At 59.6% G+C, this 57,671-nt stretch carries 40 protein-coding genes and 1 pseudogene (1 of these 41 running past the window's edge); 25 read left to right on the forward strand and 16 right to left on the reverse strand.

From position 1 onward, the window contains the following. On the forward strand, nt 1–633 hold a 633-nt coding region (locus tag IPM54_09385; GenBank protein MBK9260034.1), incomplete at its 5' end, for a hypothetical protein. 34 nt (nt 634–667) lie between these two features. Here the strand turns inward: IPM54_09385 and IPM54_09390 are convergent. After that, nucleotides 668–2,665 (reverse strand): VWA domain-containing protein, encoded by a 1,998-nt coding sequence (locus IPM54_09390; GenBank protein MBK9260035.1) that lies wholly within the window; start codon nt 2,663–2,665, stop codon nt 668–670. Between the two features lie 184 nt (nt 2,666–2,849). Here IPM54_09390 and IPM54_09395 point away from each other — a divergent pair, with 184 nt between their 5' ends. Beyond that, complete coding sequence (locus IPM54_09395; protein ID MBK9260036.1) at nt 2,850–6,011, forward strand: protein kinase; 3,162 nt, start codon at nt 2,850–2,852, stop codon at nt 6,009–6,011. A 30-nt stretch (nt 6,012–6,041) separates the two neighbouring features. On the opposite strand, the gene IPM54_09400 is transcribed toward IPM54_09395, so the two are convergent. Continuing rightward, nucleotides 6,042–6,965 carry a hypothetical protein gene (locus tag IPM54_09400; GenBank protein ID MBK9260037.1) on the reverse strand — a complete coding sequence of 308 codons (924 nt, stop codon included), beginning with the start codon at nt 6,963–6,965 and terminating at the stop codon, nt 6,042–6,044. Nucleotides 6,966–7,115: 150 nt separating this feature from the next. Between IPM54_09400 and IPM54_09405 the strand changes: the two genes are divergently transcribed. From IPM54_09405 to IPM54_09440, 8 genes are all read left to right on the forward strand, one after another. Continuing rightward, on the forward strand, nt 7,116–7,262 hold the full coding sequence (locus IPM54_09405) for a hypothetical protein (protein MBK9260038.1): 147 nt from the start codon (nt 7,116–7,118) through the stop codon (nt 7,260–7,262). A gap of 138 nt (nt 7,263–7,400) precedes the next feature. After that, nucleotides 7,401–9,830 (forward strand): MMPL family transporter, encoded by a 2,430-nt coding sequence (locus IPM54_09410; protein MBK9260039.1) that lies wholly within the window; start codon nt 7,401–7,403, stop codon nt 9,828–9,830. A 133-nt stretch (nt 9,831–9,963) separates the two neighbouring features. Then, nucleotides 9,964–12,423, forward strand: a complete 2,460-nt coding sequence (gene tssI, locus IPM54_09415; GenBank protein ID MBK9260040.1) for a type VI secretion system tip protein VgrG — start codon at nt 9,964–9,966, stop codon at nt 12,421–12,423. Between the two features lie 20 nt (nt 12,424–12,443). Beyond that, nucleotides 12,444–15,074 carry a DUF2169 domain-containing protein gene (locus IPM54_09420; GenBank protein ID MBK9260041.1) on the forward strand — a complete coding sequence of 877 codons (2,631 nt, stop codon included), beginning with the start codon at nt 12,444–12,446 and terminating at the stop codon, nt 15,072–15,074. Between the two features lies 1 nt (nt 15,075). Continuing rightward, the gene (locus IPM54_09425; protein ID MBK9260042.1) at nt 15,076–16,143 is read left to right on the forward strand and encodes a pentapeptide repeat-containing protein; all 1,068 of its coding nucleotides are present in this window, start codon (nt 15,076–15,078) and stop codon (nt 16,141–16,143) included. A 66-nt stretch (nt 16,144–16,209) separates the two neighbouring features. After that, nucleotides 16,210–16,857, forward strand: a complete 648-nt coding sequence (locus tag IPM54_09430; protein ID MBK9260043.1) for a DUF3540 domain-containing protein — start codon at nt 16,210–16,212, stop codon at nt 16,855–16,857. Nucleotides 16,858–16,869: 12 nt separating this feature from the next. Beyond that, the gene (locus tag IPM54_09435; protein MBK9260044.1) at nt 16,870–17,271 is read left to right on the forward strand and encodes a DUF4150 domain-containing protein; all 402 of its coding nucleotides are present in this window, start codon (nt 16,870–16,872) and stop codon (nt 17,269–17,271) included. Then, nucleotides 17,268–17,717, forward strand: a complete 450-nt coding sequence (locus IPM54_09440; protein ID MBK9260045.1) for a hypothetical protein — start codon at nt 17,268–17,270, stop codon at nt 17,715–17,717. The genes IPM54_09435 and IPM54_09440 overlap by 4 nt, the downstream gene beginning before the upstream one ends. A 25-nt stretch (nt 17,718–17,742) precedes the next feature. On the opposite strand, the gene IPM54_09445 is transcribed toward IPM54_09440, so the two are convergent. Both IPM54_09445 and IPM54_09450 read right to left on the reverse strand, forming a co-directional pair. Next, nucleotides 17,743–18,066 (reverse strand): hypothetical protein, encoded by a 324-nt coding sequence (locus tag IPM54_09445; protein MBK9260046.1) that lies wholly within the window; start codon nt 18,064–18,066, stop codon nt 17,743–17,745. Next, nucleotides 18,063–19,751 carry a metallophosphoesterase gene (locus tag IPM54_09450; protein ID MBK9260047.1) on the reverse strand — a complete coding sequence of 563 codons (1,689 nt, stop codon included), beginning with the start codon at nt 19,749–19,751 and terminating at the stop codon, nt 18,063–18,065. Before IPM54_09450 ends, IPM54_09445 begins: the two co-directional genes overlap by 4 nt. Before the next feature lie 114 nt (nt 19,752–19,865). On the opposite strand from IPM54_09450, the gene IPM54_09455 reads away from it, so the two are divergent. After that, nucleotides 19,866–20,633: a hypothetical protein gene (locus IPM54_09455; protein ID MBK9260048.1), complete on the forward strand. Its 768-nt coding sequence runs from the start codon at nt 19,866–19,868 to the stop codon at nt 20,631–20,633. A 190-nt stretch (nt 20,634–20,823) separates the two neighbouring features. Here IPM54_09455 and IPM54_09460 read toward each other — a convergent pair whose 3' ends face one another. The 3 genes from IPM54_09460 to IPM54_09470 all read right to left on the reverse strand — a co-directional run bounded on the left by IPM54_09460 (nt 20,824) and on the right by IPM54_09470 (nt 24,081). Continuing rightward, nucleotides 20,824–21,234, reverse strand: coding sequence for a hypothetical protein (locus IPM54_09460; protein ID MBK9260049.1), 411 nt, complete (start codon nt 21,232–21,234; stop codon nt 20,824–20,826). Next, nucleotides 21,194–22,372: an ATP-binding protein gene (locus tag IPM54_09465; protein ID MBK9260050.1), complete on the reverse strand. Its 1,179-nt coding sequence runs from the start codon at nt 22,370–22,372 to the stop codon at nt 21,194–21,196. The genes IPM54_09460 and IPM54_09465 overlap by 41 nt, the downstream gene beginning before the upstream one ends. A gap of 158 nt (nt 22,373–22,530) precedes the next feature. Then, nucleotides 22,531–24,081 (reverse strand): ATP-binding protein, encoded by a 1,551-nt coding sequence (locus tag IPM54_09470; protein MBK9260051.1) that lies wholly within the window; start codon nt 24,079–24,081, stop codon nt 22,531–22,533. A 573-nt stretch (nt 24,082–24,654) separates the two neighbouring features. On the opposite strand from IPM54_09470, the gene IPM54_09475 reads away from it, so the two are divergent. The 4 genes from IPM54_09475 (at nt 24,655) to IPM54_09490 (ending at nt 28,521) form a co-directional block, all read left to right on the forward strand. Continuing rightward, the gene (locus IPM54_09475; protein ID MBK9260052.1) at nt 24,655–24,876 is read left to right on the forward strand and encodes a hypothetical protein; all 222 of its coding nucleotides are present in this window, start codon (nt 24,655–24,657) and stop codon (nt 24,874–24,876) included. Nucleotides 24,877–25,031: 155 nt separating this feature from the next. Beyond that, nucleotides 25,032–26,507: a hypothetical protein gene (locus IPM54_09480; protein ID MBK9260053.1), complete on the forward strand. Its 1,476-nt coding sequence runs from the start codon at nt 25,032–25,034 to the stop codon at nt 26,505–26,507. Further along, nucleotides 26,504–27,871 (forward strand): hypothetical protein, encoded by a 1,368-nt coding sequence (locus IPM54_09485; protein ID MBK9260054.1) that lies wholly within the window; start codon nt 26,504–26,506, stop codon nt 27,869–27,871. The genes IPM54_09480 and IPM54_09485 overlap by 4 nt, the downstream gene beginning before the upstream one ends. A gap of 11 nt (nt 27,872–27,882) precedes the next feature. Next, nucleotides 27,883–28,521 (forward strand): DNA-3-methyladenine glycosylase 2 family protein, encoded by a 639-nt coding sequence (locus IPM54_09490; GenBank protein MBK9260055.1) that lies wholly within the window; start codon nt 27,883–27,885, stop codon nt 28,519–28,521. Nucleotides 28,522–28,528: 7 nt separating this feature from the next. On the opposite strand, the gene IPM54_09495 is transcribed toward IPM54_09490, so the two are convergent. From IPM54_09495 to IPM54_09510, 4 genes are all read right to left on the reverse strand, one after another. Then, nucleotides 28,529–30,142 carry an EAL domain-containing protein gene (locus IPM54_09495; GenBank protein MBK9260056.1) on the reverse strand — a complete coding sequence of 538 codons (1,614 nt, stop codon included), beginning with the start codon at nt 30,140–30,142 and terminating at the stop codon, nt 28,529–28,531. A gap of 291 nt (nt 30,143–30,433) precedes the next feature. After that, nucleotides 30,434–32,377 carry a protein kinase gene (locus IPM54_09500; GenBank protein MBK9260057.1) on the reverse strand — a complete coding sequence of 648 codons (1,944 nt, stop codon included), beginning with the start codon at nt 32,375–32,377 and terminating at the stop codon, nt 30,434–30,436. 64 nt (nt 32,378–32,441) lie between these two features. Next, entirely contained in the window at nt 32,442–34,556 is a 2,115-nt protein-coding gene (locus IPM54_09505) for an alpha/beta hydrolase (protein MBK9260058.1), read from the reverse strand. Nucleotides 34,557–34,767: 211 nt separating this feature from the next. Then, a complete protein-coding gene (locus tag IPM54_09510; GenBank protein ID MBK9260059.1) occupies nt 34,768–35,937 on the reverse strand; it encodes a hypothetical protein in 1,170 nt (389 codons plus the stop codon). A 180-nt stretch (nt 35,938–36,117) separates the two neighbouring features. On the opposite strand from IPM54_09510, the gene glmS (IPM54_09515) reads away from it, so the two are divergent. Together glmS (IPM54_09515) and IPM54_09520 are read left to right on the forward strand one after the other, a co-directional pair. Further along, complete coding sequence (gene glmS / locus IPM54_09515) at nt 36,118–37,950, forward strand: glutamine--fructose-6-phosphate transaminase (isomerizing) (GenBank protein ID MBK9260060.1); 1,833 nt, start codon at nt 36,118–36,120, stop codon at nt 37,948–37,950. A gap of 297 nt (nt 37,951–38,247) precedes the next feature. Beyond that, complete coding sequence (locus tag IPM54_09520; protein ID MBK9260061.1) at nt 38,248–38,988, forward strand: hypothetical protein; 741 nt, start codon at nt 38,248–38,250, stop codon at nt 38,986–38,988. Nucleotides 38,989–39,181: 193 nt separating this feature from the next. Here IPM54_09520 and IPM54_09525 read toward each other — a convergent pair whose 3' ends face one another. Then, complete coding sequence (locus IPM54_09525) at nt 39,182–39,556, reverse strand: DUF2019 domain-containing protein (GenBank protein ID MBK9260062.1); 375 nt, start codon at nt 39,554–39,556, stop codon at nt 39,182–39,184. Continuing rightward, complete coding sequence (locus tag IPM54_09530) at nt 39,553–45,630, reverse strand: VCBS repeat-containing protein (GenBank protein ID MBK9260063.1); 6,078 nt, start codon at nt 45,628–45,630, stop codon at nt 39,553–39,555. The genes IPM54_09525 and IPM54_09530 overlap by 4 nt, the downstream gene beginning before the upstream one ends. Before the next feature lie 433 nt (nt 45,631–46,063). On the opposite strand from IPM54_09530, the pseudogene glmS (IPM54_09535) reads away from it, so the two are divergent. Further along, a pseudogene (gene glmS / locus IPM54_09535) lies at nt 46,064–47,147 on the forward strand (glutamine--fructose-6-phosphate transaminase (isomerizing)). Between the two features lie 299 nt (nt 47,148–47,446). Here the strand turns inward: glmS (IPM54_09535) and IPM54_09540 are convergent. Beyond that, entirely contained in the window at nt 47,447–47,848 is a 402-nt protein-coding gene (locus IPM54_09540) for a DUF2795 domain-containing protein (protein ID MBK9260064.1), read from the reverse strand. A 205-nt stretch (nt 47,849–48,053) separates the two neighbouring features. On the opposite strand from IPM54_09540, the gene IPM54_09545 reads away from it, so the two are divergent. From IPM54_09545 to IPM54_09570, 6 genes are all read left to right on the forward strand, one after another. After that, nucleotides 48,054–48,335, forward strand: coding sequence for a hypothetical protein (locus IPM54_09545; protein ID MBK9260065.1), 282 nt, complete (start codon nt 48,054–48,056; stop codon nt 48,333–48,335). 210 nt (nt 48,336–48,545) lie between these two features. Continuing rightward, the gene (locus IPM54_09550) at nt 48,546–49,853 is read left to right on the forward strand and encodes a beta-lactamase family protein (protein ID MBK9260066.1); all 1,308 of its coding nucleotides are present in this window, start codon (nt 48,546–48,548) and stop codon (nt 49,851–49,853) included. Nucleotides 49,854–49,936: 83 nt separating this feature from the next. Then, nucleotides 49,937–51,121: an acyl-CoA dehydrogenase family protein gene (locus IPM54_09555; GenBank protein MBK9260067.1), complete on the forward strand. Its 1,185-nt coding sequence runs from the start codon at nt 49,937–49,939 to the stop codon at nt 51,119–51,121. An 11-nt stretch (nt 51,122–51,132) separates the two neighbouring features. Further along, entirely contained in the window at nt 51,133–52,299 is a 1,167-nt protein-coding gene (locus IPM54_09560; protein ID MBK9260068.1) for an acyl-CoA dehydrogenase family protein, read from the forward strand. Nucleotides 52,300–52,644: 345 nt separating this feature from the next. Further along, complete coding sequence (locus tag IPM54_09565) at nt 52,645–53,655, forward strand: DUF1513 domain-containing protein (GenBank protein MBK9260069.1); 1,011 nt, start codon at nt 52,645–52,647, stop codon at nt 53,653–53,655. Further along, complete coding sequence (locus IPM54_09570) at nt 53,655–54,335, forward strand: FkbM family methyltransferase (GenBank protein ID MBK9260070.1); 681 nt, start codon at nt 53,655–53,657, stop codon at nt 54,333–54,335. Before IPM54_09565 ends, IPM54_09570 begins: the two co-directional genes overlap by 1 nt. A 4-nt stretch (nt 54,336–54,339) precedes the next feature. Here the strand turns inward: IPM54_09570 and IPM54_09575 are convergent, their stop codons facing one another. Continuing rightward, nucleotides 54,340–56,541, reverse strand: coding sequence for a beta-propeller domain-containing protein (locus tag IPM54_09575; GenBank protein ID MBK9260071.1), 2,202 nt, complete (start codon nt 56,539–56,541; stop codon nt 54,340–54,342). Nucleotides 56,542–56,739: 198 nt separating this feature from the next. On the opposite strand from IPM54_09575, the gene gloB reads away from it, so the two are divergent. After that, nucleotides 56,740–57,504: a hydroxyacylglutathione hydrolase gene (gloB, locus tag IPM54_09580; GenBank protein MBK9260072.1), complete on the forward strand. Its 765-nt coding sequence runs from the start codon at nt 56,740–56,742 to the stop codon at nt 57,502–57,504. On the opposite strand, the gene IPM54_09585 is transcribed toward gloB, so the two are convergent. Next, nucleotides 57,501–57,671: the 3' portion of a hypothetical protein gene (locus tag IPM54_09585; GenBank protein MBK9260073.1), read on the reverse strand. 81 nt of this gene lie beyond the right edge of the window; only the last 171 of its 252 coding nucleotides appear in the window; its start codon lies beyond the right edge, outside the window; its stop codon occupies nt 57,501–57,503. The two genes, gloB and IPM54_09585, sit on opposite strands and share 4 nt — an antisense overlap.

Raw genomic sequence — 57,671 nt, forward strand, 5'->3', positions numbered from 1 at the left:
GATGGGCCGGTGCGTTGCGATAAAGAAGCCAATGACAATCGTCCGCCTTCGTCCATGGCGGCGGGAGAAAAGTTTCTCTTGTCCGTGTACGAGGCGCTCACGGCAAATCCCGAACGTTTCCAGCGCACCTTGTTCATCGTCACGTATGCTTCGCATGGCGGGTTTTACGATCACGTGCCGCCCGCTCGCATTCGGCAAGAATCGCCCCGGGATGCGAGCTATTCGGCATTCGAAACGTCGGGTGTTCGCGTTCCTGCCATTGTCGTCTCGCCACATGTCGAAAGGGGAACGGTTTTTCATGGCACGCTCGACCATACGTCGATTCTTCAGCTCGTCGCCGAACGATTCGATGCGGGTCGTCCTTACTCGCCAGCCGTTGCGGCGCGCGCGGCACAAGGAATCGGCAGCGTGTCGTCGGTCCTCAATCTTGCTGCACCGCGGGACAAAATCCCCGTTCCGCCAACCGTTCCAGCTCGTTCGCGGCATCGCCTTCGGCATACCAAGTCTCCTCCCTCCAGGGAACGGGATGCATTTTATCAGGCGGCGCGAGCTCTTTGCGATCATTGCCCGTCACGCGTGGCTCGCACCTATCCCGCATTCTGGCGAGAATTCGCCGGAGCCGACTTGATGTAAAGTGAACACGTAAACGCACGAGCTCGGGTCGAATTCACAGCGTCACGGTGAAAACCTCGTGAGCCGCGTGGAAAACGCCCGGTAGATAAATATCCCAAGCCGATTCTTCGAAACAGCCCACGAGCGCGCTGCCCGCTTTTTCGCCATCGATCGAAGCTTTTACGGCGACGATTTCGGCGATCGTCGTTTCGATGGTCGCACTTGCTTTGCGACCTTTGCCTCCACACTTCGCCAAACCATTTTCGAGTTTCTCGCGGAGGAATTTTTCCTTGTCGACGGGATTCATGATGCCCGCTCCCATGAACCTTCCTCCCGCAAGACCTCCTGATCCCGACCCAAATCCAAAGCCCGACCCTTCGCCTTCGTCGAGCCCTTCCGTCGACGGACGCACGCCAGGTTCAATGGCGAGGTAGCTCGTGACGGGCGAAACCACTTTGCCCAGCATGGCGAGCGGCATCATTTCCGCTTCGGTGATGTCATTGTAAAGGTTCGTCCCGAAAAACAAACCGGCCCAGCGTTGCCCTTCGGCATCGTCACGCGTGAATACCTTGCGTATGGGCGTGGCCCAGAGTTCCCCCGTGACTTCCACCGAATCCACCGCTATCTTGGGCAGGCGCAAATCTTCGAGGCCTTGGCCTTCTTCGAGCACCGTGGGAAAAGAAAGCTCTTCCGGAGCAATCCCTCGAGGGCGCACGGAGAGGTGGTCGATTCGCTTGGGCCTTGCCCATTCTTCGAATACCGTCTCGTTGCGTTTGGTATCGTCCGTGTCGATCGACGCGCTCCAAACGAGGCCCCCCGACGGCCGCGTAACGGCATTCCATTCGTGGTCGTCTTCGCGGGCTACCCACGACTGATTGGAGCTCGACAGCGTGCTCACGTGCAAGAGCGCCCCGCTCTTTTGAAGTTTGCTTTTCAGCATTTCGGGCGTGACTTCCGCGCGCGTGCGCGTGTCCGTGAGCAAAAGGATACGCTTCGGGGCGCTCGAAGGTGCCGCCGCGAGCATGACGTCGGCGCGGGCGAGGGCTTCGTCGACATGACTGCCATTTTGCTGTTCGATCGTCATTGTTTTCAATGTCGTGCGGGCTTGCCCCACGGAAACGAAACCGGCTTTCGGGACGTGTACTTTTCGATCGAAGGGAACGATGGCAATACGTCCTCCAGGAAAGTGCGAAGCATAGGCTCGAGCCATTGCGAGCGCGGCGGTCGTTTCGTGCTCTTTCAGCGATCGAGACGCATCGACGAGCACGACCACGTGCGCCCCTGCCGGCACGGTTCCCAATCGCGGAGCTGCTTCGATGTGATAATGGACCAGGTTTTTCTCTGGATTGATGGGCACCGATGCCAAGGCTCCGTCGAGTGAGCTCGTCGTGATGGGCGCGACGGAAAGATCGACCTGATCCTTCAAGCGGACCCATCCCGGCGCGGCCACGGGTTTGTCCGCTACATAGACGGTTTCACCTGAATGCATGGGCCAAACGCTCGCTTCGGCATGAAGCAACTGCGTGCCCATCGCGGGAAGGTCGAGGTGGTGCCGGCCGTCGCGATATTGGGTCGGAATGCGGAGGGTGTATTCGATGGTTTTGTCTTCGCCCGGGGCGCAGGGGAACACTTGGAGCGCCAATCGATCTTGCGAACGCCACGACAAAAGCGCTGGGTCTTTCGGGTAATACCCGCCGATGCCCGTGAGCTCGCGATATTTTGCCGCGGCGGCTTCTGCTTCGAGCAGTTCTCCGGCAAACCAATGCGGTTTGCCTTCGAGCATGCCCAGCGTCCGCAAGCCCACGGCGACGGCACCACTCGGCATGTCAATATAAAATGTGGCCTGATCGTGCCTCGGTCCGCCATTGTGCACCGTGCGCCGCACGCGCAAATCTGCGTAGCCATGACCTAGTTGAATATCGATTTTATGCGACTTTTCGACGAGTTTGTCCGAACGTGTAGCTCGAAATGAGTCTGCAGATGCCAGATGTGGATCGAGCGTCAACGTGGCGAGTGTCGCGAGAGCGATGGCGGGACCAAAAAAAGTTCTCATGCGAAGGCCCATCGACAACCACGGGACCTTTTCGTTCCTGATTTTTTGAATTCCTAGTGGAGTGGATCGTTCCGGCCAGAGCGTACGGATGGCCCCTTTCATCGCGTTGTTCGAGAAGCGCACTTTCGGGTGTAGTGCACCGTTTCATGCTGGTATGCTCGTTGCCTAGACGAACGCCATCCTCATGCCCACGCCTCCGCTTGTTGACGACATCGCGTTTGCGCCGACTGTGCCGGCCACGCTTCCCGGGCTCGTTTCCGAGCGTCGGAGCATTCCTTCATCGCTTGGTGATCGTTACGACGACATCGAGTTTCTTGGCGAAGGCGGTATGGGCACCGTGTATCGAGGACGCGATCGGCGACTCGGGCGAATGGTTGCCATCAAGTTGCTCAAGGGCGTCGATGCCAATCTGGGGCAACGTTTTTTGCAAGAAGCCCGTGCGCAAGCGAAGATTCAGCACGACCACGTGTGCCGCGTCTACGAAGCTGGCGAGGTCAATGGGGAGCCCTTCATTGCCATGCAGTACATCGAGGGCGAGTCGTTCTCGAGAATGGCTCAGCGCCTCACCGTCGAACAGCGCGTGAAGATCATGCGCGAGATTTCCGCGGCGGTGCACGAAGCGCATCGGCTCGGGCTCATTCATCGCGACATCAAGCCTGGCAATATCTTGGTAGAAAAGCAGGCCGATGGTTTGAAGCCGTATATCATGGACTTTGGTCTCGCGAAAGAAGTCGCTGATCAAGGGCAAACCGTCACGGGTGCGGTGCTGGGAACACCCGCATACATGGCGCCGGAACAAGCTCGAGGTGAGCTGCGCCAAATGGATCGGCGATCCGACGTGTATTCGCTGGGCGCGACGCTTTACGAGGTGCTTGCGGGTCAGCCGCCATTCGTTGCGCAACATACGTGGAAGCTATTGATGATGGTGGCGTTCGAGGATCCGCAGCCGTTATCGGCCCTGAAAAAGGGTTTGCCCGCGGATCTCGAAACGATCGTGATGAAGTGTCTCGAGCGGGATCCGGGCCGTCGGTACGATTCGGCGCGGGCGCTTGCGGAGGACTTGCAGCGATTTTTGGATGGCGAGCCCATTATGGCGCGGCGGGCGTCGCTTGGGTATGTCGTATTGAAAAAAGCGCGCAAGCACAAATTCGTCACGGCGCTTGGCAGTATGACCGTGGTTGGCGCATTGGCTTTGGGAGGTTTGTCGGTCAAGGCGCGACAGGATGCGGCGGCCGAAGCGCGCATTGCGCAGGAATTCGGCGAGCGTGTGAAAGAAATGGAGCTTTTTCTGCGCGCGGCGTATGCACTCCCCATTCACGACGTGGAGCTCGAGCGAGATTTGGTGCGGCGAAAGCTTTCGGCCATCGAGCAGCGCATGAACGAGGCGGGCAAACTTGCCGATGGGCCGGGCCATTATGCGCTGGGGCGAGGCTACTTGACGCTCGGCGATGCGAACAAAGCGCGCGAGCACCTCGAAAAGGCAGTTACGGCGGGGTATCGATCGCCGGAGCTCGAAGTGGCTTTGGGACGAACGTTGGGGGAACTCTATCGTCGGGCGCTCGAAGATACGAAACGCATTTCGAATGCAGCGGAGCGCAAGAAGCGGGAAGGGGAGCTTGCCACGACATTGCGTGATCCAGCGCTATTGCATTTGCGGGCAGCGACGGGGGCGGACATCGAATCGCCGGCGTACGTCGAGGGGCTCATTGCGCTCTATGAAGGAAAGAACGACGAAGCGCGAGCGAAAGCGAAGCGAGCCTTCGAGGAGGCGCCTTGGCTGTACGAGGCGAAGAAGCTCGAGGCGGACGCGTTATTTGCGGAGGGCAGCAAGTATCGGCACGATGCGGCGTTCGATTGGGACAAGATGATGCAATCGTTCGGTCCAGCGGCCGAGGCGTACAAGGTTGCGTCGAGAATGGGGGAGAGCGATCCGGCGGTGCATTTGGCGGAGTGCGTGCTGTGGGAAAAGATGGCGCGTGGGAGGGATGCGAATGGAAAGCCTCCGGACAAGGAAATCGATGTGGCGGAGGCGGCGTGCTCGCATGCGGTTGAGGCGAGCTCGCGGGAGGGCGAAGTGCGGGTGCAACGTGCGAACGTACTCCAATATAGATTTTGGAATGCCAACAATCGGGGACTCGACACGAAGGCATTCGAAAAAGCGGCGCTCGATGCAGTGGAGGAAGCGGTTCGTTTTCGGCCGGACGATGTGCTGGCGCATTACGTCCATGCGACGACGCTGTATGTGCAATCCATGCGTCGAAGCGGCCGCGGCGAACGTGTCGATGTTGCGGGGACCGTACGTGCGTATGAACGTGTATTGGAAATCGAGCCGCGGTACGTATGGGCGCTCAACGAGCTTGCGCAAACGTATTTGGTGCAAGCCGAGTACGATCGACTGCATGGGGATGACCCTCGGCCAATGATCGAAAAAGCATCGAAACGGCTCGACGAGGCCATGCAGGCGGACCCTGATTTTACATTGCCGCTTTATGCGAAAATTCGTGCGGCAAATTATCGATTGGCGTACGAGACCGAGCATGGGATCGACGCGACGGAGACGTTACGTTTGCTCGATGATTCATTGTCGCTCGTCGAAAAGCGCAAGCTCGGCGGGTTCTTGCCAGCGTATTATGGTGCGAAGGCTCTTCGATTGCGTGCAGCGTACGAGTTTGCTATGGGGACTGATCCGCGGCCATCGATCAAAGCCGCGTTGAAAGAATTGCATTCGTTTGCGAACCCCGGTTCCGAGACCGGATTCATGTTGATGGAGCTCGCGGAGCTTCGCCTCGTGGAATCTGATTATCTGCTTGCAGCGGAATCGGTGCCCGACGTTGAACATCGGCGGCTGCGGGACACGTTGAAGAAGGCGGCCGATGAAGAGCCGGCGGACATCGATCTGCACGACCTCTTGGTCAGAATCGATCTTTGGGGAGTGCGTGTGAAGATGAGGGAAGGCCGTGCCGACGAGGCCGATTTCGATTTCGCAGCGAAGGAGCTCGCACCTATCATCACCAAGAGCCCCAACGACCCTCGCCCTTATTTGACCTTGGCCGAGGTTTGCGCGCAGAAAGCAATGTGGCTCGATGCGAGCGGAAAATCAGCAGGCGCGGCGGTGGGTGAGGGGCTCGTCCTCATCGAGAAAGTGCTCGGCATTCATCCGCACAGCGCCAGGGCATTCGTGTTGAAGGGCGAGCTGCTGCTATTGCGGGCGAAGGCATCGACGGGAAAAGAGCGGCAGAAGGCGGCGCGGGGAGCTAGCGACGCGTTTGGCGCGGCATTTCGGGAAAACCCGCGCCTAGAAAAAGCTCACGCGGAGCAGATGAAGATGGCGAGGGGGATGCAGTGAAGGAGTGGGCACGCAATTCCAGCGGACGAGTCACGGCATGTACAAGTCGTAAAAATTTCCCCAATCTTCATCCTTCAACCGTGCGCGGACGCTGTACCAGCACGGAGTGCCGAATGCGCAAGACAACTCCGAACAATTGCCCTCGTAAGTAAATCCGCAACTTTCGAAATTGTCGCATTGTCGCCGTAGACCGCTCCAAGGGGCCTGTGCCGACGAGTACTCGCGGCAGATATGCCCCACGAATGGGATGGTGTCCTCCGGTACCTCCGAATTCGTCGTGCTCAATTCGATTGTCGAGTCGAACATGTTACCCCAAGCAACCGACTCGGCGACGGGGTACAGCTCCAAGTCCTCGGTTGAGCGGTTGAGCGGCTGATAGCTGCCGTTTGCAGTCTGGAGCAGAATGTTGATCACTTCCCCGTATGCATTCACACGTTGCATTACGCACGCGGTGACATACCGTTTTTCCGTCGTCGTGAGCGCGCGCCATGTCCATGCGGGTGCGATACCAATTTCACCCGTATATGACTTCTTGACCGGGATTCCCAAGAAGTATCCAATCGTGTGTGCCGGATCGGTCACCGTCTGGCTCGAGCTCAGCGCGCACCCAATCAAAACTTCGAGAAAATCGACTCGCGCGCCCTCGAGGTCGCCCGTCGCATTGTGTGCCGGCATGTAAGGCATCGACGGCAACTGATTGCTCGAATTGACGAGTGCCGCATCGCCCAGCGCGCGGACGGTTTCTTGCACGCCGTGGTTCATCAATACAAGGTCTTCCAAATGGTTCTGCGTCCCCGGATCCCCGCCTGCTCCGAGCTCGACCTGGCTGATGTATTCTTCTTCGGAACCAGGACCCATGTCGCCAGGTTCGACCATGCAACCCATTCCATAAAGGCTCACGGCAAAAAACATGACCGACGAGGTGGAACGAAGAATCGAAGTGCTGATGTTCATGGTCGTCTCCCGGTGAAGGTGGGTTTCTGCATTCAAGCCATTGCAGCCGCCGTGCCAGCTCATCCCGAACGCGAAAAGCGGGGAATGAACGGCACAGACTAAGCGAGACTCCGCGGCTTTTCAACGGGACCATGCGGCGCTTCACAAACGATGACGACGAGACGCCAGTACACCGCGTCCTGCCAAGACGCGACCCGCGTTGCGCAGGAACGCGACGCGCGTATCGCGAATACGCAGCTCGTCCTGCTCGCGGCCGCTCCCCAAAAGTGGTCGGTACGCCAAGAAAAAGTTGGTTAAACCACGTATACAAAGGAGGTCGGCACCTGTTAAGGTGTGCAAGCTTATGTTTTCCAAGTGGCTGGCACCTTTTCTGGTACGTCCGCTCTGGCCGAAGCGCTTGCACTACGCGCCTGAGCAGCGTATCGAGTGGTCCCCATGGAGCCGGCCGTAGCGCCCGATGTGGCCCCTCGAGGCGGATGGAAGGCGCGACGTGTCGTCTCCCTCGCGCTCGTGCTGCTCACGGTGCTCACGTTCGTGGCGGTCACGCTGCGGCTGCGCATCGATCCCAATGTGTCGTCGCTTTTGCCAGATCGAGGCGAAGCGGCGGCTCTGCGGCGCTACGTGCGAGGTTTCGGTGGCGGGGACCTCGCCGTGGTGCTCGTGCAAGGTCCCGATCGCGAGACGAATGCGGCGGTCGCCGGCGAAATTGCGGACGAATTGGGCCAGCGTTCGAGCATTGCGCGGGCGTCGGCTCGCGTGGATTCGTCCCGCGCGCTCGATCCGATGCTCGCCTTTCGGCATGCGGACCCGCGCGCAATGGAGCGGCTGCGCCAGGCGCTCACGCCCGAGGGCATGCGTGCGCGGCTTGCCGAGAGTCGCGCAATGTTGCTCGCGCCGGGAAGTGGCGCGGCGGCCGAGGTGATTGGGCGCGATCCATTGCGACTTGCGCAGCTCGTCTACGAAGGCGCCGATATCGGCGCGGGCGTGCGTACGCAACCCGACGGGGCATTCGCGACCGACGATGGCGCCGCGTATATGGTGTTGGCCGAGCCCAAGGGGCAAGCATTACGCGGTGAAGATGCGCGGCAATTCGTTCGCGATGCCGAAGCGGTGCTCGCACCCAAGCGTGCTGCGCATCCGGAAATGAAATTCGGCCTCACGGGCGGGCACGCCATTGCTGAGGCAACGGAGGCGATGCTCAGGCGGGATTTGACCATTTCGAGCACCGTGGCCATGGTGATGGCGTCGCTCGTGTTTGCCTTGATTTTCCGACGCGTACGGGCGCTTCTGGCCGTGATGCCGCCGCTCGCGCTGGGTACGATATGGACCGCGGGCGTCGCGACGCTCTTTTCGGGCGGTTTGTCTGGGATTGCCATTGCGTTCATGTCGGTCGTCGTGGGCGTCGGCGTGGATACGGGCGTGCACGTTTATGCCGCGCTGCTCGAAGCGCGTCGCGCGGGGCTCGGTCCACGTGAAGCGGCCATCGAAGCGCGTAGAAAGACGGCCAAAAGCGTGCTTTTGGCAGCGGCGACGGCGGCCGCGGCGTTCGGCGCATTGAGCCTTTCGAGCATTACGGCCATGCGGCAGCTCGGCGTGCTTTGTGCGGCCGGTGAATTGCTCACCGCGCTCGCCATCGTGCTCGTGACGCCCGAAATTGGCGCGTGGCTCGAAAGAAAACCCCCGCCCCCGGAAGCTCCCGCAAGGTGGACGCTCGGCATTGCGTGGCTCACGGGAACGCGGCAAAGGGCGGCGCTGATGTCCATGCTGGCCCTCGTGCCCATCGTGGCCATTCTGTTTGGCGCGGCGCCGAGTTTGTCCGAATCGATCGTCGCCGTGCGCCCCAAAGAGCTCGAGCCATTGAAGGTGCAGCAGGCCGTCTTCGATGCATTCGGCGGCAAACGAGGTCAATGGGTGGTGCTCGTGGCCGACGAGGACCTCGACCATGCGCGCGCTCGAGCCGACCATATTGCAGAAACGTTGTCGTCGATGAAGGACGATGTGGACGCGGTCGACGCGCTCACGGCGCTTGCACCGGCCAAGGCGACGCAAGAAGCACGGTTTGCAGCGCGCGAAGCGCTCGATATGGCGGCGAAGGCCGACGAGCTCGAAAAGGCGCTCACGGAAACGGGCTTTGCGCCAGCGCGATTCACGAGCGTGCTCGATGGCATGCGTTCGCCTGCGCGCGACATCGTTGCAATAGACGACGTGCGTCGCGGCGCGGCGGCGATCTTGATGTCGCGGTACTTGGGTAAGGACCAGGGCGAACAGCTCGTGGCGGTCTACGTGCGGCCGCGTGACGTGCCGGGCGCGACGCAGCGAGTGGAGCAGGCGATCAAAAAAGCCGATGCGGCGGCGCTGCTCACGGGCTATTCGCGTCTCGAAGGGGCACTACGCAAAAGCTTGGGGCAGGACCTGCCGAAGATTGGAATCGTGGCGGGCATATTGGTCATCGTGGCCCTGTCGATGTCGCTCCGCCGCGTGCGTGACGTGGCGATTGCGGCATTCGTCGTCGGCGCGGAAATCGCGACGGTGCTCGTCTTGGTGCGGCTTTTTGGCATTCCGCTGCATGCGTACGATGCGCTCGTATTGCCGGTGCTTTTGGGCATTACGGTGGACGAGGGCATGTTTTTGCTGCACCGGGCACGTGAAACGACGGGCGACGTATTGCGCGAAACCTTGCGACTCGAAGGCCCGCCCGTGGCGGCGACGGCCCTCACGACGGCGGCGGGGTTTGCGGCGCTTGGGCTTTGCCGATTCGATGGATTGCGTGACTTGGGCTTGGTGGGCGCGATTGGCAGTGTGGCGGGGCTTGCGGTCGCGCTGATCGTCGTGCCGGCGGGCCTCCGGCTGTGGGGGACGCGGTAGAAAACTCCGCCGAAGTAAAAATCCTCGAAATGCGTGCAAGATTGTGTCTTGTCAACGGCTCGAATGTGATAAGATGGCATCACGTACGGGTTTTTGCTTGGTGTTTTGGCTGCAGCCACGGAGCAGGTTGACCATGAACGATCTCATCACCATCTCGTCGAGCGCGTTGCCGGACGTAGGAACGCGAGTCATTGGTTTTCGCGGGGTCGAGGCCATCTCGAAGCCCTATGAGATCGAAATATTCGTCTCGCTCGAAGGATCGGAGGGCGATGAGGTCGACTTTGCGGATGCGATAGGCGCCAAGGCCAAACTCATCATCGATCGAACGGACGATAAACTGCCTCCGTTCATCTTTGCGGGGGTTCTTGCCGGCATAGACCTTCTTCACGCCGTCGAAGGACGATCGCTGGTCCGCGTGGTCCTCGTGCCCCGTCTTCGTCTGCTTGGGTTGTCGAAGCACAGCCGCATTTTCACGAAGATGTCGGTTCCCGACGTCATCGAGGCCATCCTGAGTGACAACGGCTTCAGCGGAGACGACTACGAATTGCGTCTCGGAAGTTACGAGACGGAGGAGCATATTTGCCAATATCGCGAAAGCGACCTCGACTTCATCTCCCGGTGGATGGAGCGCGAAGGAATTTATTATTATTTTTTGCACAGCGAAGATGGCGAGAAACTCATCCTCGCCGACGACAAGACCTACGAGGAAGACGCGCTTGGAATGCCCATTCGATATTTCCCGCAGCTTGGGCAAGATCAAAGTGCGGGCGCGTCATTCCGGTCGTTCATCGCCCGACATCGGACGCTGCCGTCGGCCATCAAACTCAAGGACTACGACTACGCTCGGCCAAACCTCGCACTGAGCGGCTCGGCGTCCGTCTCTTCGACCGGTGCAGGCGAAGTCAGCCTTTATGGCGAAAGGTTTTTCACTCCATCCGCAGGCGAACGCCTGGCGAAATTGCGTGCAGAGGAACTGCTTGCGCGCGAAGTCGTGTATCATGCGGAAGGCAGTCGGTCACATATTCGTCCCGGTTCCAAGTTCGACCTCGAAGATCACCCGCGCCCCGCGCTCAACACAACCTATCTCGCGATCGCGGTGCACCATTTCGGCAATCAAGCCGCGGGTTTTTCCGCCTTCAAAAAATTCTTGGACTTCGAGCACGACGATGTCTACTTCTGCGAATTGGATGCGATTCCCGCAAAGGTGCAATTCCGTGCCGAAAGCAGCACGCATTGGCCACGCATCTTCGGTTTCGAAAATGGTATCGTCGACGGGTCTGCCGACAGCGAATACGCTCAGATCGACGATCAAGGCCGATATTCGGTCAAGTTCAAGTTCGATGAGACCAACCTCAAAGACGGCCGAGCGAGCACGTTCGTCCGGATGATGCAACCTCACGGCGGCGGCATCGAAGGGTTTCACTTTCCACTACGCAAAGGTACCGAGGTGCTCTTCAGCTTCCTCGGCGGCGACCCCGATCGCCCCGTGATTTCGGGTGTCACTCCGAACGCGCTCACGCCCAGCCCCGTGACGAGCGGCAATCATACGTTGAACGTCATCCAAACCGGCGGACGAAATCGCTTCGAGCTCGACGATCGCAATGGCCAGCAGCGCGTGACGCTCTCGACACCGCACGAAAATAGTTACATACGCATGGGATACCCCAATGCACGCCACCAACTGATCGCTTATACGAATCGCAATACGATCGTCAATGCGGGCGAGGACTTCGATTTGCGGGTTGGTCAAGTCCAGGGTAGCGGCATTTGGGATGCCCTCATCAAGAACCATTGGAAAACGCATGTGGAAGCGGGCGGCGTTGCGCTGGGTGTCGTCACGGCTCCCGGAGATCCCGAGGCGGGTACTTATGCGCTCGTCGCAGAGCAAAATATTTCGCTCACGGCAGACAAAGGCAATTATTCGCTCAATGTCACCAAAGGTGCCTGGGTGACAAACGTCGAACAGGACACGACGTGGACCATCAAGACGGGCAATACGAAAATCGACACGCAAGCGGGAACGACGCAGCTCCTGAGCAAAAAGAAGGTAACGGTCGATTCGACGGACAACGCGATGGATATCCACGCGAAAAACAAAATCTTCATCAATTCGACCACGGGTCAGATCGAAATCAAGACCGATACGGCTGACGTCAAAATCGACGGCAAGTCCAACGTACACATCGAAAGCCACGGGCCCATGACGATCAAGTCCGTCGGTGAGCTCACGCAGGAAAGCAAGCAGAAGTGGTACGCCCGCTCGTGGGGTGACTTCGTCAAACTCAACTTCTCCATGGGCGTTGGATTCACGATCGGGATGACGAGCGACACGAAAATCGGCATCTTCAACGAAAACCTCATCGGCGGAAAAATGGAGCTCACGCTCGCCATGAAGGCGGCCATCTCCATGGCCATCAACATCGAATGCGCGATGGGTCTGACCGTGAAGAACAAGATTGGTCCGGCTGAAATCATCTACCGCAACGCGAGCATCAAGAACTGCAATCTCTGGTTCAAAAACTCCGTCGGTCCCAAGGTCGAAAGCTCCATCATGCGTCTGCAACGCGCTGGCGTGCACATCGCCCTCGCCTGAAGCGACGAACCCGTCCGATTATGAAAGTCCTGAAACCCATGGCGCTCGCGCTCCTCACCGGACCGTACGAGCGCAAAGGTCAAACGCACCTCGCCATCGTCGTGGGAGCCATGACGTCGCTGCAAGGCGACGTGCTCGAACACGAACAAACCCTCTGGAAGTCGCTCGCGACCATACCGGGTTTTACCGGGGCGCTCGACGAGCTGAAGCCCAAGGTCAAACCCGAAGTGCTGGCCGTAGGCTGGGCCTTCGCTCCCGAAGGTCGCAAAGTGCCCGCACGAAGGGTCAAAATCGAAGTCGGCGCGCTGTCGAAAGAACTCTGGGTCGTCGGTGATCGCGTGTGGAATAATGGCGTCGCCAGCGATCCCGTACCTTTCGATCAAATGCCCATTTCGTGGGAACGAGCCTTCGGTGGTGAAGGGTATGCGGCAAACCCGGTCGGCCGAGGGCTCTCCCCAACGAAAACCGAAGACGGCGATACGGTGCACCTGCTCCCAAACATCGAGCTACCCAAAAAGCTGATTGGTTCACCCAGGGATCGCCCACCTCCAGCAGGGTTTGCCCCGATCGATCCATCGTGGCCAAAACGCCTCGCAAAATTGGGAACCTACGACAAACGCTGGCTCGAAACTCGATATCCCGATTATCCCGACGATTTCGATCCGACGTACTTCAACCTCGCTCCCGAAGACCAATGGCTCGATGCGCCGCTCGAAGGCCAGGAGCGTGTCGTCATCGAACACATGCATCCGACGAAGGAGCGAATCGAAGGAAAGATCCCCCGATTTTTGGCGCGCGCCTTCGTGAGTCGCGAAAGCGCCCTTTTGCGCGAAGTGTCGTTGCGGCTCGATACCGTGCTGCTCGTGCCTCACATGGAGCGAATCGTCCTTTTGTACCGAGCGTTTGTCGAAGTGCAAGACGACGAAGCCTCCGACGTGCTCGATCTAATGGTCGCGCTCGAACGGCATGGTGAGCCGAAAGGGCTGAGTCATTACCGCACCGTCCGGGAAAAACGCCTCGATCGCGACAAAGGCTCGCTGTACGCGCTTCGCGACAAAGATTTGATTCCCGACGGGGTACGAAGCGGAACCGCCGTCAACGACGAGGAGCTCGGGAAACTGCTGGCGCGCGAAGGTCTCGTCGAACGGGCTACGAGAAACCGCGCCCGCGCACAGCTCGAAGAAACGCGCGAACAACTGCGCCAAGCCGGCATCGACCCGGACGAACACGTCCCCAAAGACGTGCCCGACGAGGATCAACAAATTCCGGACATGAACGGTATCGCCGAGTTTGTCGAGACGACCGAAAAGCAAGCGCAAGAGGCCATTCAGGAGGCAGAGGCCAAGCAAAAAAAGGCGCTCGAGGACGCTAGAAAGCTCTGCGAAGAAAATGGGCTCGATTTCGACAAGCTCCTCGCCGACGCCAAAAAGGACCAAGGCGGACCGCCGAAGTTCTCGGCGAAAGCAGAGATGGAGCGCCTGCGGGATCTTGCCGAGCTTTCGGCCAATTCAGGCGTCGTCATTCCCGAAATAGCCAAGCTCGCCGACCCTGCCCTCGAAGAAAAACTCATTCAAGCCGAAGCCGTCCTCAAGGACACCTATCGCAAGCACGTGCACTACATGCCTCGTGCGCACGAGGGTGCCGAGGAGCATGTCGCACGCGTACGTTTGGAGGTCGAGGCGCTGCTCATTGGGGGTGAATCGCTCGCCGACCATGATTTCACGGGGGCCGATTTGTCCGGTTTGGACTTCAGCGATCGTGATCTGTCGCGATCCTTCTTCGAGGCAGCTCGGCTGGAGGGGTGCAAGTTCGTCAATGCAAACCTCGAAGGCGCCGTGCTGGCTCGAGCGAACCTGAAAGGTGCCGTATTTACTCGGGCCAAGCTCAAAGGTGCCAACCTGGGCGAAGCGATCTGCACCGAGGTGCTCTTCGATGGTGGCATTGACGCGTCGGAGGCGGTGTTTGTCAGAACGGATCTCCGTGGGGCAAACCTTCGCGGGATGATCTTGCACAAGGCGGACATCAACGAAGCATTGCTCGACGGTGCGGATCTTTCGGGCATCGTGGCGAGCGAGTTGACGGTGTTGCGCAGCGATTTCCGCGGGGTGAAACTTGCGGGCGCGACGATCGAGCGGTCGAACATGCTGGAAATCGACGTGTCGGGCGTGGATTTTCGCAAGTGCAAGCTTCCGGGCACGGTCTTTCTCGACGTCATCGCGGACGGGGCCAATTTCGACGACGCGCAAGTGGAGAGCCTACGTATCGTGGGTGTGGATCGCGGTTGTTCGCTCGTGAAGGCCACGTTTCGCCGTGCCAATTTGCGGAGCGCGTTTTTCCGGGGCGCACGTTTGCAAGAATCCGACTTCAGCGACGCCCTGCTCGATGCAGCAGACTTCTCCAAGTGCGACTTGACCGGGGCCACCTTCGAAGGCGCGCGAATGCGTGAAGCGCGGCTCATGAAAGCCAATCTCACGCAGGCCAATTTGGACTGCACGGACCTCTTTCAAGCATTGCTCGGAGGCGCCATCGTTCGCGGGGCGCGTTTCGAGCGGGCGAGTTTGTTTCGTGCGGATGCCATGGGTGCGGTGGGTGACGACAAAACCAGCTTCCGCGGCGCGAACGTGAACTTCGTACGCAGGGCACCGAGGTGACATGGATAGGGCGACGATCGAGACGCGGCTTGCGCGAAGTGAAGTGTTCGAAGACGAAAACTGGGATGGTTTGGATCTTTCGGGCATCGATTTCGGCGGCAACATTCTATCCAAAATCTCGCTTCGAGGCTGTCGTTTCGATGGGGCGCGTTTGTCCGAGGTGACCCTGTCGCAATGCGATCTCACGGATGCCGTTCTCGCGGGCGCGGCCATGCGGCATGTGAACGTCATTCAATGCAAATTGGATCGTGCCAAGCTCGCAAGGACGAACCTGAACGCGGCGAACCTCATTGAATCGACGTTCAACGACGCAGATCTCGAAGAGACAAACCTCACGATCGCGAACATCAGCGACTGTCGTTTCGACGGCGCATCACTTGCGCGAGCCAATCTCGACCGCGCTGCGTTCGTTGGAGCGAGCTTCGATGGGACGGATCTTGCCGGCGCAAACCTCGTGAAGGCAACGTTTTTCCGGGCCGATCTGCGCAAAGCAAAGCTCGATGGGGCCACGTTTCACACGACGATTTTCACCGAATCGAATTTGGCCGGTCAGAGCTTCGAGAAGCGGGAGCTTCCGCTCGTCCAGCTCATCGACGCAAACCTCGAAGGGTGCAACTTCAACGGCGCCCGTATCGAGCAAACGAACTTCAAAGGGGCAAAGCTCACGAAAGCAACGTTCGTCAAAGCGCGCGCAAAGCTCGCGATCTTTCACAAAGCGACCCTCACGCTCGCCGTGATGACGGGCGCCGACCTCTTTCAAGCCATTTTTCAAGAAGCAAGCGCGGAAGGTGCGGACCTATCCGACTCGAACCTCGAGCAATCCATTTGGATCGACGCCAAGTGTCGCGCGGCGAAGTTCATGCGCTGCGATCTGACCCACGCCGACTTTACCCACGCAGACCTCTCGCTTGCAAACCTCGGTGGTGCGAAGATGTATCGAACGCGCCTGCATCGAGCGCTCCGCGATGGGACGAACATGCCGGCAGGTTCTGCAGCGGCGCTCGGAGACGAACCTTTGCTCGCAGAAGCAGAGGATTGGTGGGAAACGCATAGACCGAACCGATCATGAAAGGGGCTCGATGCGAAGGCAAACCGAAGTCCCGAAGATTCAACCAGGGCAAGAGCGGAGGAAAGCATGGAAGCTGTAGCAAGGAAGCACGAGCCCAAACTGGTGTACGAAGAGTTTGCCGAGGTCGTTTCGGCGGGCGAAGTGCTCACGTTGAAAACGAACACGGGAAAGGTTGTCGCGCGTCGAGCGGCGAGTTGTTTGCTCGTGCCCGAGGTGGGTGATCGGGTTCTGTGCGTGATCGAGACGCGAGGGGATGCGTTTGTCCTAGCGGTACTCGAGCGAGCAGATGGTGCGCAACGTGCGACGGTCGAGCTGCCGGAGAAGACGCTTCTTCGTGCGGCGGAGCGGTTGACGATTGCGGCAAACCAAGGTGTGGATGTGGTCGGAGGCGGTGAAGTGCGCATCAGCTCCGCGCGGGTGGAAGTGACCGCGATGCATACGCGTCTTGCGGGTCGCGTGCTGGATGTCGTCGGCGAGGTCGTGGGCGCAGACTTGGGCCGCGTAAAACTCGTTGCAAAGACTGTGGATGGGATGCTTGAAAGGCTGAGTCAACGGGTGAAACGCAGTTTCAAGGTCGTCGAGGAAACGGACCAGGTCAAAGCGCGGCATCTGGATTATGCAGCCGAAACGGTGGCGCATTTCCGAGGAGAACACACGGTGGTCACGGCGAAGGACCTCGTGAAGGTCAACGGCGAGCAGATTCACGTGGGCTGAGAGGAGGCGATCATGTTTGCGAATACCCAAATGGGCGGAATGAATTTTGGGTTTCCCGATGTGTGTTTGACGCCGGCGCCTCCAGCTCCGGCGCCCGTGCCCATTCCCTACCCGAACGTCGCGCTCGGGCCGATGGGTGTAGGCGCTGCGTACAACGTGTTATGGAGCGCGACGCCAGCGCATACGATGGCCACGACGATTCCGTTGTCGAATGGTGACAACGCCGGAATCGCCACGGGCGTCGCGTCGGGAACCGTGATGGGGCCGTGTCGGCATGTGACCGCGGCATTCACGGTGTTGCTCAATGGCGTGCCGGCAACTCGGCTCACGAGCGTATCGATTCAGAACAACACGAATTGTCCTGGAATGCGTGTTGCCCCGAGTCAAGTGCAGGTGCTTCTCCTCGCGCCGTGAAAGAGCACAATCGAATGAAACTCGCGCTCATCGATGCGCGGTTTGGCAAGAAATCCGCCCTTTCACCGAGCGCTGATTTCGAGGCGGCGTTCGTTCGTTTGCGCGAGCGTATCCTCCGGCCCATCATGCAGGACGTTGCGTCCGAATTGCGGCGGCTCGGGCATGATCCAACCATCGACGAAGACGCCAAGCTGCACGAGAGCGAACGCATTTCGCCTTGCATTACGCTGCACCTCGGGCTTGCCCAGCGAGGTTCCAAATCGGGTTACATTTCGTTTGGCATTGTCGTGGGCAAGGAACCCGGCGAAGTGCTGGCGTGGCTCGTGGCTCCACCGACGCCATTCGATCTGGGCCATTATGCGCAGCCGGATACCATCAGCGAAGCTCATGTCGAGCAACTGCTCGTCGACGCGGTGGAACATCTTTTTGCGCACAGCAGTACGTGATGTTCCTTTGGCGGCGCTTCAATGGCTAGCGAGCTTTCTTCCAGTGCTTGCGTATCTCGGCCGGATCCACGTCGTCGCCTTTCAAATTCGCGAACATTTCCATGTAGCCGCAGCCGAGGCAAACGTACGTATCGAAATACGCGTCTTGTAGTGCACGACCGTTCTTGAACGACAATCGTGCTCCACTCGGGTTGCGATAAACTTCGCTCGATCGGCACTTCGGGCAAGAACCACTGCGCATGATGTCCTCCGCGGGCCACCATAGCAGGTACGAGCCCGTGGAGGGAACCCATTTGTCTTGTGAGCCGCAAGCGATGGAGGGCGTGATGGCTTCGAGGCGCCAGCTCAAACCGAAATCGTCGGCGCGAGCCTATTCTTGAAAAACGAGTTGTACTGTGGATCGTTGTACCGCTCGTATTCGATCACGAATGGCGTCACTTGCAAAACGCCGTCTTCGTACGTGATCGTCAGCGCCATCGGCGTCACTTCGCGGTAATTGCTCTTCGCCGGCAAATCGTTGTTGTTCTTGCCGCCCGCCGAAAACAAGCTCAATAGCTTTGCGTCCGGCTCGTCGTAAATCGTCTTGAAACCTTCCACCACCCGCTCGTGACCCCGAATCATCGTCGTGCAACCAATCCGCTGCATGAACGATCGGAATTGATGCCGCCCGAACGGAAACCTTGCATTCGCCTTCTGCAATGCATCCGGCACGAAGTCCGTATCGCTCGGATCGCTCCACAACATCTGAAATCGTATGTCCGAATCGTTCAGCGACGTCAAATCCTTGTACTTGTCGTCGAGCGTCGCGTCGCGCGGAATGCCCGCGTGCACGAAGAGCATCTGATCGAAGATCAGCATGTTCGGCAGCGATTCGAATAGCCGCATGTACGCCTGAAACATTTCCGTCGGTGCAATGCTTTCGAGCGATTGCATCGCCTCCGCCGGACGCACGGGCGCGAGCACTTTGCCCTTGTGCTCGATGTAATATTCGTGATTGCCACGCAAAACGAAGACATGCCCCGGCACCGTCACGAAGAGCTGCATCACCGTTCGCAAAATGCCATTGTAGCTATATTTGCCCCGATCAATGTAATCGCCGAGGAAAACCGCTATCATGCGAGGATTGTTTTGCGGATCGTCTCGAAACGCCTGGACCTTCGTAAAAAAGTCCGCTTGCAAAAGCGCAGCCTTCAAACACGTGTAGCAACCGTGCAAGTCGCCGAGCACCAAGAGCTCGACCTTTTCTTCCGGCATCGGCTTGTAAACGTATACGTGCCCATCGAGGAAAATGCTGCCCGCAGGAAAGTGACTGAAGTCCGACGCCGCGGAAAGTTTGCCCTTGCCGATTTTGCGTTGCTCCCCGAGCGTCGCCATGAATCGTTCCACGAGCGCCAAGTCGGCTGCCGATTGCTGCGCAAATGTCGCCGCGTCGCTCGCATAATCGTGCTCGAACATCTTGAAAAACGGATGATCCGCCATGCGCGGCGAGACCTGCTTCGCCTTGTCGATCACCACGTCCCCGCGTTCGATAGGCTCCACCTCCAGGTCGTCGAGCTCGATGGGCGCGTCGAGCAGCGCCACGATGTCGTCCCGAAACTGCTGCTCCTCGGGATGCACCACCCCGTCGGCCTGAATCAGCTCCTCGGCCGTCGCGAGCAGCGCCGATCGGTTTTCATCGTCGAAACGCTTGAACAGCTCGAACGTGCGGAGCTTCAGTTTCGCCAAGACAAACTGCTTCGTGTCCTCGGACTCCGCAACGCTCTCCGTGAAGTAGTCCTGGATTTCACCGTCGATCTCGTCCATCACCTCGTGAAAGTGCTCGGTCCATCGAGCGATGATGTCTTCGTGCCCCGTCAAGTCTTCACCGATCGTGCTCACCGCCCGCCCGTGCACGAGCTTGGCGATGTAATCACGGATGAAGCCTCGTTCGGCGCTGTCGAAGTCGCCGTCGATGTAGCCGAAGGCCGTGAGATAGTAGATGATCGCGTGCATCTGCTGTTCTGCGACAGCAGGGTCGGAGCTGAAGGTCATCATCGGCGCGCATTCTTTCGATTCGCCTTCTCGAATGCAAGGGTCCTGCATGGGCCCGAGTCTTCCACTCTTCTCGGCGGCTGACGAGAGGCGTATTCATGTTCTACGAGGAGCATCATGTCGCAGCCGTCCAAAGCCGTTTCGGATCGCATCGCCATCAGTCGCACGGTTGTTCAATCGCTGAACCAACACGCTCCGGAGATCGCCCAGGGTCTCGAGCGAGCACTTTTTCCGCAGGGCGTTCCGCAAAACCTCAAACTCGCGGATGTCGTCGTCGCGCTGGGTGTACTGCTCTCACGCGCAACGGAAAGCATGATCCATGCTGACGCTGCTCATCTGATCGAGCTTGCCGACGACGCCGTCCCTCGCGCGTTGCTCGAACAACGAAGCGAAATGCTCAAGGCGTTTCTCGTTTCGCTGCGCGCAACGCTCGTCAGTACGTACGGTACGACCGTCGCCGCGGCGTACTCAATCCCGCCGCAAATTCCCGACGACCCTGAGCTTTTGCTGCGCATTGCCGCGGGTGTCGAACGCCTTTTGCGCGAAAGAACGCTCGTCGAGACGCCAAAAATCAAGAGTTTGGCCATTGCGCCGCTCGCCGTCGCGGAAGACCTCGGCGCCGCCGTTGCCGATCTGCGCCGAGCGCTCGCGGACGTGACGCGTGAGCAGCGAGAAGCGATCGCATCGGAGACCGTGCGCGAACGAGCGCTCATCGAGTGGTTTGCCACGTACATCGCGACGGCCGAAACGGCGTGCGGCCTGTACGCGCTTGCAGGACAGCCGGAGCTTGCGCAAGGACTTCGGCCAACGTCGCGGCGACTGTCGGGTTTGCCCGAGGACGAGGACACCGCGCCAGCGACCGAACGCCCTGGCGGTGCCGTGTAAGCATCTCTCGATGCACGTGCGGGTGGGTCTTCCTGCGTGACGTTCGCTTCCGTGAACGGTTTGTCGCAACCCACGTCCGTTGCTCCTCCAACGAAAAGCGCCGAGACGAACTCCGCGGACAAACCATCGACCCCTCGTCAAGCTCGAGCGTCCGTCCGCGTGTCGCGGCGTTAGGGATTGGCCGGCGAGCTCAGCACCCGACGATCCGAATGTGCTTGCCTGCGTATTCCGCTTCCCGCACGAAAAGTTTGTCTTGCCACGAGACCGACTCGCGCAAGTCGAATAGAACCAGCCATCCTTCTCCAAGCCCGAGCTTATCGAGGTAACCGGCGAGCTGTTCGAGGGCACGGCTTTCCGTCTCCGAGTCGCGACGAATCTTGACCTCGATCGCATGGCGGTCGCTCTTCCAGCGAATGAGCAAATCGAGCGCTTTGCGACCCAACCCATACTCGCGCTCGATGACCCCGCCGCCATTGATGACCCGTTGCAGAAACGCCATGAGCATCAAATGCGGCCCGGCTTCCCGATACCCGAACCCCTCGGCTGCAAGATGTCCATCTTCACGCCAAAACTTCTGCCAATCCACCATGAGTTTGGCCATGTCGAGCGAACCATCCTTGCGGAGGTAACTGCGTCGCGGCACGATTTGCCCCTGTCGAATGTATGTCAGCGTCCGAGGAATCACCTCGCGATAAATTGGATTGGCGATCACGAACTGTCCCCCGATTCTTCGAGACGGGCCCCAATCCCATCACATAAGCGAAGTCATCATCCGAGACATCCGGCCCGTCTCTCCCGCGAGCATCGGATCGATGATCTTGCCGTACGCGTTCTTCTCGCAACTTCGCAAGCAGCGAATCGATGTGACTACGCCGCTCCAGAATGATCGTCTCTTTTGCAGCATCCACGTGCGCTGCCGTGATCGCTACCGACCGATCCTCGACATCCCAATTCACGATTTGATCCGCCATTGCATTCGTGAGCCACGGATGGCCCTGCCCCAGCTCGTAAATGCGCGCCACTGCCTCCGGCTCGAATCGTTGACCCGTGGCCGCCGTATGCTGGGCCAAAAGCTCCTCGACGTCGGCATCCGTAAATGGCGCAATCGTCGTCGCGTCGGCCGTGATGTTGAACGGCGAGCTCGTTCCGAGCCACGACAGCGGTTTTTGATCTTTGGCGCGCACGGCGTAATCGCGAACCTGGCGCTGCCCGATGAGCACGACGCTCGCAGGAAATGGCGTCTTTGCCCGATCGATGTATCCCTGTCGAAGCTGGGTCAAGAAAGAAACCATTGCCTTGCCCATGAGCGCGTCGGCTTCATCGAAGAGCACGACGAGCGGATGCGGTGCACGCGCCGCAACGTCCTCCAGATAGCGCATGAGAAAAACGCGCGATGGTTTTACTTGACGTACCTGTGGACTTCCCAAGCCCACGTCGGGCAGATCCCGCATCACGGCACGATCGAGATCTTCGCGGATGACTTTGAACGTCAAAAATGGCGAATCCGTATCTCGAGCGTTCTGCACGTCGACGTGCATCGCGCACCATCGACCCGTACCGTTCAGATGCTGCACGAGCCACTGGGCGCTCGTGGTCTTGCCCGTTTGCCGTCCGGCGTGCAGCGTGAAGTATTTGCGGTCTTCGATGAGCCGCATGACCCGCCCAAGACGTCGTTCGGGCGGCAGCATGTAGTGCTCGCCCGGAATGCATGGACCTGCGATGTTGAACGACGGCCGCATGCGGTGACCCTACTGCATCGGGGTGCGTCCGTCCAATTTCAGAGAGCGGGAAAGTATATGGCAAGTCTTTCCCCGGGCAACATAACGGCCGACTGAGCTGCTTTGCAGTCGGAGCTTAGCGCGAGGCGGCGCGCGGCGTTAGAGATTGGCCGGTGCCCTCAGCACCCGACGATCCGAATATGCTTGCCTGCGTATTCCGCTTCCCGCACGAAAAGTTTGTCTTGCCAGGAGACCGATTCGCGCAAGTCGAATAGAACCAGCCACCCTTCTCCAAGCCCGAGCTTATCGAGGTAACCGGCGAGCTGTTCCAGCCCTTCGGCTTCGGTCTCCCTATCGCGTCGAATTTTGATTTCGATGCAATGGCATTCCTTTTTCCAGTGCACGACCAAATCCAGCGCCCCGCGGCCAAGCCCATACTCGCGGTCGATGCGTCCGCCCCCATTGACGATGCGTTGTAAAAAGGCCATCAGCATCAAATGCGGGCCCGATTCGCGATACCCGAATCCCTCGGCCGCAACATGCCCATCCTTACGCCAAAACTTCTGCCAATCCACCATGAGTTTCGCCATGTCGAGCGAACCATCCTTGCGGAGGTAACTGCGTCGCGGCACGATTTGCCCCTGTCGAATGTATGTCAGCGTCCGCGGAATCACTTCGCGGTAAATCGGATTGGCAATCACGAATTGTCCACCCATTCTTCGAACGAGCCCCAATCCCATCACATAAGCGAAGTCGTCGTCGAGAACATCCACGCCCGTCTGATCTCCCGCGAGCATCGGATCGATGATCTTGCGCACGCGTTCTTCGCGCAACTTTGCAATGAGCGAATCGATGTGACTACGCCGCTCCAGAATGATCGTCTCTTTTGCAGCATCCACGTGCGCTGCCGTGATCGCTACCGACCGATCCTCGACATCCCAATTCACGATTTGATCTGCCATTGCATTCGTGAGCCACGGATGGCCTTGCCCCAGCTCGTAAATGCGCGCCACCGCTTCGGGCTCGAATCGTTGACCCGTGGCCGCCGTATGCTGAGCCAAAAGCTCCTCGACGTCGGCATCCGTAAATGGCGCAATCGTCGTCGCATCGGCCGTGATGTTGAACGGCGAGCTCGTTCCGAGCCACGACAGCGGTTTTTGATCTTTGGCGCGCACGGCGTAATCGCGAACTTGGCGCTGCCCGATGAGCACGACGCTCGCGGGAAATGGCGTCTTTGCCCGATCGATGTATCCCTGTCGAAGCTGGGTCAAGAAAGAAACCATTGCCTTGCCCATCAGCGCGTCGGCTTCATCGAAGAGCACGACGAGCGGATGCGGTGCACGCGCTGCCAAGTCCCGCAGATAATGCATGAGAAAAACGCGCGATGGTTTCACTTGACGTACCTGTGGACTTCCCAAGCCCACGTCGGGCAGATCCCGCAGCACGGCATGATCGAGATCTTCGCGGATGACCTTGAAGGTCAAAAACGGCGAATCCGTATCTCGAGCGTTCTGCACGTCGACGTGCATTGCGCACCATCGGCCCGTACCGTTCAAATGCTGCACGAGCCACTGGGCGCTCGTGGTCTTGCCCGTTTGCCGTCCGGCGTGCAGCGTGAAGTATTTGCGGTCTTCGATGAGCCGCATGACCCGCCCAAGACGTCGTTCGGGCGGCAGCATGTAGTGCTCGCCCGGAATGCATGGACCTGCGATGTTGAACGACAGCCGCATGCGGTGACCCTACTGCATCGGGGTGCGTCCGTCCAATTTCGGAGAGCAGTCATTGGGGGCCTTTCGCTGTTGTTCGAGTCGCCGCGCCGGTCACCCAGACTGGTAACTCCTCGGAAAAACCATACCAGATCGGCGCGATGCCCGATCTGGCTGGGAGTTGCCTGATGCGGCGAACGCTGACAGCATTTCCGGTCACCCAGTCACCCATCCGATCGCCCTCGAAGCCGCAACTCGGCGCCCAGTTGCCACCTCATTGTATGATCGACAGCATTCCCGGTCGCCCAGTTGCCCACCCAATCGCCCTCAAAGCCGCAACTCGGTGCCCAGTTGCCACGTCTTTGTGTGATGGACAGCATTCCCGGTCGCCCAGTTGCGCATCCGATCGTGCTCGAAGCCGCAACTCGGCGCCCAGTTGCGCGTCCGATCGCCCTCGAAGGCGCAACTCGGCGCCCAGTTGCCCACCCGATCGCCATACAGTGCATCACCCGTACGCCAAATCTGTATTCACGCCAATGCCGAACGACGATATTGCCGTCCAGTTCCTTGCGACCATTCACGTGAAAGGAACACCCGATGGCCGATGAACATATCGATTCCTTGGAAGTCTTCGAGTATGGCGACCATTTCTTGATCGAAATCGATAAACTCGATGGCCTCACCAATGTCGTCAACATTGCCGCGGCCATTCTCATCAAGCTCGGCCGCAAAGACGAATTGCGCCTCTTCTTCAATGACCTGCAAGTCAATGAATCGTCAAAAAGTGCACCCGCCAATACGACGACCGAAGGCACTTGAACGCTGACGAAAACCCACCCCGCTGCCGAATCGCATGACCCAAGCTGACGACGCGCATCAAGTCGAGCTTCCCGATGACGTCGCTCCGCCCGCATCGCGCGCGACGCGCACCGTACGGGTGGCCTCGAGCATCCGCGTCGCTTATCCTTGCAGGCGTGTTCGCCCCGCCGAACCCCACCCATCACAAAACCTCGCTTTGGCGTAGCCGCGCCCTGCGCTCGACGCTCGCCCACGTTTCGTTTGTCGTCATATCGTTCGTCTCGCCGAACCTCGAGGCGCAACCTGCACCCGTTGCTGCTCCAACGAAAGCCGCCGCGACGAACCCAGCGGACAAACCAGCTCCCCGACAATCCCGAGCTTCCGTCTCGCGTGTCGCGGAATCCATCGCAGCGGACCTCGCGCACGTGCCCGCCAAAGCACTCGTGGTCGCGTCTCCGCTCACGAGCGACGCGCCTGCACCGCGTGGATCCGAGCTTGCGCTGCTGCTCGCCACGCAGCTCGCAGGACGCCGCGGAGCTGGATCGCGCGCCTTCGCAAAACCACTCGCGCTCGCCGAAGCGCGCATCGAAGCGCGTCAATCCGATGCGCTGGTGATGCTCAAAGTCGAGATCGCTGCGGGCAAGCTGCGCGCCGTTGCGGACGTTTTTCCCGTCCCACGTACGGTCTGGGCACGCGTGCGCGATCCCGAGCCTGGCCCGATTGCACACGCGTTCGCCGAAGCGCCCATCGACGCCGAAGTGCGCACGTACCTCGCGCCCGTGCCGATTGCGCAGGTGAACGTCGTTCGAGGTCAACATTTTGAAAGTGACGTCGTGGCGCTCGGATGCGCCGACATCGACGCCGATGGGGCCGCGGAGATCATCAGCGTCAGCCGTCGTCGCGTGACCACGTTGCGGCTTCGCGAGGGCAAAGTCGTGCCGTTGCGATCACGCAATTGGACCGATCTTTCGCCGCTCGCGCCCGTTCCGCTGCGCGAGCCGATTGGTCTTGCGGCCGTCGTCGAGCGCCCTGCGCAGCATGGCGACGCCGCGTTTTTCGTCGAGGTAGGTTTGTCCGATCGGTCCAAGAGCGTGCGCCTCGATGGACAGCTCGACGTCGTCGCGACGCTCGCAGGTTTGCCCTTGGGGGCGGGCGAAACGAGCGCTTGCGTGCGCGTGCATCAGCCGTGGATCTCGGGGCCGCTCGTGCCGTGTGCAGCAGGCGATCGAGCCATTCGCGTGTCCTTGACGGGGTCGTACGATGCAATGGCATCGGCATCGCTCGTAACGCCAACGGGCGACGCATTCGCCGTTTTCGCGGCTCGCACGGATCGCGGCGTGCTCGAGGTTCGTGACGATGCGGGGCATGCGACGACGGTGGACGGAGCCGGAGCGCAGCTCGCGGTGGGAGATCTGGATCAGGACGGCAACCCGGAGATCCTGAGCAGTTTGGATGTGCCCGCGGGGACGACGGATGCGGTCGTCGTGCGGTCGTGGCTCGATCGATCCGCGCCGAAAGCTACGCGGCCGAAAGAAATGTTGCGCGTACCTGCAGCAGCCGGCGTGCATGCGATGGCGGTTTGTCCTCCCGATGGTCCAGGTCGAGCGCCGTTTGTCGTGGCGACCGCGGACGAGATTTGGGTCGTGCGATGAGCAAGCGGGGGGCCGATTGCGATACGCGTTTTTCGCGGCGAACGTTGCTCGCCGGCGCGGTCGCGTCTGTCGCATTGGGCATTGCCAAGGATGGTCTTGCGCTCGGTCGAACGCCGCATGGTGGGCGTTTGTCATTTGTTTTGCCTTGGTCCACGCGCTCGATTGATCCTCACGACGTGCTCGATTCCGGCGCAGCGTTGTTCGGCGCGGCGATGTCCGATCCGCTGTTTGTATTGGATACATCGGGGAATCCGGTTCCGGCATTGGCGGAGGTATATCCGGCGAAAGAAGCGCTCGGCACGGTGGTGCGGCTGCGCGAAGGATTGCGCACGGCGCGCAAAAAGCCGCTCGATGCAAGAGACGTGGTTGCTTCGATCGAGCGAGCGCGCGTGCGCGGTGCAGCGGCCATTTTTACGGACGTGCCGACGCCGAAGACCGTAAAGAACGATCCATTGGCCATCGTGTTTGGTGCGGCCGATCCGCACAAGCTCGCCCGAGCACTGTCGTCGCCCGTGGCTGCGATACTGCCGCGGAATTTCGATCCGGCCGCGCCCGATGGTACGGGCGCATTTCGCGCGGATTGCTCGGACAAACGGCTCGTGCTTTCACGTAATCCATTGGCAGCACGAGGGCCCGCGTTTCTCGAAAAAATTGAAATAACAAAAGCGTCTGACTTGGCGACGTCGCTTCGGCAATTCGAGGCCGAGCGAACCGACATCGGGTGGCTCGGTTTGGGATTGCACAACGATCGAAAGGGGGCTGTACGTTTCGATATGGGGCGAGCGGCATGGATCGTGTTATGGGTTGATCCGCGTATTGGGAGTTTTGGCGCACCGGGGACGGCGCAGCGGCTGCTCGATGCGATTGCGCCCGAACGCCTATCGCATTTGGGCCTTGGACCATTGCCGAAGGCTGGAGCGCATTTGGCTTGGGGTGGGCCTCCGATGGAGCTTTGGGTGGACGAGGCATCGGCATTCATGGTGGAAGTGGCCAAGACGCTCGGGCCGATATTGACGCAACCGGGTCGTGAAATCACGGTGGTGCCCCTTGCGCGCTCCGAAATCGCAAAGCGTCGAGGAAAAGGCCCTGTGGGTATGTCGCTCGAAGTGGTGCATGCGGTCGCTCCAGGGGTGCTTGGTGCTTGGGCGTCGCTCCTTGCGGCGGACGACCCCGTGCGCGCGAAGGAGCTCGGGAAAAAGCCGCCGAGGTTGGCGCAGCATGCTCCGGTGCGGTCATTGACGCATGGTATGCAATTGGGGGTATTGGGTGAAGTGCGCGTGACGGGAGGCATCATGCCGGACGTGACGCTGGTGCGTGCGGGCGAAGGTTGGGATTTGGGATCGAGTTTTCGGAAAAAGAAGTGAGCGCGAGAATCATGGATAACAATCATCCTCATGCAGAAGCGATGCGCGTATTGAGCGCTGCGGACGATCGTCTTGCGGAAGTCATTGCCGAGGTTGGCGCGTGTAGGCTTCGTGTGCACACGAATGGAAATGCCGACGCGCACGAATTTTTCGAGGCGCTCGTGGAATCCATTGTGAGCCAGCAATTATCGACGAAAGCGGCGGATACGATTTACGCGCGCGTGCTCGCGCTTGGGGGAGGGAAATTGCTTCCGCCTTCGGAATTGGGGGCGGTGCCGGAAGAGACGTTGCGCAAGGCGGGGTTGTCGGGGCAAAAAGTGCGATACGTGCAGGATTTGTGCACGAAGGTCGGCGATGGCAGTGTGGTGCTCACCGATTTGGAAAAATTGGGTGATGAAGAGGTGATTCAGCGTTTGCGGCTGGTGAAGGGAATTGGTCGCTGGACGGCGGAGATGTTTTTGATGTTCCGGCTGGGGAGGCCGGATGTATTGCCGGTTCAGGATTTGGGGATTCAGCAGGGGATGCGCAAGTTATACAAGATGCGTACGGATCCGACGCCGGATAGAATGGTGAAGGTAGCGAAGAAATGGCGTCCGTATCGATCGGTCGCGTGCTGGTATTTGTGGCGGGTGCACGAGAAGGTGAAGTAGGTTGCGCTCAACGTTTGCCCTGCTTGGACAAACCCGCCAGCACTTCCGCAATCGGCCGCGGTTTTCCGTACAGCCACCCTTGCGCGTAATGAATCCCCATGTTCGACAGCATGTCCGCCATCGGCTGCGTTTCGACCGATTCCGCCACCGTGTCGATGTTCAGCATCCCGCCAATGCGCTGCACGCTCTCCACGATGGCCCGATGCAGCGGACTGTCCAGCATGCTCCGCACGAAAACCCCGTCGATTTTCACATAATCCACGGGCAAACTCTCCAAATACCCGTACGACGCATGACCGCTGCCGAAATCGTCAATCGCGAAGCGGCAACCCATCGCCCCGAGCTCCTGCATCATCCACAAAACTTCGGATAAATTCGCGAATGCAGCCGTCTCCGTAATCTCGAAACAAACCTTGGTCGGCGGCACTTTGTAATTGCCAAATTGCTCGACGATGTAATCCAATAACCCCTCGCGCAAGAGCGACAAGGCCGAAAGATTGATGGCACACGTGTGCAAATTGCGCATTTGCTCGCGTGACAATGCACCAATCGTTTGCAATGCCTTTTGCACCACGTACCTGTCGATTTCATCCATCATGCGGCTGTCCTCGGCCGCTTGAATGATGCCCACCGGCGATTCGTGCCGCCCTTCGTCGCTGACCACACGCACCAAAATCTCGAAATGCAATCCGTGCTTTTTCGCCGGCACGAGCGCGTGAATCTCTTGCGCGTAAAGCTGCAATCGCCCCTCGGACAAGTGCCGCTGAATGCTCGCAACCCATTGCATGGCCCTTCGGCTGCGCACCATTTCTTGATCTTCGGCCAAATAAATCTGAAGCCTGCTGCGGCCACTGTCTTTGGCCATGCGACAAGCTTGATCCGCTGCCCCGAGCACATCGGATGCGCGATGATATTCCGCCCCGAAGGGGACCAATCCCATGCTCGCTTCGACCGTGAACGTCTTGTTGTTCCATGCGAAACGAAATTCGTGCAGCGTCCGCTGAAGCTTGCGCACCACTTGCTCGGCATCCAGCAAGTCACGCCCGTGTAACAAAAGGACGAACTCGTCTGCACCAATCCGCCCGGCCGCATCGTTTGGTCCGACAATTTCGTAGAGACGCGTCGCGACCCACTGCAAGAGATCATCGCCCGCGTCGTGTCCACACGTCATGTTGACCAAGCGGAATCGATCGAGATCGAAGTAGACGAGCGAGTGCCGCACGCCCTTGTCTCGGCTCGATGCGAGCGCGAGCTCGACGCGTTCGCTAAAAGCTTGGCGGTTCAAAAGGCCCGTGAGCGTGTCGTATCGCGCTTGCCTTGCGATCTGCAAAGACAAGAGCTGTTCGACATTCGCGTCGCGGAAAACCACGAGTTTGCCCTTGGGATCGCCGTCTGCTTTCGTCCCGATCGCATGACGGATCGCGAGCACTTGGCCATCTCGCCGGTCGAGAAGTGCGGTATGACCAACCGTCGTGGTCGGTATATCGACGACGCCTGCAGCGGTCGTTGGAATGCCAAAAGGTGTGACCGCGACGGGACGAATACGAAAAACCTCGGCCAGAGGTTTACCGCGTTTTTCCTCGAACGATTCGCCACACAGCCGCTCGGCCGTCGAGTTCATGCGCGTCACGCGCCCCGCAGCGTCGGTTTCGATGATGCCTACGCCCAGTTCGGACAAACACGGGCCGATCCCTTCGAGCGGTCCCGTAGGCACGGCAGGCACCCACGATCGAGCGCGGACGTCGCGTGATTCGCGACGATCGTCCGCTTCGAATTCGAGCGTATCCTTGGGATCTGTCGTGAGGTTGTCGTTCTGCACTGGGCCTTACTCGATTGCGTATGCGTCGCCAAACGTACCTATATCGTTCCCACGGCCTTTCGTCATGGATGAAATCGCACGCCGTGGGCGGAGTCATTGCTTGACGTCGAACTCGATCTTCGTCAGTCGGTATTCTGGAACGCGAAGCTCCTTCGAACGCGTCGCGCCCGTGGACATTCGGCAAAAGACCCGCGCTTTGCCCGCATCCACCATCACGTCGAGCGGCGTCACGCCATAATACGTGGAATTGATGGTGATTTTGCAAACGCCGCCTCGGGCGCTTACCAAGAGCCTTCCTTGGCCTTTGCCGATGGGCTTCCAGTTCGACTTGGGCGCCTGCGTGGCCGAAGGCGTGGGCGCGGGTGGTTCGTCCGGAACAACTTCGACGGGGGTTTCATCGGGAACCGCAGCCGCGATCTCGTCTGGAGTGACGGCGCTACCCGAGGCGGCTGCGGGTACGACCGGATGGGTCGTGGCTTGGGCCGATGGCGGCGATGTAATGGGTGGAGATGCCGAGTTTTCGGCTCCGGACGATGGTTTGTCCGCGGAATCGGACGACCCGCCGAACGCGAGGAGGACGATGGTGACGAGCACGAGCAGCCCGGCGACTGTGGCGATCGCGATGTTTCGCACGCGACGTGGATCGGCGCCTTGGACAGGGTTCGTCGGCGCGTTCGTTGGTGCGTTCGTCGGCGCGGTCGTTGGCGGAAGGGCTGGAAGCGGCTGCGTTGAAAACTCGGTTTCGGGCGGGCCGGGTAGTGAAACGATTGGCGCCGGATTGTCTTGCCACGCGCCGGGCGAATGGGCGCCTTGGTTCGGTTCTCCAAACCCGACGAGCGTTCCCGCAGGCATCGGTTGTTCTGGGTGAGCCGACAAACTCGGGTTGGACGCCCGTGGGGGAGGTGGTTGCGGTGCAGGTGGAGCCGCGGTTGTTGCTGCGGCTGCATCACGCTCGGCCGCGGACAAACTCGCCGTCGCGACGTCGGGCGATGCCGGGAGCGCCACGATGGGTGGTGCCGCTCGAACCGCGTTCGGCACGGCTGGTGCAGCGCCAACTTGCGTGGGGCTCACCATGACGCCGGGCCAGGACGGCGATGATGTGGCAAACGGGGTCGGAGCTGCCGATGGATTCGGGATGGGCGTGGCCGACGGGCTCGCGGGAGGAGCAGCCGTCGGGGCTGGCAAGGGTTTGCCTGCAACGACGGCGACGAACGCGTTGTGCAGGTCGGCAATCGCCTGGTATCGCTCGTCGGGCTTGCGAGCGAACGCGCGCTGGAAAAACGCGTCGACCGTCGGCGGAAGGCCCTGCACGAGCGTCGATGGCGGTGGGTACTTGCCGCTGAAGACCTGCACCATGACTTCGGCCAACGTGTCGCCGGGGAAGGGCACGACGCCCGTCAGGCCGCGATAGATGATGACGGCAAACGACCAAAGATCGCTGCGAAAATCGCTCTTTTTCGAACTTCGTAGCTGCTCGGGGCTCATGTAATGGGGTGAACCCATGAGCTCCGTGGTTTTCGTGTGTTGTCCGAGCGTCGCGTCGATTTCCTTCGCGATCCCGAAATCCAGGATCTTGACGACTTCCCGCCCGTCGCTCTCGTCGCGCGCCAAAAACACGTTACTCGGCTTCAGGTCGCGGTGAACGATCCCCGCTTCGTGCGCTTTGCGCAGCCCGCGCGAGATCTGCGAGACGATCGGTTCGAGCTCGTCGAGCGTAAGGCGCTTCTTGCGCAGGATGAAGTCGTCGAGGTTTTCCCCGTGCAGAAGCTCCATCGCCATGTACGGGGTTTGTCCCTCGATACCGTAGTCCTGCACGGTGACCACGTTGGGATGTCGGATGAGCGACGCGGTGCGAGCTTCACGCTCGAACCGCGTACGCGCAACAGGGGTCGGCGAATCGTCGTGCAAAAACTTGATGGCGATGTCGCTTCCAAGCGTCAGGTGGCGGGCGACCCATACGGCGCCCATTCCGCCAGATGCGAGGAGGCGCTCGAGTCGGTAACGACCGGCAATGACGGTGCCCGGCACTAGCTCCATCGACGTTCCTGGACTTCCCTCGCCTCGACCTCGCCACCGTATCACATGTTGTGCCGGCCGTGCATCACCTGTCGAGAATTGCTTGGATCTTCTGCCACACAGCAGGTTCGACGCCGACATCCAAGTGCCCGTAGGGCACCCCCTCCTGTTTGGACTTGCTGATCTTTTCGTCTGCGGTGAACCCTTGGGTCAGTTGGTCCAGGGCGGCGATGCTGACGTCGAAGAGGACGCCGTCACCTTTGGGATCGCAGGTGGGGCATTCCATTCCGTCGATTTCGAAGATTGCATCGGGTTTGCCCGTGCCCTCGCCGTGCACCACGTAGAGGTAATCCAGGTCGCGGCTCACGCCGTGGTGGCGAAGTCGTTCGATGAAGTTGCCGCCCATTTCCATGGCCGATTGGATACCAATGCCATCCATGAGGGTATAGGTCGTGTAGCCGGCAAACGTCTCTTCGGCGTGTCTTACGTCGTAATGCAAGTGTTTCGCTTTGCAGGGGCTTTTGGTGGGCTCGAACGACGTCGTGCGGCACGTCAGATGCGCGGCGTCGTCATCGATCCAGCCGCCGGTACCCGGAAGGCCGGCGGGGTTGTAGCCGAGTTTGTAGATGCTGACCCAATCGCGCCATTTGTATTCGTCGGTATCGAGCTGTGACCAATCATAGTTGACGGGGTCGTCTTCTCGATTGGGGAGCGGGTGGTGGCTGCGCAAATCGTAAGCGGCCTGCAATTGCCCGATGTAAGGCGAAATGTGATTGCCCGCATCGTCGACGGCGCCCCACAACGAATGGTTGTACATGTCGAAGTCGAACGTACTTCCATCGACGCCTTCGGCCACGTTGAGCGTTTTCAGGCTTTCGGATTGCACGATTTTGCCTTGCAGATCGAGGCCCGTGATGTTCGACGTATAGATGCGGCCAAAGAAGTCGAGCCACGTGCCGCCTCGGTTTTCGCATGCCGAATAAGCGTAAGGATTGGGGAAGGGTGAATTGGGACCGGAAGCATATCCCCACGTCACGCATTGCACGGCGCTCATCCAGCCCCACGTCACGGGGCCTTGGCCAATGGGAGCCGAATCGGCGGTGCTGTAAATGACGAGGTTATGGAAGGGATGGCGGAAGTTCAGGTCGATTCCAAGGTGCGGTCCGGACAGCGCCACGTACGTACGGATGTCTTTGCGAAAAAGCGGAACATTTTTTGCGGTATCCGCGGCGACGCGTTCGAAATGCTTCGTCCCCCAATCGTTCCAATTGGCGACATCGGAGAGGTACAGGTCGAGGGGCAATACGCCTTTGCTCCAAGCGACCACGTCGACGCTTGGCATGCCCGTGAGTTTTTTGATGTAACGAACGGCATTGGCGACGTGAATGGCGTGATTGAAATTGTCCCCATGGAACGTGCCGAACGTCACGGCGTACGTGCAATGGCCTTTTTCTTCGAGGTGCTGTACGTAGCCCGTTTTTTGTACGACGCCCGGGTAAACATTGCCATTTCCGTCGTTGCCGCCGGGAAACATCCACACGTTGCCGTTTTGCATGGCTCCGTGGACGAGCAGGACGGGTGTTTTTTTCGTATCGCACGCGAGGCTCGACGTTTTGGGGCCGTGATGCAGGAGCACGAATCGAGCTTCGGCGCGTGTGGGTCCTTTTTTCTTGTCGCACGCGGCGGCATCCATTTTCCCGACCGACCCTGCACAGGCGCTATTGTAATGGATGTTGAATCCATCGACGATTTGTTGATTGAGCGCGCCGAAGTACGTGCGCAAGTCGTAATCGGCATTTTTGAAGGTGTCTTGCCAGCGGAGTTTTTGGGTGCGCAGATTGTACCCTTCCGAGCGAAAACGCTGCAGTCCCTCGAGCAATTCGATTTTTCCCCACGACCACGCTTCGGGCGCAATTTCTCCGACGACGCGATAATCGTCCTTGTACGTGCCGTTGGCCGGCGCATCGAAATAATCATCGTAGGCCGGATCGAATGCTTCTGCTGGCGGGTATGCTGCCAATTCGCCACCGCCCGAACCACCTTGTCCGCCTTGTCCGCCTTGTCCGCCGCTGCTCGAAGTGTTTTGCGTGGTCGAGCCCGGGGGCTCGTCGGGTGGCGTGCACGCCGTACCGAGCGACAAACTGGCGATGACCGTAATGGTTGGTGGAAGAAAGCGGGCAGGTATGCTGCGTGCTGACATGAAGCCTCCGGGGGAATGGCGCAGGGTAGCTGGGGGTACGGGTGGTCGCAAGGTTCGTGGAATTGCAACCCCGGACTCAGCCCGATTTTTCGCGCACACGCGGCACCCCAAACTCGCCGCCAAAGGCGGCTCGAACAATGGGGCCCCCGCCGCATGCGCGCGAAAAATCGGACTTCGTCCTCAATTCTCAATGTTGACCATCAGGTCCTTCTCACTTCGCGCTGCCGAGACGCATACGCACGAGGCCCGGGATTCCTCCACTATTGAATGTCGTACGCGCCGAATTCACGATGTAGAGGTATCGATCCGTCCCCAGGATCGCAATCGCAATCGCGCTCGGCTCATATAGGTTTTTCCCGTCCGCAATGACGTCCACGCCGCCCGTGTACCGTATCTTCGTGATTTTGTTGACTTTGCGAGCCGCGACGATCGCGGAGACGTCGAAGGGCGTCGACCCTGGGTCGAATGTGTCGATGACGATGCTCTCGGCACCCCCGAGCGTATCGCAATCGGGCCCGACGATCAGCGGCTCCATTCCGAGCACGGCGAACATGTTTCCACTGTCCTCGGCAAGTCCACCCTCCAAAATGGTCGCGCGATCGGCGTTTGCAGCCAAGAATGTATCGCCATCGAAAGCCACGCTGGAGACGCCGTAAGGAATGCCTTCACCGAATGCGCACGCCGAAGCTTGATCGCCGGACAGATCTTGGCCGACGCCCGCGTCGTTGACCGTGCCGTTCGGATTCACGACCATCATGCGGCCGGCCGGGGGAGCCGTCACGACCATCAGTCCCGAGCTATGAAACGCGATGTGCCGCGGATAGCTCATGTTGATATGTTCGGCAAATAGCTCGGCCGTTCCACCTCCCGGCGGAAACTTGTAAATGCCCGGCTTGAATTGCACCGGATTGGCGCTCGAAACGGCAACGTACACGTTTTTTTGCCCATCGATCGCAATGCCTTGCGGTGTGCCGACACCAATGGGAGCCGCCACGCTGCCATAATCCGCTCGCGTACCCGTCTCCAAATCGACCGTGATTACCTTCGTCGACCCGAACGTGATGTACGCCGTCTTGTCGTCGATCGCGATCCCTTCGGGTAACTCGCCCTGTGTCCAATCAAACTTGACGACCTCTTCGACCTCCCCCGGCATTTCCATGCCGCCCGCTCCGCCCGTGCCGCCTTCGCCTCCAGCACCTCCCGTCGAGCTGCTCGAACCACCGCTGCCACCTTGTCCACTCGATGTCGTGGTCTGTTTGTCCGGACCACCGCACGCCATCGTCAGCGACGCAAGCGCCAAGGTGAATGTAGCGAATACGAAGTTTGTCCACGTACGCCTGCGGGCCGGCTGCGCGTGGTCCGACGACATCAGCAATTGCATGTAAGACCTCCAGTCGGCACAGGCTACCCCACTTCCACGCGTGCTGGGCGGAACAAGGCTTCGCGCAGGGCAGCCGCAACTTCGCGACGCGCCATTTGTTGATCTTTTTTCGCCAATGATCGCATCGCGGTGTACACCACGCCTGCGGCGTTCGCGCCGCTCTGCGAAGCGAGGCATCGGATGTGCGGTATCGTGGGATATGTCGGGACCCGAAGCGCGGCCCCCATCATCGTCGATGGGCTCCGGAAACTCGAGTACCGCGGTTATGACTCCGCTGGAATTGCCATTCACGACGGCCGGTCCATCGAGATCATTCGCACCCTGGGCAAACTCGTACGTTTGTCCGAGGCCCTCGAAAAACGCCCCCTCCAAGGGTCCACGGGCATCGGACACACCCGCTGGGCAACGCATGGACGACCCAGCGAACAGAACGCTCACCCGCACTCGGCTGGCCCCGTCGCCGTCGTGCACAACGGCATCATCGAAAACCACGTCGCCATCCGTCAGCAGCTCGAAGCCGAAGGCGTGAAGTTTCTGTCCGACACGGACACGGAGATCGTCGCGCACTTGGTTCATCGCGAGCTTGGCAAGGGCAAGGCGTCGCTCTTCGAAGCGGTGCAGCGAGCCTTGCGGCACGTCGTCGGCGCATACGCCATCGCGGTGGTTTCTCGGGACGAACCCGAGGCGATCGTCGTTGCGCGCCATGGCTCGCCGCTCGTCGTGGGCATCGGGGAAGGCGAAATGCTGTGCGGGAGCGACATTCCCGCGCTGCTTTCGCACACGCGCGACATGGTGTTCCTCGATGATGGCGACGTCGCCGAGCTTCGTGCGAGCGGGTTTCGTTGCGAGACCGTGGCGGGCGAAGCTGTCAAACGCAGCCCGAAGCGCATCGATTGGAGCCCGGTGCAGGCCGAGCGCGGCGGCTACAAACACTTCATGCGCAAGGAAATCCACGAGCAGCCGGATGTCGTGGAGGCGACGTTGCGAGGGCGCATCGACCTCACTGCAGGGGACGTGTACGCAGCCGAGATGGGCGTGCCGCCCGAGGTAGCGCAGCGGATTCGTCGCGTGTACTTCGTCGCGTGCGGGACGAGCCATCATGCAGCGATCGCTGGGCGCTACTGGATGGAGCAGCTTGCGAAAGTGCCGTCGGTCGTCGAGCTTGCCAGCGAGGTTCGGTATCGCGAACCGTTGTTCTACCCGGACGATCTCGTCGTGGCGGTGAGTCAGTCGGGCGAAACCGCGGACACGCTCGCTGCCGTGAAGGCCGCGAAAGCAGGCGGCGCGCGCGTGCTTGCCGTCGCAAACGTGCTCGACAGCGCGATCCCGCGAGCGTCCGATGGAGCGCTCTACACGCACGCAGGTCCCGAAATCGGTGTCGCATCGACGAAGTGCTTCACGACGCAGCTCGCTGCGCTGCTCTTGCTCGCGGTGTACATCGGGCGCCGACGCTCGACGCTGCCCGACGAACGAGCGCGCAAGGTGCTGCAGGCGCTCTGGGAGACGCCGAGTCATCAGCGCGAGATCCTGGGCGACGCCGACTACGTGCACGCCATCGCCAAGAAGCTCACGCATGCCAAGGACGTGCTTTTCCTCGGCCGAGGGCTCGGTTTTCCGATCGCGCTCGAAGGTGCTTTGAAGCTGAAGGAAATTTCATACGCGCACGCCGAAGGTTACGCGGCGGGCGAAATGAAACACGGGCCCATCGCGCTCATCGACGAGACGATGCCGGTCGTGGCGGTTTGCCCGATGGACGCTCAGTACGACAAGATGCTGTCGAACGTGCAAGAGGTTCGAGCGCGTGAAGGTCAAGTCATCGCCATCGCGACCAAAGGCGACGAAGCGATGCTCGAGGTTGCGGCCCATGCGGTTTGGATTCCGAAAGTGCCCGACGAGGTGCTGCCGCTGCTGACGGTCTTGCCCTTGCAGCTCATCGCGTACTTCGTGGCCAACATCAAAGGCAACGACGTCGATCAGCCGCGCAACTTGGCCAAAACCGTCACGGTGGAGTGACGAGCGGCGAAGGTTTCAGCGAACAGCGAAGGGTTGCACCCTGGCGGCGTCACCGCGCTGGTGATGATGGGCGCATGTACATGCTTGCGTGGTCACCAAGGTGGTGACGATGGGCGCACTTGCATGCTTGCGATGTTACCAAGCTGGTGACGACGGTCGGACGTTCACCCTTCCGTGTTGACCATGCTGGTGACGGGCATCGATGGTCGACCCTTTCGGCGCGACGAATGTCGTGATGTTCGTCGATCCTGCAACCTGGACTTGTCACGAAGGTCGTCTTTCGATGTAATGCGCATCATGTCCAATCCCACTCCCGAGGTTGTGGGCTCGCAAAAAGCCTACGAGCAATTCCTTCTTGAAGCAGAAGCGTTGGCCGATGCCGACGTGCGGCCATTTCGTGCTGACGGATCGCTGGCGCTTCACAATGTCGAGATGGGTCTCGACGCCATTTCGCCCCACGTTGATCGGCTCAAAGCAGAATTGCCGACAGTGGACGTTGTCGCGCTGCAACAGCTCCCCGACTTGGCACTTGCGGTCATTTATGCGGCGGCGCAGGTGGATCGTACGAGTGACGGGTCGACGGGGGCGCTCATCGAGAAGGCCCGAGTATCGCGCACCTTGTTGCTTACATCGGCCGAAGCATTGGCTGTAGCCGGAGTTTTGCCGGCGCATGACGTCGAGCGCATTCGCGTGGGCACGGGGTCGATCGACTTGGCGCAAGACAACATTGATTTGGCTGCGCTCATGACGAAGCACGCCGCGGCCATTGCGGGAAAAACGGCGGTCACGCCGGAGCAGATCACGGAGGCTGCAAATGGGGGAACGGAGCTACTCAAACGGCTCAAGCCCAAGGGTACGCGGAGCAAGGACCCGGCAACCGAGGCTGTCGCTTTGCGTGATCGATTTTGGACGCTGCTCGCGACGCGGCACAAGGAGCTGCGCCGCGTGGGCATGTGGTTATGGATGGACGAGGTGGATCGATTCGTTCCAGCCTTGCAATCGCGGTCGGTGCGTCGGAAGAAGACGGAAAACGGTTGAGGACGCTGGGGCGGGGATACAGGCGCGTACTTCTCCTCCCAGCGCTTCTTTCACGCTTGATCGTCGGGCGACCCCTCGCCCCGCGACACTGTCCCGCCACGCCAAACTTACTGGGTGCGTCGAACCCCATGTCCGATTTCTCCGAATCTTGGAGACCAGTGACACGGTGTCACCGGCACCAACATCGAGATTTTCACGAGAAACGGAGCCGTCCTGCGCGCCATTCCCGAAGTACCATCTTCGCTGCGAATTCTTCAAGTGACGACGGCCCGATGGCAATGCTTTCAAGTATCCGGATCGCGCGTTCTGGATCCAATTCAAGCGCGTGTGCAGCCACCCATCCGCGAACCCTCATGTCGTCGTCCTCGAGCAACTGCATGAATCGACGTTGGTCATCCGCATCGCGGTCCCGAATTTGTCGAAAAATTGCGTGAATGCGCGCATATGCCTGGTTTGCAATTCGGTGGTTTCCCTCGTAGCTCGCGACACGATGTTTGATCGCTGCTTCGCGGTACGCGTTCAGCATTTCATTCATATCTTCCGCGGCATTTACGGATTTCCTCTTCATGGGTGCCACCCGAACGTGCGCAATAGGTCTATGCCAAATGCGTGTTGGTCCTCAAACGATTGTGGACTTAGCCATTTGCGAACTATGTTTCCCCCCGCAAAATCTTGCTTGCTCGAATAATAGCCGCTGACTTTTTCGTGAAGTACTTTTTCAACAGCCACGATGTTCTCCACGTTATGTATCCTCTTCGCTCCAAATCTGAGCACGTTCCACCACGTTTGTTCTACAACGTGGTGCCACTGCATTCCTTCGCCAGCCGGACCCATCGCACGTTTGAATGCACGGAACGAGCTGTATCCACCCGGAACATTCGTACCAGCAAGCTTGCCAGCGGCAACTCCAACCACCGCCGCTGCCACCGGCAGCGTCGCCGCGCCAATTTCCTCCGGATTCTCCTTGTCTATCGCGTGATATAGCCGCGCGCCCATCACGCCGATCTGATTCAGCGGATTGCCCACGTTGTAGGCGTCGCCCGCTGCAGCAAGAATACCGCCGTTCGGGTGCCCATCATAAGCTGCTTTCGCGCGCAGACCCATTTGTATGGCGAGCTCGGACGTGCCCATCGTCGAGATGGCGAGATTCACGCGCATGGCCGTGACCGCCATGCCCGTCACGCTCTCGATCGCCATCCCCTTCGCAAATCGGAACCCCCACGAATCCGTCACCGCATTGCCGCTCGGGCAGCCACTTTGCGACGCCCCCGCGCACGGACGCGGCGTGATGCCCGTGCCAGTCGGACATCCCGACGAATTGACCGCATCGCTCCCCGCCGGAAACGGCATTCCCGCAATGCCAACCGCGACGTCATGGAGCAAGCCCGGTTCCAGGTTCCCACCGATGTTCGGCGGTGCCAAGTTGATATCGGGCGCATTGACCGATGCAAACCATTCGCCGTAAGCACGCCGCGATTCCGGATTGAACCCCGTGGGGTCGACCCAATTCAGTGGGCTTTGTTCAACGTACGCAAATCGGTTCAGCGACGGTGAAAACGTTGGATCCGCAATGAACGGATCCGGCGTGGGAAAGCGCGACGTTTTCGTGTCGAATACGCGGCCGCGCATGTCGATGAGGCCAATCTCGTCGTCATGCCTATGCCCGGTAAAACCATCGCGCACGTCGGACGGCGGCCCCGTCGGCGGATTTCCATCGATGTCCACGCGAGCACCGAATGGCGCGTAATACAAGCGTTCGCGCGGCTTCCCATCGGAATCCGTGACGAGCGACGTCGAGCCGAGCGCATCGCCGTGCAAATACACCGTTTCCCGTGGAATCATCGCGCCGGGCTTGTAGATGATGTCCGCAATGCCTCCGACGTGGAAAACGTGGACCATGCCTTGCGCAGATTCGCGCCTCTCGTAGACGCCGCCAATGTAAATGGTTTGCTCGTCGACGCTCGTCTTCGATACACGCTGGTTGTGGGCGTCGTATTGAAAGAGCGTCATTCCGGAATTCGTCGTCACGCTCGAGGGCAAATCGAAGTCGGTGTACACGATCGATCGCCCGCCGCCATTGAGCACGCGGCCTCGGTTGTCGTACGCGTACAATCCGAGCGGCTGGCTATCATTCAAAATCGCGCGCGGCCGTCCTCCATTGCCGTGCGTGTACTGCTGCTGCACGGATCCATTGTGCACGACCTTTTCCAGGCTGCTCAGCCGGTCGTACCCATACCTCGTGGCATGCGTTGCGTTCGGCGTGAGCAATTTCCATTGCGTGAGCCGCGACAAGTCGTCGTGCGTGAACACCTCCTCACGCTGCATCACGTAATCCACGCGCGACGTCATTCGACCCGCGTCGTCGTACAGCATGCCCACGTGATGTAAATCGGCACCGTTTTCAGGATGCACGCGAATGCTTTCGAGCTGCCCGCTAAGCGCGTTGTACGCATTCGTCGTGGTGAGAGCGTTGCCCGTCACGCTCGTGACCAGCTCTCCCTCGCGATTGCGTTCTTTCACGTGCCACAAGGTTGCCTTTGGTTGTCCGGGTGAAATATCATCGATGCGCTCGACATAGCCGAATGCATTATATGTTTGCTGAATGGTCGTGCGCCCGAGGCCCGCGACGTCGGGGTATGCCATCGTGTCGATGCGATCGAATGCATCGTACGAAGTCGTCACCTTGAAGACCTCGCCATGGACGGTCCACGCGGTGTCCGTCAGCCTGCTGAGGTCGTCATAGTTGTATTCCGTTTGCACGCCGAAAGCACTCGTTGCGAGGGACAGCTTGCCCGCCTTCTTCGTGTCGTAGACCCATTGGCTCATCCCATCGACCGATTGCAACGTTTCCACGCGACCGATGACGTCGCGCTGGTAGATGCGCTCGTCCCCGGCAATCGTTTCGCGCATCAATTCGCGATGGCCATTGTATTGCGCGGTGCGCATGCCTGCGTCCGGATCGATGATCGATGTCCGGTTTCCTCGCACATCGTAGAGCATCGATGTGACGTTGCCATTCGGATCGGTCAGGCTTTTCAAAAGATCAAAAGGCCCGTATTGGTAGCGGGTATGCAGCTCATCGTAGGTCCAATTCCACGGCGGCGTATTCGGAGGTGACGTGACGACTCGTTCCACCATTTCAATAATGCGCCCGTCCTTGTCGCGCACTTCTTGACGCTGCCGTCCAAGCGAATCCTCGGTCGTCGTCGTGAACATCGAATGCGTCGCTTCCACGGCGTACGTATTGGCATGCGCCGTAAGGATTGGCCGATCAAGGCTATCGTATTGCGTGCTCGTCGACGGTATCTTATTGAGGTCCACCCCAATCTCGGCCGGACGATTGATACGCCAAACGCGCCCCAACACGTCGAACTCGCGTGTCACTTGGCTCCACGTGCCATCAAATCCACGGCCGCGCGTTTCAATGTTGCGCCCGCGGTCGTCGACAAATGCGAGCGTTTGCCGATTGTCACTCGATTGCGACGATGATTCTGTACCACGAATAAAACCGTTTTCCATCCACGGCGCGTGGGTCAGTGCTACCGCGCTGCCGCCGTCACGTGAAGCCTGAAGTATTCTTCCAAGGTCGTCGTGCACCCATTGTGTCAAAATACCATTTTCATCGGTCGCCGCCAAGGGCACACCGAGTGACGGATGCGTGATGATCCACTGCTCATGATTCAGCGCGTTTCGCCTCTTCGTAACAAAAGCGCCTTCGTCGTCGTATTCGATGAACGTCGTCCGCGGGCAACCGTCTGCCTGCGGGCAAAGCAACGTATTCGGCGTGATCGTTCGGTGCTCTTCAATGACCAAGCCGTTGGCACGCGCATAATGGATACGCTGGTATGCCGCCGGATCGCCGGGCTCGATTTCGACGGTTTCGAGCAGCCCATTCGCGTCGTGTGCGAATTGCGTGTGGCGGGTCGTCGACATGCCGGAGATATCGATGGACGTTACCGTGCGCGATTCCGCTAAACCAACGAGCCAATCATTTTCGCGAATGTCGTACGTCCATTCGACCGCTTCATACGTGCCGCCAAGCGTATGGCGCGTCGACGAGCGCAAATTGCCCATCCAATCAAAGTGAAGCGTTCCCGACGCGCGCAGCGGCGCAAACCAATTGATGGGCGGTTCGACGATAAACGGCGTGCTTCCGCTATTGACTTGCACCGACGTCTCCCACTCGGCCGAATCCCACGCTGTCGGGTGCACGAAATACGTTTTGCCGTCGTGGAGCCAATCGACGACCACGTTTTGTTGCTGCACGCGCACTCGCGCAGGAACGACGCCAGCCACAGGAGACGCTCCCGCACCAAGAGCGTGTTCAACAACGGGCGTGATTTCGACGACGCGTTTCGCTCGAAATGCACCGGGCGCAAAACGCTTGTTCGTGTTCGGGCTCGTTTGAATGATCGTGTGGTCGTAGTACGTCGTCGTTTGCCGCGGCCTGTCAGGCTCCCATTCCCGCACGACGCCGTAACCGAGGAACCCGCGTCCTTGGCGATCGAAAACCGGCTCGCCGAACGAATAATGCCGATCACGTGGCGTGCCGGTGCGCGATTCGATGCGGGCGACGACGCTGGCCCCGCGCCGCACACACGCGAGCGGATATGCCTGCATACATGATTGCGGATCCACGTCGGGCGCATAACTACGCGTGTATGTAATGCGCTCGCGCCAATCGGACCCGTCGTCGCCAACTTCGATGAGCCGATCCGGGTCGCCACCGCGCATGGTGATCGCTTGGAAATGCGTCCGTTTTGCAGAATCGACCCACACGCGCAACAAGTCGTCGCGACCATTGCCGTCGAAGTCGCCACGAAAAACGCCGGCATCATAGATGCTGTCGGATTCATCCAGGAATGCGGCGTCATCAATCACATCGTCGTTGCCATCGCCATCGAGATCGCCGACTGTGATGGTATCGGGGGCGTTGGTCGACGCAATGTCGAGCAAGCCATCACCATCGACGTCGCCGAGCGTATCGTTGCCGGCATGGAATTCCGATTTGCCATCGCCGTCGAGGTCGGCCAAATACACGGGGCCGTCACCAATGAATGAAATGTGTGCCAATAGATTGAATGATCCGAACGTGCCATCACCGATGTTTTGGGCGCACCACCAGACGGCGCTCACCATGGGATCGGGCGACGGCAGCGTATACGACGGTCGTTCACGACAAAGATCCAGCAAACCGTCACCATTGACATCACCAAATCGAACGCCAAAAATCTCCGTGTAAAGCGCATTGTAGCCGGTGACGTACGGGTCCTGATGCCACAATTCATCCGTATTCGGCAGCTTTTTCCACGGTGCAAACTTGCCAGTTGGATCAGCTCGATAAATCCACTTTTCCCATTTGAGCGGCTTTTCTGAAAGCGTCCGCGTTCCAACGAGCTCGATGCGACCATCCCCGTCGATATCGACGGCCACCGCGTCCGGCCCCGGGATCGTCGTACTTGCAACGGCCTGCGCTGAATTAGCCGATACGTACGTCACGCTATCATGAAGCCCCAACGCAATGTGTACATCGTCTTTGCCGTCGCCATTTGCATCGAGTACGCGGATCTGCTCGCGCGGAATCGCGCCATGGCGGACGTGCTCCCATATCGTGGAAAACGTGTCCTTGGTGCCCGGCGGCCTTTTGCTGTATTGAAACGTTCGCGCTTGCAAACATCCGCCCAATGCGCCACACCGCTCAATCGATGATAGCAGCGGCCGATCGGTATCGGCGCTCTTCTCATACGTCAATGCGTATGACCACGCAAGCGCGGTCGTGCCGTGCTCATTGGGACCATGCATTTCGATCGACGTGAGCAATTGCGACACGTCACGCTCGTGATATGCATGAGCGCTCGCATCCCACACCCGCACGAACGCAGGCATGCCGTTCGGTTCGTAATGACATTCGACTTTACGCCGCGGAGTTTCGGTATTCGAAGCTGTGTATTCGATTTTCTCGATGTCGAAAATGAATTGTTGATAGGGGGCCTTTTCTTCGTGACGATAAAAATAATCAATCCGGTTGCCAATTCGGTCTCGTTCGGACGACAGCGCCCAGAAACGCGTCTTCGATCCGTCGTATTGAACGGCTTTGTATGTACGAATGCGCCCGTCTTTCGTCCATACCTCCCAACCATTGGGTATGTCTCCGCCGGACAATGCCACAATCTTCGCAAACGATTCATTTTCAGTACGCCATTCACCACCGTCGATAGAAACGAGAAATTGTCCATCCAAGCAAAATGCACTCGGAAACCCGGCATGACCATGGCTCGCAAAGGTCGGCGCGCAATATCGAATGAATGACGTCGCTCCTCGTAAGGACCATCCCAATCCCACACTGTCACGTCCCGCGCCGCTCGAATACGATAGCGATAACATTGGGGCCATGCCCGCACGTGCAGGCGGCACATCCAATGGAATGTCAATTTGGTATTCCCCTGTCGGAGAAACGCCGGATGATTGCAACAACGTTCCCAGGGTGAATGCAGCGGGGAGAATAGGATCGGCAGACAGTTTCGGCGCTATCGCGTTCTGATGCGTTGCTACCGCATTTTTGCCGCCCGAACCACGTGATGAATCGCCACATGCAGCCATGACGAACATGACGAGCATGGCGAAAAGAAGGCGGTAAAGCATGACAGAACCCCCGACGTGGCACGATGTGTCGACGAGGGTACAACAAGCGGCGAAACGGAGTCAACGGACCCTCTGTCGCAATGGCCTCACCAATGGCGTGAAGTTTCTGTCCGACACGGACACGGAGATCGTCGCGCACTTGGTTCATCGCGAGCTTGGCAAGGGCAAGGCGTCGCTCTTCGAAGCGGTGCAGCGAGCCTTGCGGCACGTCGTCGGCGCATTCGTCATCGCGGTGGTTTCGCGAGACCAACCCGAGGCGATCGTCGTGGGCCGGGGGCGGGGCGCGGGGGGGGGGGGGGGGGGGGGGGGGGGGGGGGGGGGGGGGGGGGGGGGGGGGGGTCGATGATGGCGACGCGCCGGCCGGGGCGGGGGGGGGGGGGGGGGGGGGGCGGGGGGGGGGGGGGGGGGGGGGGGCTCGTGGGCGGGGCCGGCGGGCTACAAACACTTCATGGGACCACGAGCAGCCGGATGTCGTGGAGGCGACGCTGCGCGGTCGCATCGACCTCACTGCAGGGGACGTGTACGCAGCCGAGATGGGCGTGCCGCCCGAGGTAGCGCAGCGGATTCGTCGCGTGTACTTCGTCGCGTGCGGGACGAGCCATCACGCAGCGATCGCTGGGCGCTACTGGATGGAGCAGCTTGCGAAAGTGCCGTCGGTCGTCGAGCTTGCCAGCGAGGTTCGGTATCGCGAACCGTTGTTCTACCCGGACGATCTCGTCGTGGCGGTGAGTCAGTCGGGCGAAACCGCGGACACGCTCGCTGCCGTGAAGGCCGCGAAAGCAGGCGGCGCGCGCGTGCTTGCCGTCGCAAACGTGCTCGACAGCGCGATCCCGCGAGCGTCCGACGGAGCGCTCTACACGCACGCAGGTCCCGAAATCGGTGTCGCATCGACGAAGTGCTTCACGACGCAGCTCGCTGCGCTGCTCTTGCTCGCGGTGTACATCGGGCGCCGCCGCTCGACGCTGCCCGACGAACGAGCGCGCAAGGTGCTGCAGGCGCTCTGGGAGACGCCGAGTCATCAGCGCGAAATCCTGGGCGACGCCGACTACGTGCATGCCATCGCCAAGAAGCTCACGCATGCCAAGGACGTGCTTTTCCTCGGCCGAGGGCTCGGTTATCCGATCGCGCTCGAAGGTGCTTTGAAGCTGAAGGAAATTTCATACGCGCACGCCGAAGGCTACGCGGCGGGCGAAATGAAACACGGGCCCATCGCGCTCATCGACGAGTCGATGCCGGTCGTGGCGGTTTGCCCGATGGACGCTCAGTACGACAAGATGCTGTCGAACGTGCAAGAGGTTCGAGCGCGTGAAGGTCAAGTCATCGCCATCGCGACCAAAGGCGATGAAGCGATGCTCGAGGTTGCGGCCCACGCGGTATGGATTCCGAAAGTGCCCGACGAGGTGCTGCCGCTGCTGACGGTCTTGCCCTTGCAGCTCATCGCGTACTTCGTGGCCAACATCAAAGGCAACGACGTCGATCAGCCGCGCAACTTGGCCAAAACCGTCACGGTGGAGTGACGAGCGGCGAAGGTTTCAGCGAACAGCGAAGGGTTGCACCCTGGCGGCGTCACCGCGCTGGTGATGATGGGCGCATGTACATGCTTGCGTGGTCACCAAGGTGGTGACGATGGGCGCACTTGCATGCTTGCGATGTTACCAAGCTGGTGACGACGGTCGGACGTTCACCCTTCCGTGTTGACCATGCTGGTGACGGGCATCGATGGTCGACCCTTTCGGCGCGACGAATGTCGTGATGTTCGTCGATCCTGCAACCTGGACTTGTCACGACGATCGTATGAGAAAGGTGCCAACCCCCTTCACGCAGCCTTTTCCTTGCCGCTTTCTCCGGTGAGGCCCTCTTCTTCGAGCGCCTCGTGCATGGCTTGAACGACGTTGGCCATCGAAGGAAATTCCTCTTCTTCTAGGTCATCGACGAGCTGCTTCAGTGAAACGGGTTGCCCTTTGCGGTACTCGATTTGCTGGTTTCCTGCGCGCTTCAGCAGCTCTTGCTTGGTCGTCGGAAACTCCATGCCGGAGAGCGCTTGAGTGATCGCGGCGATACCGAACGCTGTGCCTTTGGGCGGACCAGGTTTGTCGTACGCTTCGCCGCGAACTTCTTTGCGGTCACGCAAGTCGCGCTGGTGCTGAACTTCTTTACCGCCCAGTCGCCCTGCTTCCTCGACCGTCATCGAGCCTTGTTTTTTGTTTTTCTCGGCCATGATGAATCTCCCGTGAATTTGGCCGGCCGAGCTCACGGCGCGGCTCCGTCCACGCTTTCCTTTGGGCGTTTTGGGCAGGTGTCGATGGCCGTCGATGAGATTGTCCAAACGAACCCGGGCCGAACGAGATGAGCAACGACGATGTGTAGATGGGTGCTTGCGGCGCAAGAGCTTCGCGGCATGTGCAGTTCGCGAGGTGCGCGAGATGAGATCTGGAGAGCGAAACGAACCGCCGGGACGTGGAGCCAACGACGCTTTGGTTGCGTGTAGCTCATGTTTCAGGCTTGGTATGCGGCCGAGTGGTTGTGCACCGGAGGATGAACCCGAGCATGGCCGGCCGCCCATCGTGATGGAGGAAGTTTCCGACGACCGCGTGCTCGGGCCGAAAAACGAGCTGGACGAAGCTGTGGACGAGGCATCGGAGGAATCATTTCCGGCCAGCGATCCTCCGTCTTGGCCCGTGACCGAGCGCATTCGCGGCAGGTGAGCAGAGCCGCAAGCTCGACCGCACAAATTGGACAAGTGACTTGTCGAAGGCTGCTGGGGCGTGTGAAACTGCCGCGGTCATCCGGTTGGCGATGCTTGCAGTGCATGAGAACGTCGCTTAAATGGCGACGCTCACGCGTCCGCGATGGCGCGACTCGGTTCGTTTGCTGCTCCAACCTTGCTCTGCTGCAGAGACCACGAAGTACCGACCATGGTTCACGCTCCGATCACAGTCGACCGTCGTCGAGTCCTGCTCGGACTCGGTGCAATGTTCTTGGCCCCATCTTGTGCTTCCACTTCGCAGACGAATGGCGGCGAGGTCGCCACATCTGGCTGGAATGTGAGTGATGATGCAGGACGTTTGGTCCTGGCAAAACCGGAAAGTGTTGGAATGAGCGCCGAGCGAATTGCCGAGGTATTCGCTCGCATGGATGGTCGCGTGAACGCGGGGCGTTATCCTGGAGCGACTGCAATCATTGGCCGGCGCGGCAAAATAGTCGGCGAGCATGCGGTGGGCAAACGCGTGCGTGGTGGCAATGATGAAATGACCATGGATACGCTGTTCGACATGATGTCGGTCACGAAGGTGATGTCGACGGCGATAGCGGCCATGGTGCTCGTGGATCAAGGCAAATTGAAGCTCGACGATCCCGTCGTGAAGCACATGCCGATGTTCACGGGCAAAGGCAAAGAGCGTGTCACGGTGAAACAAATGCTCTCGTATTCCGCCGGTTTGCCGCTCGATAACCACATTTTCGGTGGCCGCCCCGAAGAGATTTGGCGGCAAATGGCCGAAACGAAATTGGAATACGAACCGGGCACGCAGGTCGAATACAGTGACTTGACCTATCGGCTGCTCGGAAAACTCATTGAAAATGTCGCGGGAAAACGGCTCGACGAGTTTGCTCGAGAATCCGTCTGGGCGCCGCTTGGAATGCACGACACGATGTACGCGCCGCATCCGCAATCCGAGCGTCATGTGCGCGTGGCTGCTACGGGTCCCACCGAGCGACGCAAAGGCATGCTGCGTGGCGTCGTACAAGACGACCAGGATTTCGCGCTCGGAGGCGTCGTCGGTTGCGATGGGCTCTTTTCGACCGCAAGGGATGCCGCCGTATTTTGCCAAATGATGCTGAATCGCGGCACGTATGGCGGCAAGCGTATCATTTCGACCGAGCTTGCGACCGCCATGGTGTCCAATCAGACGCCATTCGCGGACGTCGGAAAAAACGACACTTCCCCGATCATGAATCTCTTGGCCACTCCGAAAGGATATGGCTGGGAGCTGTCGACGCCGCGTTTCTGCAATGGTGGTACGAAGCTGTCGCCTGGGTCTTATGGCAAAGTGGGCGGCACGGGAACGTTCTTGTGGATCGACCCCGTGCGCGAGGTATTCGCCGTGCTGCTCACCAATCATGGTTTGCCCGTCCCATTCGACGAACCTGGTTGGAATCGGCTTCTCGACAACGTGGGCAGCGGCGAATTCTTCGACGGTGTGATGGGCGCTGTCGTCGGCTAACGCCCAAAGCCGATATATCCATGATTAAAAAATGACTTTCCTTCGGGCTCGGGCCGGACTAAGGGGGCCTTTGGGAGAGCCGGATGGATCTATCGTTCAGCGCCGAGGAGATTGAGTTTCGGGATGGTGTTCGCGCGTGGATTGCGGAGGCGATGCCGCCGCACATTCGCGACAAAGCCAAGGTCGATGCTCATTTCGAGCACGACGAAATCATGGAGTGGCACCGAATCTTGTATCAAAAAGGTTGGGTAGCTCCGCATTGGCCCAAAGAATATGGCGGAGCGGGTCTCGACGTGACCCGTCGGTTCATTTTGACGGAGGAGCTCGAATTGGCGGGGACTCCGGCGCTTTCGCCATTCGGATTGATGATGGTCGGGCCGCTCTTGATCCAGTTTGGCTCGGACGCTCAACGAAATCGGTATTTGCCCAAAATCGCCGCGGGTGAAGAATGTTGGTGCCAGGGGTATTCCGAACCGAATGCCGGCAGTGACCTTGCGTCGTTGAAGCTGCGGGCCGAGAGCGACGGCAAAGGCAATTACATTTTGAACGGGCAAAAAACCTGGACCACGTATGCGCAGTATGCGGACTGGATTTTCGTCCTCACGCGGACGGATCCGAACGCGAAAAAGCAAGCAGGGATCAGCTTTTTCTTGGTCAACATGAAGACGCCTGGCATCACGGTACGCCCGACGCTGACGATTGCCGGCACGCCGGCTTTTTGCGATACGTTTTTCGAGAACGTGGTCGTGCCCGCGGAGAACCTCGTGGGGCCCTTGCACGGGGGCTGGACATTGGCCAAAGCGCTGCTCGGGCACGAAAGGACGTACATTGCCGCCGTTGGTATGTCGACGCGGGCGCTTCGGCGTGTGAAACGCATTGCGGCGGAGACGCGCGAGCGAGGCGTACCGCTGCTCGAGCACCCGCATTTCCGTGCGAAAATTGCGCGGCTCGAAATCGAGCTGTGGGCGCTTCGCATGACCAACTACCGCGCGATAGCGTCGGCGCAGATGGGGCATGCTCCGGGGCCCGAATCGAGCATTCTGAAGATTCGCGGTTCGGAAATTCACCAGCAATGCTACGAGCTCGCGATGGAAATCATGGGGCACGATTCTTTGTCGTGGTGGAACGAGCCTGGAATCATTCCCGAAATCGAGCAATCGGTGACCGGCGGGTTCCATTATTCGCGGGCCGCGACCATTTACGGCGGCAGCAACGAGATTCAGAAAAACGTGATTGCCAAGCTCATCCTTGGCTTGCCGAGCACCTGAGAGGTTTTGCCATGAACTTCGACCTCACTCCGGAACAAAAGCTGCTCGAAAGCACGGCGGCGTCGTTCGTCAAAAAAGAATCTCCCATTTCGCGTTTGCGGACGCTTCGCGAGGATTCCGTCGGCTGGAGCAAAGACGTGTGGCGGAAAATGGCCGAGCTCGGATGGCTTGGTTTGCCATTTCCCGAATCCGTGGGCGGGTTTGGCGGATCGTTCGTCGACGTCGCCATCATCCTCGAACAACTCGGCACGATGCTCGTCCCCGAACCGTACACGGCATCGGTGCTTTGCGCTGGGATGGCCATTTCACGCGGCGGAACTGCGGAGCAACACGAACGATTCCTCGCGCCGCTGATTGCGGGTGATACGAGCTTGGCATTTGCGCATGCCGAACGGGGCAGCAGATTCGATGCAAATTGGGTCGAGACCGCGGCCGTTCGCAATGGTGACGACTACGTGCTTCGTGGCGAAAAGGTATTCGTCGTGAATGGTCACGCGGCCGACGTGATCGTGGTTTCCGCGCGAACGCAGGGAAATGCGGGCGACGCGGAGGGGATTTCGCTGTTCGCCATTTCGCAGGATGCGCCTGGTTTGTCAGTGACGCCCATCAAGACGATCGACGGCCAGAAGGCGGCGATGATTTCATTGGGTGGCGTACGCGTGTCCGAACGCGATCGAATTGGCGCCGAAGGAGAAGCCGGCGCGCTGGTCGACGAAGTGCTCGACATCGGAGCGGCGGCGGCGTGTGCCGAGGGATTGGGTGTCATGCGAACGGCGCTGGGCATGACGGTCGATTACATGAAAACGCGCGAACAATTTGGCGTGAAAATCGGCACGTTCCAGGCATTGCAGCATCGAGCGGTGGACATGTTCATCCGAACGGAGCTTGCTCGAGGCACGTCGATTCTGGCAACGTTATCGGTTTCCGATGCGGATCCGGCGCAGCGTCGGAGCGCGGTGAGTGCGGCGAAGGTCGAGCTTGCGTTGTGCGGGCGGTTCGTGACGCAACAAGCCATCCAATTGCATGGCGGAATTGGCATCACGGACGAGCACGACATTGGGCTGTACTTCAAGCGCATGCACGCGCTCAATACGGTGTTCGGCGACGAGGAGTATCATGTGGGGCGCTACGCGGCGGCTCCGACGTTTGCCACGCGAATCGGCGGCGCGAGTAGCTGAATCCGGGCGCCTCACCCCCTAACCCCATAAGCGCTAACATAACGCAATTGTCGCCCCGCCCCGGGTTAAAACCCGGGGCTACACATCAAGAAGTCCTCGCGCTACCGCGCTCGGACTGACGTCATGCTGACATGAGAGAAATGCCCTCTGCTGCAAAATCGATAGCACTTCTCGATGTTGTGGTAGCAATTGAGGATGGTCAGTCCCCGAACGGCAGTGAGGGGACTTTTGAATGTGTAGCGCGGGGTTTCAACCCCGCGCGGGGGTGCAAAAGGGGTTATGTTAGCGCTCATGCCCCCCAAAATCTCCTTTCAGCGAAAGGTTCGCTGTTCTAGGATGGCGCCCATGCTCGGCACGTTCGTCGGCGGAACCGGAGGTCTCGATCCCGAAACCCTCCAGCCCATCTTCTCCTTCGATGTCGTCGACCTCGACGCCGATCGGGTCGCCCGCATCGACGTCGACTTTCTCCCCCACGGCTTCACGACCAAGCCAGGAAGTCCGCACATTGCAGCGGTTTTCGAAAAACGCGGTCCCGGCGCCGCACTGCTCGACCTCGCCGAAAAACGCCGCTTGGGCATGATCCGCGCCAAACCCGGGCGCCATTATTACGGCCACGGCGTGTATTCGCAGGATGGCGAAAAGCTCTTCGTCGTCGAAATCGACCTCGAAACGCACGCAGGGCTGCTCAGCGTACGCGAAACCAAAACATACCGCGAAATCGAGGCATTTCCCACCTACGGCGATCGCCCGCACGATTGCGTGCCCATCGACGACGGCAAGGTACTCGTCATCACCAACGGCGGCGGAGCGCTCGGCAGCAAAAGCGAACCGTGCGTCACGTACGTCGACGTCGCGTCGCGCAAACTCATTGAAAAAATTCAGTTTTCCGATCCCAAAATCAACGCGGGCCATGTCGCCATCGCACCCGACGGGTCGCTCGCGGTCGTTTCGGCACCGCGCGATGGCCTTCCGGCGGAGACATCTGCGGGCGGGATCACACTCCGCGCGCCAAAACGTAAGCCCGAACGCATGCGCGGGCCCGAGCGCGTCATGTCCAAGGTCATTGGCGAATCGCTCAGCGTGGTCATTCACGAAGATATCGTCGGCGTCACGAATCCTTTCGGCGGAATCGTCACGTTTTGGAGCCTCAAATCGAAAAAACTGGTGGGCTTTTACGAATGCCAAAACCCGCGCGGCATCGAGCTTTCGCGCGATCGCGCTGCATTCATCGTGAGCTATGGAAAACACGCGTCCGTCGTGCTGCTCGACGTGTGCACGCTAAAGCCCATCGAGCGCAGTTTTGGCGACAAACGCCTCGGTGGTTCGCATATTTTCCCATGGGAGCCGACTGCCTGATGGAAAAGCAAGAGCGCTGGTACGTGGAGAACTTGCCCCTTCGTGGCGAAAAAATCGTCGATGTGGGAGCGAACGTCGGCAAATTCTCGCAATTGTTTTGGGATCAGGGCGCGCGCAAAAACGAGGTCATTTCGGTCGAGCCCATTGCGGAAAACATCAAGGCCATTGAAGCGCGTATTCGAGCGTCCAAAGCCGGCAACAAATGGACCGTAAAAAAATGCGCCGTATCCGCGCACAACGGCCAATTGGCGCTTCGACCGCTGCGAGCTGCATGGGGGCTCAATTCGATGGTGCCGCTCAATGACGAGGGCGAGCGGATTCAGGTTGCTTGTCGCAAGCTGGAATCGATTGCGCCCGACGCGACGGTGGTCAAGGTCGATGTCGAGGGCCACGAATACGCGTTTTTACCGCAGGCGCTTGCAGCCATGCCCAACGTCAAGGCATGGGCGCTCGAATTGCACCAGGTCGACGACCAGCCGCTCGAGCGCACGCTGCAAATGTTGGTTGATTACGGTTATCGTCTCGTGGGAGCGGGAGCGAAGCGCACGGACCCGGACGGGCCGTGGGTGAACGTCGATGTGACGCCCGCGTGGACATGGGCGGACATTCCGGGCGTCGCGACCCTTCGGGATGGGCTGCCATCGACGTTCAAGATGCTGCATGTGCTGGCGTTGCGGTGATAGCTCAGAACCCGCAATACCCATACGGCTGCGACGGCACCGGCAATGCCACCGAAGCGACCGGATCGAGCGGCTCGTTCACGTTGCTCGCCGTCACGCCACCGTACGAAATGGCGTACACGTAGTCGTCGATGAATACGCCGCGGCGCACGTCGACTCCATAATACCCATTGCAGTAGCCGTACGGATCCGCATTGAAGAACGTCGAATGATCGATCGACGCGCGTTTCTTGATGCCTTCTTCCAGCGTCACGTTGAATAGCTCGAGCGAGCTACGCATCGTCCCGTCCTGCGAATTGTATCCGCTGAACGGGAATGCAAGCAGGTGCAGCGGCCCATACCAGTTGAATGCCTTGTGGTTGTATTGCGCCTCGGAATGGCCGTATTCACTGCCCGAGAATGCATACTTGTGCATCAGCAGCGGGTTTTGCGGATCCGATACGTTGAAGACTTGCAGGGCCAAACCGAGCACCTGGCCATCCGGCGTCGCATCTTGACCAATGGTCAACAGGTGATTGTCGTCCATCGGGTGCATGTATTCGCTGAAGCCTGGAATCTTCAGCTCGGCCATGACCGTGGGTTTCGTTTGATCCGACAGATCGATGACGAAGAGCGGATCGACTTGCCGGAATGTGACCATGTATGCGCGCTGTCCGACGAAACGCGTCGAATAAATCGTTTCTCCCAGCGCGAGATCCGTAACGCTGCCGATCGTGCCGAGGTTCGTGCCTTGTTGCGAAAGCACGTAAAGCCCGTTGGACGTCGTCCAATCGGTTTGCGAAACGAGCTCGCGGGTCGTGGTGATACGCAATTTCCCGTCCCGTTCATCCATCGAGAATTGGTTTTTCACGCGTCCGGGTACTTTGCCCGTGGCCACATAGGCAGGTTCGGCCGGATTCGTTGCCAAATCGAATTTGTGGACGAACGTTTCCGTCGTATCGACCGCCTGCACGGGGGGCAGCGCCGTCATGTACGGATCCTTGTACGCACGTGCCGCAAGATAAAGCCCATCGCCGCTCGAATACACCGTATCCACACCCGCGACGATGTTCGTTTCCGCCATGGGCGCGCCAAGGTTTGTCAAGGGAAACGATTCGACGGAAACCAGGCCGTATGCCGTCGAACCTTGCGACGGGACGTAATACGATTCGCAGCTCGGAGGCACGACCGTGACGTTTCCATTCGCCTTTTCGAAGCGATACGGGAGCCAATCGTTCAGCGTCGAGCCGAAAATGGCGAGCGTATTTTCGAAGCGAAGGTTTTCGAACGCTTGGGTCCATTCCGAAACGGTTTGCGGATAGCCGTTTTCGAAGGAGGGGTAATAATTCAGGTTTGGGCCGTGTTGTCCGCCGCTGAGGATCGAGTGCACGTTTTCGTTGATGCGGCGTGACGACGCGTAACTGCCCTCGAAGTAGACCTCCTTGAGCACGCCGGTCGGTTGTCCCGCATTGAGTCCGAGCACGGTGATTTTCGTGAGCGGCGCGTAGTAGGGATTGTAGTATCCATCCCAAGCCGGACCTTCGTAATACCCGTCATAATAAGGAGCGCGCGGCTGCACATTGGCGGCATTGTAGATGTCCGACCCATCGACTTGCGAATAAATGACGAGGTGTTCTTCGGTTGCGAACATTTCGATCGGATTGCCCTCGACCTGCGTCGTGTTCGCAATCGCGAGGCTCGAGACGGGCCAACTTTGCAGTGTTTGCAAGGTTTGTCCGTGAAGCAGATAGATGTAGTTTCCGTCGGTCTTGAGGATGTCGGCTTCATCGACGCCCGCGACCTGCGTATTCGTGTTGGAATGGTCGGGGTTTGCACCGGGCCCTGAACCTCCAGCACCACCCGAACCGCTCGATCCGCCGCCCGAGCCGCCGCTTCCGACCGGTCCGCCACTGCTCGAGCCGGACGACGACACGCCCGATGATGTCGCGCCGCCGGGGACGCCGCCATCTTCCCAGCCCCAGCCATAATAGCCGCCATTGGCTTCGATGCTGGCAATGATCGCATCGATTTGCGCATTCATTTTTGCCGCAGCATCTTGCTTCAGCAGCGTTTCGAGGTCCGCGCAGCTTTGTGCTTGTTGCAGACTGCCGCGCGCTTCGGCCGTATTGTTTTGCTTGTCGATCGTTCCGCTACAGCCATTGCCGAGCGCGACGAGAGAAAGGAGCGAAGTGCAAATACCAAGTGTGGATCGAGTGCGCTTGTTCATGTCCTGGCTGGAGAGCAAACAATGGGCCAAGTTGTGCTGTGTGTGCAACGGATGAAAAGGCAGCCGAAGTCCAGCTTGCAATTGTGTCAACATGTGCCGTGTTCGGGCGACTGTGCCAGACGCCTCGGGGACTGTCGGATGCGCTCTTTTTGAAAGACCCGGTTGAGTCGTCGCTCGATTCCGCGTATCTTGCGCGCCATGCGAGTTTTTCCCGTTGCATGTTTGAGCGACAATTACGCCTACCTCGTCGTTGCCGAGGGGAGTCGAGAAGCCGTCGTCGTGGATCCTTCGGAGGCCGAGCCGGTCATCGCGGCGCTCGAGCGTGAAGGCCTGAAGCTCGTGGGCATTCTGGCCACGCACCACCATTTTGATCATGTGGGTGGCAACGAAGCGCTCGTCGCCAAGTACGGCGCGTTGCCGGTGTACGGGTCGCAAAGCGATTTCGATCAAAAGCGCATTCCGGCGCAAACCGTGGGCGTCTCGGACGGCTCGACGTTCGATGTTGCCGGTTTGTCATTCCGTTGCCTCTTCGTTCCGGGCCACACGCTCGGCGCCATTGCGTACGTCGTCGAGGATGCCGTATTTACGGGCGACACGATGTTCGTTGCGGGTTGTGGGCGGCTTTTCGAGGGGACGCCGGAGATGATGGTGGTTTCCTTGTGCGACAAGATTGCGCGGCTGCCGCAAAATACGCGCGTGTATTGCGGACATGAATACACGGTGAGCAATTTGCGATTTGCCGCTGCGGCGGAACCCGAGAACGAAGACGTCAAGCGGAAACTCGAAATGGCGCAGGAGAAGCGTTCTCGCAATGAGCCTACGGTGCCTTCGACGATAGCTGAAGAGCTTGCGACGAATCCGTTTTTGCGGGTGGACGAGCCGACGATCAAGGCGCATTACCACGGCGAAAACCGCGCGGAAGTGTTGGGCAAGGTGCGCGCTGCGAAGGATGTGTTTCGCTAGTTCAAGTCGCTCGAAGACCGCGTCGCATTTCGCTCGCGCTTCAGTTGCACCTTCTTCGGTGGTTCCGGTTTCTTGCCGAACTGCCGCTTCAGCCCGATCAGCATCGACAACACGCCACACGCCGCGACAATGAGCGCGCCGAGGAGCTTCGCCCATTCCGGTGCTGC

The organism is Polyangiaceae bacterium (genome assembly GCA_016715885.1).
Taxonomy (GTDB): domain Bacteria; phylum Myxococcota_A; class Polyangia; order Polyangiales; family Polyangiaceae; genus Polyangium.

Excerpts from the sequence above, each read along its gene's own strand:
- IPM54_09565 (MBK9260069.1), top strand. The coding sequence starts at position 52,645 with ATGCTCGGCACGTTCGTCGGCGGAACCGGAGGTCTCGATCCCGAAACC.
- IPM54_09405 (MBK9260038.1), top strand. The coding sequence starts at position 7,116 with ATGACGACGAGACGCCAGTACACCGCGTCCTGCCAAGACGCGACCCGC.
- IPM54_09555 (MBK9260067.1), top strand. The coding sequence starts at position 49,937 with ATGGATCTATCGTTCAGCGCCGAGGAGATTGAGTTTCGGGATGGTGTT.
- IPM54_09400 (MBK9260037.1), bottom strand. The coding sequence starts at position 6,965 with ATGAACATCAGCACTTCGATTCTTCGTTCCACCTCGTCGGTCATGTTT.
- IPM54_09570 (MBK9260070.1), top strand. The coding sequence starts at position 53,655 with ATGGAAAAGCAAGAGCGCTGGTACGTGGAGAACTTGCCCCTTCGTGGC.
- gloB (MBK9260072.1), top strand. The coding sequence starts at position 56,740 with ATGCGAGTTTTTCCCGTTGCATGTTTGAGCGACAATTACGCCTACCTC.
- IPM54_09420 (MBK9260041.1), top strand. The coding sequence starts at position 12,444 with ATGAAAGTCCTGAAACCCATGGCGCTCGCGCTCCTCACCGGACCGTAC.
- IPM54_09460 (MBK9260049.1), bottom strand. The coding sequence starts at position 21,234 with ATGGCCAAACTCATGGTGGATTGGCAGAAGTTTTGGCGTGAAGATGGA.
- IPM54_09390 (MBK9260035.1), bottom strand. The coding sequence starts at position 2,665 with ATGAGAACTTTTTTTGGTCCCGCCATCGCTCTCGCGACACTCGCCACG.
- IPM54_09430 (MBK9260043.1), top strand. The coding sequence starts at position 16,210 with ATGGAAGCTGTAGCAAGGAAGCACGAGCCCAAACTGGTGTACGAAGAG.
- IPM54_09485 (MBK9260054.1), top strand. The coding sequence starts at position 26,504 with ATGAGCAAGCGGGGGGCCGATTGCGATACGCGTTTTTCGCGGCGAACG.
- IPM54_09455 (MBK9260048.1), top strand. The coding sequence starts at position 19,866 with ATGTCGCAGCCGTCCAAAGCCGTTTCGGATCGCATCGCCATCAGTCGC.
- IPM54_09495 (MBK9260056.1), bottom strand. The coding sequence starts at position 30,142 with ATGAACTCGACGGCCGAGCGGCTGTGTGGCGAATCGTTCGAGGAAAAA.
- IPM54_09545 (MBK9260065.1), top strand. The coding sequence starts at position 48,054 with ATGAGATCTGGAGAGCGAAACGAACCGCCGGGACGTGGAGCCAACGAC.
- IPM54_09550 (MBK9260066.1), top strand. The coding sequence starts at position 48,546 with ATGGTTCACGCTCCGATCACAGTCGACCGTCGTCGAGTCCTGCTCGGA.
- IPM54_09540 (MBK9260064.1), bottom strand. The coding sequence starts at position 47,848 with ATGGCCGAGAAAAACAAAAAACAAGGCTCGATGACGGTCGAGGAAGCA.
- glmS (MBK9260060.1), top strand. The coding sequence starts at position 36,118 with ATGTGCGGTATCGTGGGATATGTCGGGACCCGAAGCGCGGCCCCCATC.
- IPM54_09505 (MBK9260058.1), bottom strand. The coding sequence starts at position 34,556 with ATGTCAGCACGCAGCATACCTGCCCGCTTTCTTCCACCAACCATTACG.
- IPM54_09435 (MBK9260044.1), top strand. The coding sequence starts at position 16,870 with ATGTTTGCGAATACCCAAATGGGCGGAATGAATTTTGGGTTTCCCGAT.
- IPM54_09410 (MBK9260039.1), top strand. The coding sequence starts at position 7,401 with ATGGAGCCGGCCGTAGCGCCCGATGTGGCCCCTCGAGGCGGATGGAAG.
- IPM54_09450 (MBK9260047.1), bottom strand. The coding sequence starts at position 19,751 with ATGATGACCTTCAGCTCCGACCCTGCTGTCGCAGAACAGCAGATGCAC.
- IPM54_09465 (MBK9260050.1), bottom strand. The coding sequence starts at position 22,372 with ATGCGGCCGTCGTTCAACATCGCAGGTCCATGCATTCCGGGCGAGCAC.
- IPM54_09525 (MBK9260062.1), bottom strand. The coding sequence starts at position 39,556 with ATGAAGAGGAAATCCGTAAATGCCGCGGAAGATATGAATGAAATGCTG.
- IPM54_09425 (MBK9260042.1), top strand. The coding sequence starts at position 15,076 with ATGGATAGGGCGACGATCGAGACGCGGCTTGCGCGAAGTGAAGTGTTC.
- IPM54_09560 (MBK9260068.1), top strand. The coding sequence starts at position 51,133 with ATGAACTTCGACCTCACTCCGGAACAAAAGCTGCTCGAAAGCACGGCG.
- IPM54_09395 (MBK9260036.1), top strand. The coding sequence starts at position 2,850 with ATGCCCACGCCTCCGCTTGTTGACGACATCGCGTTTGCGCCGACTGTG.
- IPM54_09500 (MBK9260057.1), bottom strand. The coding sequence starts at position 32,377 with ATGGAGCTAGTGCCGGGCACCGTCATTGCCGGTCGTTACCGACTCGAG.
- IPM54_09510 (MBK9260059.1), bottom strand. The coding sequence starts at position 35,937 with ATGCAATTGCTGATGTCGTCGGACCACGCGCAGCCGGCCCGCAGGCGT.
- IPM54_09475 (MBK9260052.1), top strand. The coding sequence starts at position 24,655 with ATGGCCGATGAACATATCGATTCCTTGGAAGTCTTCGAGTATGGCGAC.
- IPM54_09520 (MBK9260061.1), top strand. The coding sequence starts at position 38,248 with ATGTCCAATCCCACTCCCGAGGTTGTGGGCTCGCAAAAAGCCTACGAG.
- tssI (MBK9260040.1), top strand. The coding sequence starts at position 9,964 with ATGAACGATCTCATCACCATCTCGTCGAGCGCGTTGCCGGACGTAGGA.
- IPM54_09530 (MBK9260063.1), bottom strand. The coding sequence starts at position 45,630 with ATGCTTTACCGCCTTCTTTTCGCCATGCTCGTCATGTTCGTCATGGCT.
- IPM54_09490 (MBK9260055.1), top strand. The coding sequence starts at position 27,883 with ATGGATAACAATCATCCTCATGCAGAAGCGATGCGCGTATTGAGCGCT.
- IPM54_09575 (MBK9260071.1), bottom strand. The coding sequence starts at position 56,541 with ATGAACAAGCGCACTCGATCCACACTTGGTATTTGCACTTCGCTCCTT.
- IPM54_09470 (MBK9260051.1), bottom strand. The coding sequence starts at position 24,081 with ATGCGGCTGTCGTTCAACATCGCAGGTCCATGCATTCCGGGCGAGCAC.